The following is a 50839-nucleotide window of genomic DNA, read 5'->3' on the forward strand; positions in this document are numbered from 1 at the left end:
CCTGGATCGCCCCGGCCGAGTTGGCCTGGAGTGCGGCGATGACGTCCTCGATCGCGGTCTGAAGGTGGCCGACCGCGAGAGCTTCAGCTGGACCCAGATAGGGCTGTCGATGCCTTCGACGAGCGCCTGCTGGACTCGCTCCAGGAGGACGCCCTGCGCGGCTTCGTACAGGTCCGCGATGGCGGTGGCGAGATCCTCGGCCATGGCCGGTGAGACGGGCACGGTGCGTACCCCTTACGGCATGGCTCGGACTGGAACGGATCCTCGACGGTCCGCCCGGACTCGGCGTTGATGCGGGCGACCTCGGCCGCCACCATGGCCTCGTCCCACTCGGGGTGGCCCATGCGGACGAGAGTGTCGGTAGACGCTGCCTGCGCCCGGCGCAGCACGTCCGCCGTGTTGGCCAGGCTGAGCGGGTCCTCCTGGACGGAATCCTCGAACTCGACCGTCGGCCGCTGCGGTCGGATGCCGCCGCCGAACACGTACGCGTCGACCGCGAGGAGCGCCTCGACAGCGTGCGCGAGCGCCGGGCGCCACCGCAGGATCTTCCGGCCACGCGTCGTCATGCTGCGGCGTTCCTTGGCCACGGTCTCCGTCGCGGTGACGGCGATGTCCCGCCGAGCCCGAACGTCTGCCCGCTGTACCCGGCCGAGCGGAGGATCTGGTTCACGAGATCTTCGGCCGTGTCCCGGTGCTCCTGCACCGGATCTGGAACTGCGCCACCGTGAGCTGAAGGCCGGTGTCACCGCGGGCCAGCATCTCCAGGCCCGCGTAGGCCTCCGGTCCGGGTTCCATGCGGCGCCGCGTCCGGGCCGCTCGACTGGAGGTAGGCGTTCGGGACGAGGATGCGGCCCTTGCCGAGGCGGATGTCCCGCATCCACGACGAGTACGTCTCGTCGAGCGCGTCCATGAGCGGCTCGACACCGTCAAGGTCGGAGCGGCCGAGGTCGGCGAGGCGGGGCTTGCACCGCCAGCGGCGGGACACCTGATTCGGGATGTACGAGACGTCGAGCCCTTGGTACCCGGTCTTGATCGCACCCTCGTCGGAGACGATCGACGCGTACCCCTCGGTGGCTTCGCTGTCTTCCAGCGGCACCGGCCGGCCGAGCTTTTCCCGCGTCCCTTGGTACAGGCCGTGGAGGATGGCGCCGGGCTCGTGCCGTTCCAGGTGGCGCCACACCTGCCCGTCTTCCTCGCGCACGACGCGCCAGAAGGTGACGGCGGACAGGCGGCCCCACGTGAACTCGGGGACGGCCCTGTCGGCGTGCTCGGCGACGAGCCACGGCCGGTCTGCGATCTCGATGTCGTAGACGGGCCGCAGGTACACGCCGCCGAGCGCGGCGCCGACCTCGGCCGCGGTCTGGAGGGTGGCGAGCATCCCGTCATCGGTGAGGAGGTCGAGCCGGGTCTGTGTCGTGTCGTCGTCAACGGTGAGCTTGGGCGGCTCGGAGAACAGGAGGTCGGCGCTTCCGCCGCACAGGTCGCCTGCGATCGGCACGTGCATCTTGGTGCGGCGCTCGCCGGGGCCGGTCGGAGTGCCCCACACCAGCGGGCGAGCCTGCCGACGACGCCGCCGAGTACTGCATGCGTTTCGGGTCGGGGCCGCCGCCGGTGCTGCCGCCGTAGAGGGTCTCCAGCCGGTCGGGGTCGCCGGACCACCAGGAGTCCCAGGTGTGCATGGCGTCGAGGGCGGGTTGAGGTGTGGGGGCGGCCAGGCGATGTCCCCCGTGGGCAGCGGCATCAGGCAGCCACCTCCAATCGCGTCGGTAGATAGGGGCGCCACAGGGCCTCGGTCGTACGGACGCCGTAGCGCAGCGCGTCACAGGAGTGGTCGTCCTGCTTGATCGGCTTGTCGTCGCCCTTCTCAGCGGCGTCGTCGTCCCAGGAGTAACCGGGGATCTCCTCGATCAGCCCGGCGGCCGAGGGATGGATCCGCAGCCGGTCGCCGCGAAGAGCGAGCTGACTGTACGGATCCCGTCGACGACCGCGTTGTCCGCGGCCGTCACACCACTCACGCCGTCGCGGTGCAGCTGCTCGATGTACGACGCCGCCGACGGGTCGACGATCGTCCACTCCGGCTGCACCCCGAGCACGTTCGTCTGCGGCTGCGCTACCGACGCCAGCCAGCGGCGCCGGGCCGCGCTGTACTCGGTGTCGGTCATCTTCCGCCGCTCAACCCGCGAGTCCCACCGGTACTCCGACACCACGTACAGCCGTTGGTCCGAGCCGAGCCCGATCAGCAGGTCGGCGTACGGGTTCGTCGTGCCGTAGTCGATCGCGTCGCACAGCCAGCGGTCGATCCTCGGCAGCTCGGTGACGACGTGCCTGGCGGGGTCGAAGCTTTCGTAGATCGCACCCTCGGCCTGCACCCAGTGCCCGAGGATGTTCCGCCGGTAGAACAGACCGGTGTACGTGGTCTTCAGGAAGGCCACATACTCCGCGTCGAGGTACGGATTGTCGTCCAGCGTGAACTGCCAACTCCGCAGCCCGGTCTCGGCTGGCCGCTTCAGGTACTCCTTGCGGAACCAGTGCGCTGGGTTGTCCGGGTTGGTCGTCGTGAAGATCCGTGCACCCTTGACGGAGCACCGCGCAACGAGCTGGTCGAAGAACAGCTTCGGAAGCGTGGTCGCCTCGTCCACGTAGGCCCCGGCACAGGTCATGCCGCGTACCTTCGGCTCGGCCTTCGCGTCGTTGGCGCCGAGGACGTGGACGATCCGCCCCATGATGTAGGCGATCGGTGCGCCCGGGTTGTACGAGACCTGCTTCGCGAGCGGGCCGAAGATCTCCGGGTTGGTCAGCGGCTGGATGACGTTGCGGTACAGCGAGTCGCGGGTGCGGCCACCATCACCAGCTCGCCGCCGGTCGGCGCTTCGGCCACGAAGGCGAGCCAGCAGATCAGCGAGGCGATCGTCTTCCCGGAACGAACACTGCCTTCCCAGGCGTTGATGCGCGCCTCTGCCTCGACGACAGAGATGATCTGCTTCCGGGACAGCGGCAGCGCATCAAGGAGACTCACCCGCCTCCTCGCTGGCGGCCTCCTCGCTGGTGGCCTCGTCGTACGCCGCCTTCAGCCCTGCCATCAGCTGGCCGAGCATGGAGCGAGCGTCTCCGGCCCCGTTGTCGTCGCTCGGTGGGATGAGCTTCAGGGACTTCTCGATGGCCACGTTCGCGGCGGCCATGAGGTTGCGCTTGTCGGCGGACGGCGCCTCATCGAAGTGCTTCTCGCGGTAGACGTTGTCCTTCCCACCGAAGCTGAAGGCGACGGTGGGCGCCCACATCTGCTCTCGTGAGCCGCTCGGCGTCGCCCTGAAGGGCCTCAGCGAGGACGGCCCGGCGGGCGGCGAGTTGAGCGACGCGGTGCCGGGTGGCGTCCTCGGTCATGGTGACGTCGAACTCCAGGCCCTCCTCGGCACAGATAAGGGACACGGTGCGCTGCGACCGCTGAGTGGCTCGGGCGATCTCGTTGCGGCCGAGGCCTTCCCCGTGGAGGCGGATGATCTCGGCGCGTTCCTCGTCACCGACGAGGCCCCCTTGGAGACCTTCGGCTTCGTCATCGGGGCCTCCTCAGGACATGCAAAAGCCCGGCCGCATCGGCGTACGGCCGGGCTCGAATCTGCGGGTCAGACCTCGCAGAACTTCAGGTTCTTCAGGGCCTCGTTGATCTGCTTGCCCTGTGCCTCTGTCGTCGTCACGTCCTTGTACGTGAAGCGCTGCGACGCCGTCCAGTCCTGTCGCTTGCCCCGCCGTTGATCGCGCTGCACTGGTTCACGGCCGCATCGACGGCCTTGTCCTCGTACTTCACGATGTCCGGGTTGACCGCGCTGAGGGCCTTCAGCAGGTTGGTGCGCTTCGCCCCGGTCGGGTCCTGCGGCATGCCGGCGGCCTTCCGAGCGGAACTCCAGTCGGGTGACGGAGCCTTGGTAGCCGTCTCTTTGGGCTTGGCGTCGACGGTGTTGTCGCTCGTGCAGGCGGTGAGCGTAAGGGCCGCAGCGGCGAGCAGAACGGCGATGGCGTGGCGATGACGCATGGTCCCCCCAAGGACTTGAGCTGAGGGGCATCATCGGTGATGTGTGAGGGAAGGGTGTGCTCCTGTGGCCAACCTGTGACGGTTGCTGTTTTCGGGCACGCCAAATCTGCGGCCCAGTGTGGGGCATGATCAGCCGGAACGTCAAGCAAGGTTGAGGTTCACGCGCGGACGGCGTGCCACTCCCCGTCTTCGCTCAAGAGCATCGTCACCCGCAGCGCCCGCATAGGCCGTGGGCCCGGGTGTCACCGAAGTCCGTTGTCTCCACAGGGTCGTGCTCGAAGCAGGTGCCGGCGCGGCGCAGGGCGATAGTGAGCGCGGCCGCCGTCCCGGGCTCGGGCGCGATGCCGAGGAGGTCGTGCTCGAGAACGGCGATCCGTACGCGGTCCGCGCGCGGGCGGACGGGCACGGAGGCTGAGCCTCGCGGCCAGAGCTTCATGCGTCAGTCCTCTCCAACGAAGCCGGCCCCGCCGCACCGGGGGGTGTGCAACGGGGCCGGGTACCGAATGCTACTGGCGGCCCAAGGGCGCGGGGCGTCCCGTGCTGCTCGCGCATGACGGTGTTCGACTTCTCGGCGTACTCGGCGCGCTGCTCGGGGGTCCAGTCGCTCACGTTCTTCGGCAGCTTGTCCACCGTGGCGGACAGGGCCTGCTCCGAAGGGGTACGGGGGCGGGTCTCCGTCTCGGACGTGGTCTGGCCGCGGTTCCAAAATGCCATGATGGCGGTCCTGTCTCGTGTTCGGGATGGGGAACCGGGGCGGTCGGTCAGCTGCCAGGCGGGCGACCGCCCCGGGATGCGCGTCAGGCGGTCTCGGGCGGTGTGCCCTGGCTCATCTCGGTCAGGTTCTCCTCGAACGTGCCGGGCCCTTCGAGGAGGGCGTGCATGGTGATCTCGGCGGCGCCTTCGGGATTGCCTGCTTCAACGGCGGCCTTGGCGGCGGCGCGCTGGTCATCGAGGAACGACATGTGGACTCCTGTTCTGTAGACGGTGGGCGGGTGGCGGTCAGTCCTGCGGGCCGAAGGGGACGGTCATCGAGGCCTCGGTCATGTCCCGCAGCTCGGTGCCGTCGGTCTGCCGGGTCTCGAAACGGGCGATCGCCTCGCGCCGCAGGCGGTCGGTCTCGGCTCGGTCGCCGCGCTGCCGGGCGGCGATGTAGTCCCGGACGGATTGGTGCTCGGTCTCCATGGCGGACCCCTTCCAGTCGTGCCAGAGCACCCGTGTGTGCTCCGGCTTCTCCTTGCTCGGCAGAGTCGTGAACGTGTTGTTGCTGTTGTTGTTGGCGGTCTGACCTGCGGCAACAACGGCGAGATCTTCGGGGCCGGGACGAGAGCGGGGTGGATGGCGTCGCCGCCCTTCACGCCGGTCGACGTGCCCCGGCCCTGCATCCGCACCGCCTCGACGGGGACCTGGTGCTTGTCCAACTCCTCCGGACGCGCTCCGGGGTGGTGCCGATGTCGGCAGCGAGAGCGGCCAGATGGGCGTGCGGTGTGCCGATCCGCGCGAGGGCGATCCGGAGGTCGGACAGGATCGGCCGGGGCGGGTCGGCGGGGGCTGCCCCGGCGGCGGGCTCGGCCTTCTCCTGGGCGCCGTCGGCGGCGGGCTGCTCGCCGTCCTTCTCCTCGGCCTTGGCCTCCGGTTCGGCCTCCGGTTCGGCCTGCGATTCGGCTGGCTCCGGGGGGATGGCCGGGCGCTTCGGCTTCCAGTCCTTGGCTCCGGCTCGGTAGGCGGAGACGATCCACCAGGCGGCCGCGGCCCACAGCAGCCAGGGCGTCTCGGCGTCCTCGATCCGGCGATACAGGCCGCCGCCGACAGCGGTGGCGATCTTCCGGACGATGAACGCAGCGGCGAGGAGCAGCGCGGCGCGCACCCCCACCACTCGAAGCCGCTCCCCTTGGCCAGCCAGTCGCGGCCGCCCTTCCAGATGCGGCGCGCGCGGTGCACGGTCCAGGTGGTGAGGTAGGTGGCGCGGCGGCCGGATCCGGTGGAGATGCGGCGGACGGCTGTGCGCAGCCACTGCACCGTGGTGGGGGCTGCTTTCATGTCAGCTTCCCCTCGGCGATGCTGCCGATCGCCCAGGCGCCGAACCCGTTGACGCCGGTCACGATCTGTTCGGCGATCATGGCGGCGGTGCCGGTGCTCACGCAGAGCAGGACGCCGACGAGGACGCCCTTCCACCACTTGCCGCGGACCGCTTTCGCGATGGTCTTGCGCAGGATCCACAGGGAGACGGCCAGGGCGGCGACGACGATGGCGCCGTACCCGTCGATGCGGGGGGCGGCGGCGGTGCGAGGGTCTGGCTGGGGACACCGGTCGTCCAGCGCATGGCCATGTCGCCGACGGAGTTGCCGCCCCAGCGCAGGAACTGGGCGAGGGTGCCGAGGATTCCGGCGGGGCAGGCGATCATCAGGATGCCGCAGAAGATCCCGAAGCCGAGCGGGATCAGGGCCTTGGGGTCCTTGGCGCCGCCGCCTCCGCCAGCTGCGGGCGGGCCGCCGGCGGGCGCTTTGGCGCCGCCCTTGTGCCAGCGCCAGAGCTCGGTGCCGAGGAGGGCCAGGCCGAGGGCGAACCCGGCGGTGGAGATGGTCATGGTCGTGTACTGGCTGGCTGCGGCCAGGGTGACGGTGTTCATGCGGGTTTCACTCCGGTGAGGATCTGGACGGCGGTGGCGACCGGCAGGGCGAGGCCGGTGCCGATGACGGCGGCCCAGGGCGAGGCGCGCGGCGGCGGCGCGCAGCTTCGGGGGCCACAGGTCGGGGTCGGCGCCCGCGGCCTCGACGCGGCGGACGTTGTCGATGAAGCCGAGGACGACGAGCGGGATCAGGGCCATGACCCAGGCCCCGGCGAGGGTGCCCTCCTCGCGCACCTTGGTGAGCAGCGCGGCCCATGGTCCGGCGACGGTGAGGGACAGGACGGCGAGCGCAATGTTGTAGCCGATGCGGACGCGCTGCCACCAGCGCGGAAGGGGCTCCGGATCCGGTACGGCAGCCATCCGCCCTGGTCAACGGTCACGGTGACGTGGATGTCGACGGGCACGGGGGGCGGCGGTCCGGACGGTCCGGACCCGACGCTCCACCAGTCCGGCCCCGCCGGGGGAAAGGCCGGCGGCGCGGGAGGAGCGGGCGGTGGTGGCGAGGCGGGGGCGGGCAGCGGGGTGCCCGCTTTGTAGACGCCGGTCGGGGTGATCGGGCGGCGGGACGGTGTGCTCACCAGGCCACCCCCGTGCAGGCAAGGGCCAGGGCTGCGGTGCCAGCCCAGGCGGTGGCGATCCAGATGCGGCCGTCGTCGTACGCGTGGAGGGCCTCGGCGATTGCGGCGAGGGCGACGGCCAGGCCGAGCGGCGGGCAGAGGATCATCGCGGCGATGAGGCTGGCGGGCAGGACCAGGGTGACGCCGAGCCCCGCGGCGATGGCGAGCGGCCAGCCGCGTCCGCGTAGGAGCCATGCGGTGGCGACGCCGGGCGCGAGTCCGGCCAGGCAGATAGCGGCGAGCAGCAACATGACGGCGGCTTTCAGGTCAGGAGGTTGGCGAGCCAGTGCAGGGCGGCGAGGAGGAAAGCGAAGGCGCCGACGGCGGCGGCCCCGGACACGGCGAGCAGCTGCGCGGGGTGGCTCGGGCGCCAGGCGATGACGGCGAGGGCGAGGCCCGCGCCGACGATCGCGAGGCAGACGAGGGCGAGCAGGAGGCCGCCGACGGCAACCATTAGGCGCCCACGCGGAGCGCGCGGAGGTAGCGCTCGACGGTCTCCGGGAGGCCGCCTTACCGGTGGCCTTGCCGACGTAGCGGGCGACGGAATCCTTGTCGCGGAATCCGCTGTCCCATGCCGTCCGGACGGCGTCCTTCAAGGTCGGAGCGCCGGGGTTGATCGGCAGGACGTTGGGGTCCGGATCGTCCGCGTCGTCGTCCGGACGGTCCGGATCGACGGATCCGGCGTCCGCTTCGAGGGCGCGGCGCTCGGCGTTGCGCAGTGCGCGGGCCCGGTTGACGCGTCGGTCCACGGGGATCCGGGACAACTCGGCGGCGGCCTCGCTGAGTTCCTGCTCCAGGAACGCGGCGGTGCGCTTGTCGAGGGGGACCTGGAAGGCGAGGAGGATCGTCCACGTGCCCTTGGCCAGGCCGGAGACGACGGCGCCGACCATGCCGGTGGCCGCGTCTCCAGCGAGCCAGCCGTGCGCTCCGACCGCGCCCATGGCGACGAGGAGTGCGGCGTATCCGCCGTAGCGGGCCGCGCGGGCGCGGGCCGGGGTGTAGCGGGCCAGCCACTCAATGATCATGAGGGCGATCCAGGCGAGGTCGAAGACGGCGGCGGCCCCGTACGCGGCCGGCTCGATGACGACGCGTGAGAGGAGGTCGCCGATAGAGACGGTGGACCACACCACGCAAGCGAGGACGAGGGCGGTGACGATGACCGTGACCGTGTTGAGCGCGATCTGGTCCCAGTCGCGCGGGGGGCGGCACCTCGATGATCTCGTCGTCGGGGACCATGCGGGTCTTGCCGTCGACGGTGTGTGGGACGAGGCGCGCCCGGGTGATGCGGCGGGTCTTCACGGTGCTCCTCCGGGAGCGGAGAGGGCCGGGCCCCGGTGGCGGGGGCAGGGCGCGGGGCCCGGCCGGTCGGTGGTGGGGCGTGAGCTAGCCGAAGCGGCGGCGGTGCTGCTGCTCCCACTTCTCGGCTTTGCGGTCGGCGTCGCGGGCCTCGCTCGTCTTGGCCCGGCGGAAGCGACCGGCATCACCGGTGACGCTGACACCGGCGGCGGGGTAGGTGCGCGTCGTCTGCTCGCGGCGAGGGAAGAGGCGCATCAGGCGTCCCTCCTCGCCCACTTGACGACGGCGTCGCCGCGCTGGATGGTCACGGTCGCCGCGTTGTCCTCGGAGCGGACGTGGTAGCCGGACGCTCCGCTGGCCAGGGCGCGGAGGGTCTGCCCCGCCTCGATCTGGACGTGTCCGCCGCAGACGGGGTGGGGGTGGGGGTCCTCGCGCCAGGTGGTGCCGCCGTCGTCGCTGAGGACGGCGGTGTACTGGTCGGCCTCGTCGATGCCGGTGACGAGGGGGTGCTGCCAGGGGTCGAAGGCGTCCATCAGGCACCGACCTTCCGGGCGACAAAGGTGACGCCGGGGATGATCCAGGCGCCGCACTTGCCGCACACCCACTTGCCGCCCTGCCAACTCATGGGCTTTCCGCAGCAGGTCATCGGGGCTGCTCCCCTCCGGCGATCTCCCGCAGGCGGGTGGCGTACTCGGAGTGCGGGGCGCCGTCCGGGGTGGGCAGGAGGTCGAGCCAGTCGCTCGTGAGGCCGTACGCCCGTCCGTAGCCGCGGATGACGTAGATGGCGGCCGGCCGTTGGGCTGGGTGTCGAGGCGGTCGGCCAGGCGGTGCAGGGCGGCGGCGACGCCTTGGGGGTGGGGGCGCGGCGGACGGACGGGGGCGGCGGCTTGGTGCGCTCGTGTTCGGCGCTCATGCGATCAGCTCGGCGTTCGGGACGGCCTGCATGATCGGGAGGTCGAGGCCGCCGTTGTCGGCGTGCCAGTCGGTGACGACCTGGACGTCGCCGATGCCGGGCACCGGGATGGTGAGGGTGATCTCGGTGGCGGGCCACGTGGCCTGCCCGTTGCTGGTGGTGCGGGTGACGAGCTGGGTGGTGACGGTCCCGCCGGCGCGGACGTAGATGCTGTTCAGCTCGTGCTGGTCCCAGGCGGTGATGAAGTGGAGGGTCTCGCCGAGGTGCTCGTCCGGCGTCCAGCCGGGGCGGAAGCCGAGGGCGCGGGCGACGAGGGCGCTCCTGCCGGAGGCTTCGCGGTTGGTCATGAGGCCGATACCGTGGTCCACGGACCTGCTCCTTCTCGCGTTGTGGGTGGGTCCGCCCCGGCCCAATGGAGGTGCAACTCCGGGCCGGGGCTTCCTTGTTGGTGCAGTGCCAGACTGGCAGGAACCTCTTTACAACGTCAAGGGGTTCGGGAAGGATGTTGCCGTGCCCAAGAGCCCTGACACAGAGGGGAGCCCGCGCTTGATGACCACCACCGAGATCGGGCAGAGCACGGGGTCACGCGACAGACGGTGCACGCGCACCGAAAGCGCGGAGCCTTCCCGAAGCCCGTCGAGGGCGAGGGCAGCACGCGGCCCCGATTCCGAGCTGATGAGGTGGCCGCGTTCTTCGCGGCGAACCCGCCGAGCCCGGGTAAGCGCACGGACCTGGCCTCACGAGACGAAGGAACGTCCATGAACGTTACGGAGCTACGCCCATCCGATAGCGATGACGCGGACTTCACCAAGGGGGAGCGACTCGCGAACGTGCTGTCGTTTCAGACGGGGATCGCGGCACAGAAGATCGGCCTCTCCGCGGAGCAGGCTCGGCAGGCAGCGGAGGCGGTCGTGCAGGCTGTACATGAAGTGTCCGCCGATTGGGAGGCGTAGCCGCACACGAACGAGCCCCCGCCCATCAAGGCCGGGGGCTTCGCCGTGCCCGTCATCCCTCGCGTCACGTCGTGCTTAAGATCCGCTCGTGGACCTACCAGAATCTCTGATCGAATTGCAGCGGACGGCCGACGACGAGGGACGCAAGATCGAACACCTCGACAACGGAGAACGCGAGCAGCAGCGAAGCATCTGGTTCGATGCCGCCGCCCGCGCCACAAGGCCGTGACCGAGTACGCCACGGCCGAGGGCCTCAACCGGTACGAGGTGGAGAAGGCGCTCCGGCAACTCGTCCGGCATCCGCCGCAAGTTGAGGAGTAGGCGCAGTTGTCAGCAGAGGTCGGCGGCGCGCCGGTGCGATGCTGCGGCCGCGCGATGGGTCGCGGCGACCGGTGATGTAGCTCGGCCATCCTCGCGTGCAGAGCAGTGTCGCGTGCTCTGCCCATGTTCTCGTGACGTTGCGCTCTGGCCTCGCTGTAGGCCCCGTGCTCCTCGGCCTGTTCCGCGCGTTGTGCGAGGGTCGTGCGGGGCTCAGTCATATTCCGACGGTACGCGTCATTGCGGGGCCGCACAGGAGGGCCTCGGCGGGGCAGTGAGGTGCGCCCTGCGCCGTACTCCCTGGTGTTGGAGGTCTGATCCACGGCGTGCCCGTAGTGGTGATCACCCTCGTCGGGGTCGGCGGCCGGCTGTCAGCTCACTCGGCTTCCGCGGCCGGAGGAGTGGGCCACTCCTGGAGGGCCACTCCTGCCCGCCGTGCCACTCGGTGAGGGTGACGCGGGCGCCTGGGTTGTCCTCGTGCTCGGTGGCGAGCCCGGTCGCCTTGCGTTCAGCGGTGTCTGGGTCGTCCCACCAGCCGTCGAGGACAGGCTTGCCGTCGATGGTGAGGGTGACGTGGTAGCGGCCGGGGCGGGGTCACACTCATCAGGATTGTCCCGCGGCCGTGAGTAGGTGTTCGCGACATAGGTCGAGCCAGCGGGGTTCGTCGTCGAGGGTGACGATCCGGGTGGCGATCGCTGGTTCTCCGCATGCGGAGCAGGGTGCAGGTGTGGGTGGGGCGAGGCGTGCGCGGCTCATCAAGGATGGCGGCCGGGCGGAGGGGGCCGGGTCTAGGTGGGCGGGGTCGAGGCCGAGGCGGGCGAGCGGGTCGTCCATGCCGGGTCTCCTGGGGCTCGCGTGCTCGGGGTGAACTCCGAGCATAGAATCGAACGTGTGTCCGATCCAGTTAACCGCCTCGACCTGCTGCGGTTCCTGCGGCGCGTTCAGGAGCGGGACCTGGCGCGCACCGAGCGGTGGATCGCGGACGAGGAACGCCGCGAGCAGGAACGGGCCCGCGGCGCAGCGGCCAGGCCGCCTGAACCAGAGTGGCTCATCGAGCGCGGCCTCCAGGGCCGCCACTCCGTGTACGTGCACGTCGGCGGCTGCCACATGGCGGGCAAGCGCTCGCGGAGGGCGGAGCAGGATGAGGCGCGGCGCGCGCTCGCGCGAACGGTACGGACGCCTGCCCGCACTGCCGACCGGACACGGCGCTAGGTGTCCTGGACTAGCGGCGGCGAGCCATCGCAACGAGCACCACGGCGAATGCTGCGATGACGACGAGCCAGCCCCACAGCGGCATGTCCCTGTAGCCCAGCCCTGCGAACACGGCGATGATCACGACACCCTCCCTGCAGTCATGGCCCAGGTGCCCGGGTGAATGATCGACATGCCGGGAGTGATCGTGCGTCGCACCCTGGAGGTGTGGCAACCGCTCCGATAGTCGTGCACCCGCCGTCCCCGTCGGGCGGCCGGCGTGTCACCGCGCGCGACCAGATCCTCGGCCTCGCGCATTCCGATCGTGATGTCGTCGAGTTCCTGCGCAGGGCCGGGCTCCCGGACGCCGAGCGGATCCTCGACGACCCATCGTGGGTGACGTGGCGTGGAGGCCGGGCTCACCAGTACGAAGCGGCGTAACGGCGGTTGCGCCTCAGCGCTCGGGCACATCCCATGTACCGGGGCGCTCGCGCAGTTCCAAGAACTCCATCGGCATGCCCATCTCCTCGGCATAAATGCGGGCCGCATTTGGTGGGAATCCCCACCCCTTCATGAGCACCTCGCCCGTGCGCGTATCCACAATTTCCCGGAACTCCGCAGCCCCTCCGAGCACTACCCCGTGGCTACGGCGCTCGTAGCCGAACTGCGAACTTACTACCGCAATCCTGTCCATGCAGGACTGCTGGAAGTCAGAGTCCGGCGAGTCGGTCCCGTCGTGGAACTCGGCTTGGACCCATCCCTTCGTCTCCTCCTCGACACCTGCGACTGCTGGAGCTGTGGGCTGCGCTGCTATCGAGGCATCGGCGAGGGCTTCTAGAAGTTCAGCGCGCCGGTCGTACGGGCCTGAAAGGTTGATCGTGAATGTGCCTTTGACCGTCATGGTTGCGAAGGGTATCGAGGTCCACTGACAAGGAGAGAGTCATCCGCGTGTGTGAGCACCTGCCGAGGCTGTCCCTTGCCGCCTGACTGGAGGTGCGGTGCTCCCGTCATCGTCGAGGGCAAGCCGAGCATGCGCCATGAAACGGCCGAGTGCCTCGCTGAGGGCAGCGGTCACAGACAAGCTTCGTTCCACCCGGTCTTCCTGATCATCGTTGCGAAATGCGTAGCTCACGTCTACGACTGCGGCTGCCTCGCATGCCTCACGGGCGCATGCCAGTAGCAAGGCGACTTGCTCTGCCACTTCAGCGGGTCCCTCCACGGCGACACGAGCGCAGAGGTCCGCTAGCGTGTCGAGCTCTTCCGGGTCTGGATATTCCTCGGGTCGTTCATCCGGGAACGAACGGCTGTGATTGAACGCGTCAAGACGTCTGCCCATCCTCTGAACGTGCGCGACGACATCGGCGTACGCCTTACTGCGAGGCTCGCGGCGTTCTCGTAGGTGCTCGAATCGGAGTTGCCGATTCGACTGGCGTTCCTGTGAGGCCGTTGACCACCACGATGTGAGGACCGCCGCTCCGCCCGTTCCGATCGCTCCTACTGCGGCCCCGAGTACCGCCGCCAGACCTGCATCCATGGGTGCATTCTGGCCGACGGACTCGTGGCACGCCGAGGCTTCGGAGATCATCGGCGCTGGAGACTTCTAAGCGGCAAGGAGACCGCCCTCCGTCCAGATCCGCCCGCACCCTCCGCAGCGAGCGACCGGCGGCTTGCCCTCACCGCCGTGCATCTCGATCTCTCCACCGCACTCGTGCCGCTGCGCCAGCGTCCGCCGCTGCGCCGCAATGTCGAGGGCCCGCTCGATCCGGTCGGCGGCCCCGGCCGCGACCACGCCGATCTGCTCCACCTCGCGCACCGTCAGCTTCCGGAACGGGCCCGGACGGTCTCGACCGGGCCAGGAGCCACAGCGCCGTGTACGGGACGGGGCGGCGGGTGCCAGACCACGCCAGCGTCGGCGGGTCCAGCGCGTCCCGCGGGCGACCGCGTTGCGGCGGCCCGATCGGCGGTCGGCCATGCCGCGGGGGCGGGCCGAATGGGCTGGCGCTGCACGGAGTCGGCGATCTGGTCGGCGGTGGTGTGGAGCGCGGCCTCGACGGCGCGCATGGTGTCGGCGATGAACAGCCGGATCGGCACGGGCCGCTGGCCGAGCTGCCCGGGGTCACGTTCCTCTCCGACCGGGTGGGCGTGGCCGGGGTCGAGGTCGCCACAGTGGACGCAGCGGTAGCCGGTGGTGCGGCCGGCCTCGTCGCGGATGGTCACGAGGAGCTGCGCGTGGGGCTCGTTGTCTGCCTCGTCGAGGGCGGCGAGGTAGCCGCGGAGGCCGAGGCCGAACGCGCCGGCGATGGCGGGCTGGCCGAGGGCGTCGCGGAGGTCGCCCCAGTGGAGGGCGATTGTGCGGAGGTGCTGGCGGTGGTGGCAGTGGTGTTCATCGTGCGCTCCTGTGGTGCGTGGGGCTGTACGGTGATCTCACCGGTAGGGGCGTCCTGGTTGGGGAGACTGAGGGACGCCCCTTCGTGCTGTCAGTGCCGTCTCGGCGGGCCGTACGTGGACTGCCAGGCGGGCCGGTCCGGGCGCGGGCTGACCGGGTTGCCGTTCTGGTCGATGACGCGCGGCCGGGCGGCGTCGGCGCGCGCGCTCATCGCGTAGTGCAGGGCGTCGAGGGAGTCGTGGCGTCGCCATTCCTCGTCGGTGAAGTCGGGCCCGGTGGGGTGGTGGACCTCGAAGGAGAGGAAGCCGGTGAGGTCGTGCCATTTGCCGTCGTCGCCCATGAACTGCACGCGGGTCATCGGTTCCTCGCGATCTCGCAGCGTCCGGTCTCGGTGTGCTGCTCGGAGCACTCGGGCCCGCAGCGCGCCGCCAGCTCGGCCGTGTGCGCGGCGATCCCGGCGTACTTCTGCTCGGCGGTGTGGCCGTCCCACTGCGCGCGCGGGTCGTCCACGGTGACGTGCTCGACGTCGGCGAAGAGCAGCGCGTCACGAGGGCTGATGTGCCACGAGGCCTGTCGGCCGCCGATGCGGAGGTAGGCGATCCACCAGCCGGCTCGGGAAGGTCGAGCGCGGGCGCGATGACGGCACCGTCGGTCATGGCGGCGAGGAGGGCGATGAGGTGGGCGCGCTCGCGGTACGCGCCGTCGCGCTCCTGCCCGGCGGCGTACCGCGCTTCTCCCGCAGCCTTCAACTCTCGCTCGCGCCGCTCAGCGAGGGCCCGCCAGTCGACGGGCGCGGCCTGCTCCTGCTGAACGTCCATGGGTTCTTCTTGGTCTGGTCGGCGGTCTGCGGCGTGAGTTGGGCGTCGAACCGGGCCAGCTCGGCGGCGGAGTAGAAGGCGCGGTTGCGGATGAACGCGAATGCGGCGTCGTAGGCGGCCGGCGGGGCTCGGCTTCGGTCGCTTCGGTAGCTGCCGGGCTGGGCTCGAACCCGGCTCCACGACGGCATACAGCTCCTCGGCGCGGATGAGCCCGCGACGGAGCAGCGAGGCCGCATTCTGTGCGCTGTTCAGGCGGTACGTGAGGGCCTCGCAAAGGTTCTCGCTGCGGGTGAGCTGGACGCGGGCGGCGGTGAGTTCCGCCTCGGCCCGCTCGGCGCGCTGCAACAGCCGGTGTCCCAAGAGTTCGGATGCGGACAGCTTGCGGGCGGTCTCGTCGAGCTGCTGCTCGGTCGCTGCCGGGCCGGGCCCGTCGATGGCCCGGAGCGTAGGGCACTGGTCGTACGGCACGGGCGCGCTGTCGGTGCAATTCGTGGAGGTGGCGAGGTCCGAACAGGCCCCGCAGATCCGCTGGCCCCTGTAGATCCAAGTCTTGTGCAGGGCACGCACCCGCTCGATGGCGTCCTCGGCGCGCTGCCCGTTCGCCAGGTGCCGGTTGAGTGCGTCGACGAGCGGGCGGCCGAGCTGCGCCCTGAGGATCGTGTGGAGGTCGGGGAGTTCGGTCATTTCTTCCTCCGTGCTGCGCGCTGCATGGCGCGCCGTGTGGCCGGTTGGGCGGGGCCGGGTCGGTGGCGGTGTCGTCGACGTGCTGCTCGGTGCGGACGAGGTGCTGCTCCCACGTGGCCCCGGGGCGGGGCGTGTGCTCGCCCCGGGGCGTGCTGCTCGGGCCGGTCACGAGGTGTGGCTCCTCGTGCGGGTCGGGCAGTCGGTGGTGTGCGCGGCGCCGGCGGTGTGCTCGGCGGCGCGGCAGCACGGGGTGACGGCGAGCACCTCGGCGCGGGCAGCGCGGCGGGCGCGGGCCTGGTCGTCGAGGACCGCCCGGTGTCGGGTCCACTCGCAGGCCGGCACCAGCCGAGGGCGACGGCGACGGGAACGACGAGGGCGGCCCACCAGGGCGCGCTGGTGGTGGCGAGGTACGCGGCGGCGGCGCTGGTGAGGACGGCGGCCGTGGTGAGGGCGAGGGCGGGGCGAAGGTGCGGTGTCATCTGGGCTCCGTTCGCGGGTAGTTGCGCGTCATGGGCTGGATCCGGTGGTCGGCGATGGTGCTCGGGCTTGCGCTGGTGTGGGGCGTGCTCGTGTGGGTGGTTGCGCGCTGGGTGTTCCAGGCGGGTGATCCGTCTGGGATGGGGTTCGTGGCGGGCGGGGTGCTGATCGGTCCGCTGTTGGGCCAGCGGATTCGTGAGCGGCGCCTGCGGAGGCGGTAGAGGGCGCGCCCTGCCCACCGGATGGTGAGCAGGAGCGCGGAGGCGACGGGCCAGACGAGCAGCGCGACGCCGAGGGTGGCGGCCACTACGTCTCGTCGGCCGGGCTCTCGGTGGTCACGTGCTGCATCAGCCGGTGCTCCCACGACGGCTGCTGCTCGCGGCGCGCGGCGAGCCGCTGCAACGAGGTGCGCTTGTCGGCCCACTTCGTGGCGACCCGGGCGGGCGCTGCCACGGCTGGCCCGGGGCGGGGCGGGACTGGATGAAGTAGCGGACGTCGACGATGCGGGGTTCGGTGTCGGACACGGTGTCTCCAGGTGGTGGGTGTTACGCGGCTTCGTCGTATTCGGCGGCGGGCTCCTCGGCGGTGCGCCGGCGTCGGGCGGGCCAGGCGCCGGTCGCCGCGGTGGTGAGGAGGACGACGGCGAGGACGAGGACGACGGCGCCGAGGCCGGTCGTCATGGCGACGGTGAGGATGGCGCGGCCGATGACGGTGGGAAGGGCGGTGGCGAAGTCGACGATCAAGCTCCTCGAACTCCTTGCAGACGAGGTTGTCGGTGCTGTCGGGGTCGCAGACGTCGCAGAGGAGGCGGCCGCTGACGGTGACGTGTTCGCCGCGGGTGTGGCCGCAGGTGCAGACGGCGCGCGGGTTCTCGGGCTCGGCCCGCTGCTCCTGTGCGGGCGGCCGGTGGGCGATCTCGGCCGCGCGGGCGAGCCCGACCGGGCCGGGCGTCCAGGACGTCTTGGGCTCGTCCTGCTGCTCCGGGGTGTGTTCGGCCTCGACGGCGTACGTGGTCGACCGGCGGACGAGCCGGTACTCCCGGCTGCGCTGCCGCATTCGCCCCCAGCGGCATGGACGGTCTCGTGGAAGTCGCTGCGCGCTTCCTCGCGGTCCGGCCACGGGGCGCCGTACGGCCTCCATGGGCCGTCGTTCCAGCGGGTCTCGACGACCCACTGGGTCTCGGCGGGGCGTGGCGGGTTGGCGAGTGCGAGGGCGTCGGCGGGGAGGACGTGGCGGCCGACGTACACGGCGACTGCGAGGGTGAGTTCGTTGGCCAGCCGGTCGGTGCCGCCGGGGCCGAGGCGTACGGGGGTGGTGGCGATCTTGTCGGCGATGAGGGCGCGGAGCTGGCCGAGTTCGACGAGGAGGTCGGTGTTGGTGCGCGAGGTGTCAGCCACGGTCGGCCTCCTCGGCGGCGTCGGCGGCCTGCCGCAGCACCGTGACGATCCGCTCGACGGACCAGCCGTCCTCGAAGTAGGCGTTGTGGATGAAGGTGGTGGTCTCGCGCAGCACGGTGTGGCGACGGACGGTCACGGGGAGGACTGCCATCACAGCGTCGGCCTCACGCAGGCAAGCGGCACGGTGGAGCTTGGCGGCGAACTTGAAGGACGGCACCCCGTCGGACTCGGCGATGGCGGCAGCAATGCGGTCGCGGAGGTTGTCAGCGGAGGGCGCGGACGGTGCGGCGGGCTGCCCGACCGTCAGCCGGGGCAACAGCCACCTGGCCGCCTTCCGGTAGTCCTCCTGCACATTCCCGGGCAGGCGGCCGAGCTGCTCCCAGGTCGGGTGATCGGTGCCGTGCACGTAGACGTCGGCGGCGCAGAGCATGCGCGCCCACACCTCGATGGCTGCGGTGGGGTCGGTGGTCATGGTCGTCTCCGGGGTCGGTGTGATGGACTTGCGGGGCCGGCCGCTCCTGGCTCCAACAGGAGCGGCCGTGCTGCTGCTCACGTGATCGGGATGCCGTCGCGGCGCTCCACGACCCAGCCGTCCCCGTCGCCGCGCTCCTCGCTGAACGGCGGCCGGTAGCGCAGCCGGTACGTCTGGTGCTCCTCGGCGGGGTCGAGGGCGACGACCTTGTTGGTGCCGAGCTGGCGAGCCAGGGTGAGCAGGGGGTCGGCGCCCCAGGCGGTGAGGCGGTTGAGGGCGTCGGCGAGGTCCTGCCAGTGGGCCTGCTCGATCGCGTCGTACATGCGGGTGACGGTCTCGTCGTCGGGGCGGTCGGTCATGGTGCTCCTTGGTTGGCAGGGCGTTTTGGTGGTGTGGGCTGTGCGCGCGAGGGCCGGGTTAACCGGATGCGCGCGTGGTCAGGCGGCGTCGTGGGGTGCGTCGTCTGCGGTGGGTGGGTGGCTGCCGGTGGCGGGGTCGCAACGTCCCGCGTGGTCGGCTGCCGGGTCGGTCGCGGTGAACTCGGCGACGTCGTCGCGGCCTTCGACGCGTTTGTGGGCGCCGCATTGGCCGCACAGGTAGTCGGCGACAGGGGTTTCACCTCGGTCGAGGCCGCGGATGTGGAGGCCTGGCCGGATTCCGGTGATGAGGACCGGGCCGGTCATGCCGCGGCCTGTGCGTGCTCGTGCCGGGTGATCTCCTCGCCTGTGATCGCCTCGACGAGGGCGCAGACCAGGACCTCGGCGGCGTTCGGGGTGACGGCGTTGCCGTACTGGCGGACCTTCTCCCGCTTGTTCCGAGGACGATGTAGTCGTCGGCGAAGCTCATGGCGCGGCCGATCTCGTGCGGCTCGAGCATTCGGAAAAGCACGTCGTCGATGTTGATGTCGCCCTTGACGAGGGCGTACCGGTCGCGGGTCGTCAGCGCGCCGATCGGCTCGTTCACCGAACGGGGTGCCCCGTTGCCGTAGTACGGGACCAGCATGTGCTCCCACGTGAGGAGTGACTGGTGGCCGGCTGTCGTCATCGTGCGGAACGGCTCGGCCGGGGAGGTGCAGTGCTCGCCCCCGTCGCCCTTGCTGCCGTTGTTCCGCATCACCATCGCCGCCGGGGTCACCAGCCCGTGGTGGTTCCCGGACGCGGTCACCGTGGCCAGGGACTCGGTGACTGATCGGGCGATGCTGCCGCCGCCGCGGAGCTCTGCGATGAACGGCAACCATGCGAGCCCGGTCTCGTTCCGTGTCGTCATCGTGCGCAGCGGTCCGTTCGCCGACGCGGCATCCTTGCCGTCGCGGCCCTCGACCGGGATCATCAGCGGCGGCACCATCAGGGCGTCGTTCTCGCGGGTCGTCCGCGCGGGCATCGGCTCGTCGACGCTGACTGCGGCGTCGCGCCAGGTGCCGCCGGCGGGCACCATCATCGGGACCGGGCGGGCGAACTTCTTCAGCCCCGCCTCGATGCGTCGCAGTGTCTTCTCCGCGAGCGGCTTGGCCCGGTCCCCGATCCGCTGTCCCGGAATCGACCAGTCGATGGCCGCCGCCGCGGGCAGGGCTTCCGGCTCGACGATCTGGTTCCGGCATCTCGCGTGCGGGCACCGGTAGACGTACTGCTGCCGGTAGCGGCCCATGTCCCGCTTCGGGTCCTTGAACACCTGCATCGCCTGCACGTACTCGTCGCAGCCCGAGCACCAGGCTCGCGGCCGCAGCCACTTGTCCCAGTCCGGGGTACGCCCCAGCGACTCGTGCCAGTACCCGACGTACAGCCGGTCCCTGGACTGCGGCGCCTGGTGTACTGCCCGCGGGTTCGCGTGCATCGAGTTCAGCGCGATGATCCGCGTCCGGTAGCCCAGCTTGTGAATCTCACCGATCCACCGGTCCCACTGATCCCAGGCTCTGACGTCAACGACGTTCTCGACGATGCCCGCCTTGACCAGGCCACCGCGCTCGATGACGCCGCGCAGGTACAGCGGGACCTCTTCCATCAGCGCGCGGGATTCCTCCTCTGCGGTCGGCTCGTTCTCCTCCTCGTCAAGGCTGGCGAGAAGGTCGAGGAGGCTGCCCTGCATGGCGCTGTGGAAGTCCCGCTTCTTGCCCTTGGCCACGGACCAGTTGGTGCACTCCGGGGACGCCCAGAAGATGTCTGTCACCGGCCAGTCCCAGACAGGCGCCTTACGGATGTCGCCCTGGTAGTGGCTGGTCGTGGGGAAGTTCTCGGCGTGCGACTCGATGGCCAGCTTCCAATGGTTCGCCGCGCGGGTAACCCGGACTCCGGGGACGGCGTGCACGCCTTGCGAGGAGCCTCCGGCGCCGCAGAACCAGTCCATGACGGTGAGCGCATCGTTGTCGTGTCGGGGCATCACGCGTTCACCGCCGTCGCGGGCTGGTGCGCGGCCCACTGGAACGCGGCGTGGGTGGCCGGGGTGATCTCTTGGATGACGAGGGTGAGTTGGCCGCCTTTGACGATGGGGCCGATGCGCATGTCGGGTCCGACGACGTGGGTGTGGTCGTCGTCCTCGAGGACGCCCGCGTCCACGAGCCCGTCGACGGCGGCCTTGAAGGACGGGTAGAAGTTCGCGGGGTCGATGCGCCTGCGGGATCCGGGGTGGAGGACGCCGAGGATGTAGGCCTGTTGGAGGACGGGGTGGGGGTTGGCCGCGGCGAGCGCTGCTCGCATGTGCTCGTTCTCCGAGCAGGCGGTGTGGGCGGCTGAGCGGATCTCGTGGGTGAGGTCGGCGCGGACTCGGTGGTGTACGCGCTGGTTCGCGTTGAGGAGTTTCAGCCCTCGCGGCAGCGTGAGGGTGAAGGTGCGGGTGGCCGTGGTGGTCACAGGAGGACTCCTTGTACGGGGCGGGGCGGGCAGCGGTGGTCGGCGATGACGGGGTGTTTGGCGGGTCCGGCGCGGATGTGGAACTGGTCGCGCCAGGTGATGCGTTGGGCTCCGAGGGCGCTGGTGGTGAGGTGCCAGGTGAGTCGTCCGTCGAGGCGGGCGAGGAGTTCGCCGAGCGGGTCCAGCGGGGTGGGGTCGGCGGTCACGTCGAGTGCGGCGACGCGGCCGACGCGGGCGCGGAGTACGGGTGAGTGACAGCGCGGGCAGGTGCCTTCGCGGGTACGGTCACTGCTTTGATCGATGCGGTCTGCGAGCCATTTCGGCTGGTCAGGCGTGTTCATGAGCGGCTGCTCTTGGTGGGCCTGTGGCGCAGGCAGTGACAGCAGTGACCGATCAGGGGGTTTCTGGCATTGAACGTCTTGCGTGCGCACGGGGCTGGAACTAGGGATTTACGGTCACTGCGGTCACTGGCCGCACGAAGTCGCTGGTCATGGATGGTTTTTGGCAGTGACCGTAGGGGTGTGGGTACGGTCACTGGGCTGTCACTGCGGTCACTGATTGCGGTGATCATTCGTCGTCCTCCTCGTCGTCCCCGGGGCGGGTGAGGAGAGCGACTCCGACGTAGAAGCGGCGCCCGTTGGAGCGGATCTGCTCGACGTTGAAGCGGGTGCGGAGTTCGCGGCCGAAGACCTGAGGCTTGAGCGGGGTCTCGCCTTCGGCGCGGCACCAGTCGTCGTAAGCGCTGCGGAGCTTGGAGGTGTTGATGGTGACGTGGGTGCCGCCGCCGAGGTGGCAGCAGTCGCTCATGAACCGTGCGAGGGAGTCCTCCTCCTCCGCGTAGGTCTCGGTGAACGCCATGACTGCGGCCGGCTCGCGGAGCCCTGCGGCGAATACGTCGACGGCTCCGTTGACGATCCAGGCGAGGATCCCAGGGCCTTCCTCGTCGGCGAGGATGCGAGCGAGGCCCTCGATCTTTCGCTCGGGCGGGACGCTGCGGGTGAACGGGATGAGGCGTAGCCGCCGCCAGAAGCTGTCGCCTCCGGCCTTCACCGCGGGGAGGTGGTTGCCCATGAGCCACAGGTGGTGGGTGGGCTCGAAGGTGAAGTGGTCCTGCCGCATGAAGCGCGCGGTGAGCGCGTCGCCTCCGGTGAGGAGCTTCATCTTCGCCTCGTCGAAGCGGGCGTCCTGGTTGACCTCGGAGACGACGACGAGGCGCAGGCCCTGGAGCCGGGCGACTTCGGTCTCGTGCTGCTGCTGGCCGGCCATGAGGAAGGTGTTGGGCGCGCTGGCCGCGTAGTCGCCGAGGAGGATGCGCAGCACGTCGAGGAACACGGACTTGCCGTTGCCGCCGGGCCCGTTGAGGAAGGGGAGGACGTGGAATCGGGTGTCTCCGGAGGCGGAGTATCCGGCGAGGCGCTGCACGAAGACCGCGATGTCGGAGTCTTCGCCGAAGGTGTCGGTGAGGAATTGCGTCCAGCGTGGGGTGGGGAGTTCGAACTCGGGGGCGACGCTGGTGGTGCGGGTGTGCATGGCTGCCGGGTCGGACGGGCTGATCTTCCCGGTGGTGAGGTCGACGACGCCGGCCGGGGTGTTGAGGTGCAGGGGGTGCGCGTCAAGGGTGTCGACGAGGGCGACGGTGCGCGGGTCGGTCTGCGCCATGCCGATCATGGCGCTGATGCCCGCGTGGGAGAGGCTGCGTGCCCGGTGCTTGGCCTCGCCTTCCCCGTTGGGGAGGGCGCGTGCGATGGTGCGGGCCATCTCGCGGATCTCGCCCGCGTCGTCCCACGCCCACCGGTGCCCGTCCCAGCGCAGCCACTTCCCGCGCTGGGGGACGTAGCGGATCTCCTGCTCGTGCTTGTCGACGAGGCGGAGGGCGTTTCCGTCGTCGGTGCGCGTGTAGGTGTTCGGGGTGTCGGGCTCACTGGCCGGGTGCTGTACGACGTTGAGTGCTGCCGTTCCGTCCACAGGGTGTGGGGTCGGGTTGGGGACAGCGGAGAGGTGACGGACCGGCTCGGGCGCGGGCTGGCCGAACTTCCGTCGACGTAGGGCACTCGCCGCGGCGGAGTGGTCGCCTCCGTGGTTGAGCAGCGCGTAGGCGCCGAACTTCGTGTACGGCTTCTCCGGGGTGAACTCGGTGCTGGTGGTGAAGACGTAGAGCCGGTCGCGGTCCATGGCCCGGCCTGTGGTGGCTGAGGGTTCGCGGCCGGTTTTTCCGGGGCGCTGCCAGTACGAGGTCTGCCCGGAGACGAACATCAGCTTCCACCCGTGGGGCTGGAGGATGTCCGCCCACGAGGTCTTCTGCTCGAAGTCGTCCCCCGGGCTGACCCCTCCGGGGGCCATGTCGCCGCTGCTCCCGGAGAAGAGGAACGCGGCCGCGTCGTCGAGGGGCTCGAGACTCGGGGCCCCGGGGAGCGGGGTGTGGGTCTCGGGCGGTTCGTCTGCGGGCACCGCGTCGACCATGCGGCAGATCGCGTGCACGGCCTGGTGCTCGTCCGCGCTGAGTACGGGCATGGACTCCGGGCCCCCGGAGAGCAGCTCGTACGGCTTCCCGCTGGGGTGGACAGTGCCGTGGCTGGGTGCGGTGACGACGAAGCCGCCTTCGCCGCGGGTTTCGATCCACCCGCGGAGGATCTTCTTGTGGGGGTGGCGCTCCTTCAGGGCTTTCTCGTCGTCGGTGTACTCGTCTTCGCGGGCGAGCCGGGAGGCGAGCTTGGTGTTCCCGGGGACGGGGGTCCCGTCGAGGCGGTAGTGGAAGTGGAGTCCGCCGCTGGGGCTGCGCTCGAGCCATCCGGTGGCGATGCGCTGCCAGAGGTCTCCGAGGCCGGAGCCGAGGAAGATCTCGGCGAGCCGGTTGAGGATGCCCTCGTCGACGGCGCGGCCTTCGAGTTCGAGCATCTCCAGGTTCCCGGAGACGGCGCCGCAGATGATGCCCACCCCGGGGTGCCCGTGGGCAAAGGTGGTGCGGAGCTGCGCTTCGGTGGCGCGTTCGGTTTGGGCAGCCTGCCAGGACCCCTGGGGGCGTTTGCTTCCGTCGGCGCGGACTGCGACGACGGAGCAGCCGGCCGCGTGCAGCGTGAGTGCTGCGGCGAGGGTGTCCGTGGTGGCTCTCAATGTTGCTCCTTGATCGTGTGCCGCCGTGCGGTGAAGCAGAGAGGGGGAGGCCCGCGCCGTGGCGTTGCACCAGGGCCGCCGGCGTGGATACCGGGGCGGGCGGGGGTGCTACGCGGGGGTGCCGTTGAGAATCGGCGTGTCGATGTCCGTGTTGATCGCGGCGAGGACGTCGGCGAACGCGGCCTTGGCGCGCTCCTCGGGCTGCTCGAGCTTGTAGCCGAGGAGGAGGGTGCCGCGGTCGATGCGGTACTTGAACCGGGCGGTCATCCGGTAGGCGTCGGCGCCCTCGAACGGGGGGACGGCGATGGTGAAGACCTCGGGGATCGCGATGTCACCCTTGCTGCCCGCGGACGCCTTGGTGTCCTCGGTGTAGGCGAGCTTCCGCTCACCGGACTGGAGTCGGCTGCTGCTCTGGAACTCCGCTTTCGTCGTTGCCCTGATCGACTGCGCGATCTCGAGCATGGTCGCGGCGTCCGGGGTGTCCAGGTACGGGAGCTGGTCCTCCAGGAAGTTCGCGAAGGTGTCCTGGTCGAGGAGCTTCCCGTCGTGGCGGAGCCAGTCGGCCCATGCCTTCGTCTGCCGCAGCGCGAGGTGGAGGCGGTGGCCGCCGAACCGCGGGGTGTTGTCGGTGTGCGCGTCGAGGACCGCGGTGACGGACAGCTTCTCGACGTCGGCGTACACCTCGGTGTTCGCGTCGTGGTGCTTCCCGTAGTAGGTGAGGAAGCTGTCGCTGTCGCGGACGGTGGTGGTGCCGGTCTTCCGCTCCAGGCGGCCGGTGTACTCGGGCCCGGTGAGGTCGACGCGCTCGACGAGCCCGTGGGCGGTGGCGACGAGGTAGATGTTGCCCGGCTCGACCTTCTGCGGGGCGAGGGCCTGCTGCGCGAGGGTCGCGACGGTGGTGGTGTCGTTGGTGGTCACGGTCAGATGTCCTTGATCTCGGTGGTGGTGGGCAGGTCGCGGACGTCGAAGGCCTGCGTCTGCCTCGGGTCGTTGCGGGTGGCGTGACCGGCGTCGTCGACGAAGTAGATGGACGGGGGCGCGGTCGCCTTCGGGGCCTTGAGGACGCTGTCGATGGAGATCGCGACGGGGGCGCCGTCCATGCCGCCCTTGGGGGGCTCGACGGTGACGGTGAGGGTGAGCGTCCCCTTCTTCCCGTGCTCCTGGACGGCGGCGAGCAGCTCGTGGAACTCGTTGCTGGCCTGCTCGTGGGCCTCGCCGCGGGAGTGCTGGACGAAGAACGCGGCGAACTCCGCGGGCTGTGCTGCTGTGCTCATGTGCTGGTCCTTCTGTTGGGGGTTGGCCCGCCCGCGGGCGCGGCTTCTCAGGGGAAGCGGCGCGCGCCCGCGGGCGGTGCTCGGTGGGGTGGTGGGCTAAAACTGCGGGACGTCAGCCGCCGCGACCGGCGCGGGCGCCTGGCCCGCCGCGGCCGCCTGCTGCTGCTGGAGGAGCGCCGCCGTGGCCGGGTTGGCCATCGCGGCCTGCAACTGCTCCGGGGTGAGCCCGGGGACCTGCGCGACCTGCGCGACCGGCGCGGGCTGCGGTGCCGCAGCGGCCGGCGTGCTCGGGTCCGGCGTGTGCAGTTCATTGGCCGCAGCGGCGACGTACTGCGCGTCGAAGTTCTTCGGCGCGTTGAAGCGGGGGTTGGACTTCTGCCCGTCGCGGGAGTAGGTCACGGTGAGGGTGCCGCCGACCTCCAGGCCGCGGGCTCCGGCGCTGCGGACTGCGGAGGCGACCGCGTTCTTCATCTGGCCCTTGACGTACAGGCGCCGAGTCCCGTCGTCTTCCGGGTTCTCCGGGTCGCGCTCGTTGGTGGCGAGGGTGACGACGAGCTGCATCTGCGGCTTCCCGTCGTCCCAGAACTTCAGCTCGCCGGTGGTGAAGTCGCGCTGCTGCTCGACACTGGGGCGCTCGGTGATCCGCCCGGAGACGGTGGTTCCGAGGGTGGGGAACTTCGCCGAGGGGACGCCTCCGCCCATGAGGAAGTCGTCGGCGCTCGGGGCCTGGTACTGCTGAGGGGTCGTCATTGCGGTGGTGCTCCTATGCGTTGAGTGCTTCGAGCTGGTTGCTCTTGGCTGGTGTGGTGCGCGTCGGCTTGTTGGCCGACGGATCTGTGGGGTGTCAGGCGATGAGCGCCTGGAGGGAGGCCCCGGCGCCGCTGCTCTGCACGCCAGGGCATCCGGCCGCGAGGTCGGTGCTCCCGGGCTTGAGGTAGGGGCAGAACCGGCAGTTCGGCTTCTCCGGGGTGGGGAACTGCTGCCAGCGCTCCGGGTGGGCCTCGGGGTCGAGGGCGAGCAGCTTGTCCCGGATGCGGTCGAGGCGGGCGAGCGCGGCCTCGGCGATGCTCCGGTCGTAGGGCTCGGACCACACGTGGACCTTCAGCTCGTGGTACCGGGCGATGAACACGATGACGACGCGGTCGACGTGCTCACCGGCGTTCTCCTGGCCGAGCCCGTAGAGGTGGGCCTGGATGCGGTACTTCTCTCCAGGGCCCTGCCTGCGGTACTTGTCGTGGCTGCTGGTCCCGACGAGTTTCCAGTCGAGGTTGGCGCGGATGAGCCGGTCGTACAGGTCCGCGCTCCCGGCGAGCCGTGCGGTCTCGATGGGGCTGTCCCGTACGGTGACGCGGGTTTCGACCTTGTAGCGGGAGGGCTGCCCGCCGAGTGCGGTGTTGCGGGCCTCGAACTTCTCCCCGATCCACAGGTGGAATCCGGTGCCGATGATCGCGGCGATCGGGTCGCGGCCCTCGTTCGACTCGGGCCAGTCGGCGATCTTGTAGGCGAGCTGCCGCTCGCAGGGCTCCCCGACCTCGCTCGGCCCGATGGCCTTCTGCACGGTGCGGGCAGAGTTCGCGTCCGCGTCGATGATGAACTGGCCGATGCGCTCGGCCAGGGTCTGGCTGAACTCGTCGTTCCCCGTGGCGATCACACGGTCTCCCACGTCTTGTCGGACCGGTCGAGGAGCTGCGCGGCCTGGACTTCGTTGGACCGCTGCACGATGAGGAGCTGCTCCTCGAGCGCGCCCCGCGCCTGCTTGCTGCGGTACAGCTCCCCGGCGACGGCGGCCCGCGCCTTGGCCGGGGCCGCCGCGGCTTCCGCGCGGGCGGTGGCGACGGCCCTCTGGAGGCGGACGATCCGGCCGGCGGTCTTCTTGGCCTTCGCCACGTCGACCCCGGACTCGACCTGCGCCGCAGCGAGCTGGTCGGACAGAGCCCGGTTTCTCCCGGTGAGAAGGGCGTTCGCCGCGTGGAGCGCCGCGTTCTGCTCGCCGATGTGGCGGCGCGCGTTGACCTCGGTGCGGGCGATGGCTTGGGCCTTGTCGGCGCGCTCGCGCTGGCGGGTGGTCTCGGCGCGCGCCGCGGCGAGTTCCTCGGCGTGGCGTCGGCGGGTGACGAACATCAGGCGGTGTCCTTCCTGGAGTGCACGAGGTCGGCGACCGCGTCGGCCCACGCGGCGTCCTCGTCGAGGGAGTCGGGCGGCCCGACGTAGCGGGTGAGGACTTCGCAGCCGAACTCGGTGAGCTTGGTGGTGGCCTCGAACGATCCGGCGGGCCCGTAGTGGTACTTCGCGGCCCGGAGCTGGTTGCCGCCTGCGTTGCGGATGCAGGAGGCCGTGCCCTTCGCGGACATCGACGACCGGTACTCACCGACGAGGTGCCAGACCCCGGGGCGGGCCTGCGCCGCTGCGGCTACGGAGGCGTGGTCAATGAACTTGCGGAGTGGGAGACGACTCACGACTGTCCGTCCTCTCTGGTGCTCGGCCGGGTGGCGAGGCTGTAGTGCCGGTTGGTCGGCTCGTCGTGGAGGGCGAGGAGGCCCTCGGTGCAGAGCTGCGCGAGGTCGCGGCGGGCAATGGCGCGCCACTGGTAGCGGCCGAAGATCCCGGCGTAGAGGTGCGCGGCGCGGGCGACGTTCCATTCGCCCTGGTAGTCGGTGACGGCGCGACGAAGGACCGTGAGGCGGGCGCGGCGGCCGGCGCCCAACGGGCCGTTGGGCGCGCTCACGCGGCGGCACCGCCCTCGCGCTGCGCCGGAACCACGACAGCCGGGGCCGGGGCCGCGGCGCGCAGCCGGTCAGCGAACTTCGCCGCCTTGTCCCCGTACAGCGGGATCTCGTAACCCACCGCCGAGCCGAGTCGCTCGACGAGGAGCTTCTCCGGGGCGTGCCCGTCGTACTGGCCGCTCGTCCCACGGTCCTCGGCGAACTCCAGGAGGAGGTCGAGGAGGTCGGGGTCGTCGGCGATCGTGGTGATGACGTGCTCGAAGTACGCCTCCAGGTCGAGGAAGACGCCGACGGGGACGCGCCGCAGGTAGATGGGGAACGGCTGGGTGATGGCGGGGCGGCGGAACAGGCGGTGGAGGATCAGGCGGATGCGGTTCATCGGGTGGCCCCCGTCGGTGCGGTGAGGATGAGGAGGAGAGCGGCGATCGTCAGCGCGGCGCGCTCGGCGGCGGCGCGGGCGGTGGCCGGGGCCTCGCGGACAGCGCGGGGCGTCAGGTGCTCGGCGTCGACGAGGAGGAAGAACGGGACCAGGGGGGCCGCGTAGGCGGAGGTGGCGAGGCAGATCGCGGCGGGCGCGTTCACGACGCACCGCCGGTCTCGTCGACGGTGAGTGCCTGCGTCGGGGCGAGCATCGCCGTCAGCGCGTCCGCCGACGCCTCGGCCGGGTACGGGGCACAGCCCCGCTGCTCGCGCAGCCGTTGCGTCGCCAGCCACGCGGCGTGCATCCGGTCTCGGCACGCGACACACACGACGGGAGCCTCATGGCCCTCACCGAGCCGCACGTACGCCACACCCTCCGCACCCAACTTCGTCGGGCACGTCGCGCAGCGCTCGGGCGCCGTCCACCGCGCCGGGCGGAAGTAGTAGAGCTGCACCCGCGCCTCGCGCCAGGTGAACAGCACCGTCATCATCCGGCCGTCGTCGTTGACCTCGACGCCGTGCTCACCGGCCACCAGGCCGAGCGCCTTCGCGGCGGTCATCGAACCGACGCTGTCCGGGATACCGCCGGACAGGATCCAGTGGTCGCCGTCCTCCGCGACCTCCCACGACGTCACCGGGGGGAGCCACGCAGGAGCCTCATTGAGCAGCGCGTCCAGGGCGGCCGCCACGGTCAGCGCGCTCATGCCGACACCTCGCACGCGTCCGCCGCCGCCTCCAGCACCGCGACCGCCGACTCCGTCGTGCGGTCCTCGACGTCACCCCACTCGTCCACGTGGAACGCCAGCGCCCGCTCGTCCTCCCCGTACGGGTCCGAGCCACGGACGGTCAGCCGGAGCGCGAGCACCCGGATCGCCTCACGGGACTCGGCCGCCGGCCGGTGCGGGTCGCCGGTCACCGCGCAGTTCAGCGCGGCCACGATCGACATGGGCCGCGTGGCGTGCGGGGTCCTCATCTGCCGGTCGAAACCGTCCTGGACGAAGTCGCCCTGGTGCAGGCCGTTCGCGGCGATGATCCGCGCGGCGCTGCGGAAGATCCGGGGGAGGGAGGTCGGGCTGATGGGCGGGCGTTCCGTAAGCTGTTGAGCCATCGGGGCCTCTCTTTGTTCTGGGGTGGGGCGCCGTAGTCGAGGGGTCGCCAGGCCGGGAAGCGGGCGGCCCTTCGGCGCGTTCAGGGGGAGTTGCTCAGCCGGTCGCGGCGAGCTGCGGGTCCGGCGCGGCGTTCGCGGCGTGCCACGCCTCGCAGTCGGGGAGGTTGAAGCGCCGACCGCGCCCGGCGTAGGGGACGGTGGGCATACCTGCCTTGATCCACTGGAGGATCTGCCAGTCCGAGACCCCGTAGTACGTCTCGATCTCGCGCTGGCTCAGGAGGGGGACGAGGCCGGCCGGGAGGGCGCCGACCTGGCGGTCACTCTTCTTCGGCATCGGGGATTGACCTTTCGATATTCGAAGTCGAAGGTGTGGGCATGGCAAAGAGGTCCTGGAGGGGGGCGCTCGTCTCCATGTGTAGTGCTTCGGCGACGAGCCAGGCCGTGCGCAGCTCGCAGCTTTCGCGAGCCGTCTTGCCCTGCCCCGCGAGTCGGCCGACTGCCGCGGCTGAGATGCCTTTCCCTGCCGGATCCACCCTCTTGGTCGCCTCGGCGAGTGCGGTGATGGAGAGTCCGGCGCGGGTCATGGCGTCCCTGAGGGGCTGGCCGTCGCGTCTGCGGTGCAGTTTTGGCATGGAGGGACCTCGTGCCTGTGGGGCTCTGGCGCCCTGGGTGGGCGTCTTCGACATTTCTATATTCGAAAGTCGAAGTTCGTCAACAGTCTCGCCGAGACTCGCCGAGATTGAGAGGGTGGCGCTCGCCGTTCGAATGAGTGTTCTATGGTGGGTGCATGCAGGGTCGTGCGACGGCGCGTAGCGGGGAGGTCGCGCGCCGCAAGGTTTTGCGCCACGCTTCTACTTTTACTTGCGAAATGTAGAAGGCGCGGGCACTCTTGCGTGCGTGGAGACATCTGAGCCAGACGCCAGCGCGCGCGAGACGTTCGCGCAGGTACTTGCCTCCCTCATGAGCGAGTACCAGACGAACGCCAGCAAGATCGCAGCGCGTATCGGCACTCACCACTCCACGGTCAGCAACTGGGTAAACGGCGACGCCAACCCCCGGCCGGCCGCAATCCGCGCCCTCGCCCGGGAGTTCCCGAAGTTCACCGAGGAGCGGCTCTTCGCGGCCGTCGGCCGGAAGGCGCCCGCCCCGCCCAACCCGGACGACCGAGCCGCCATGCTGGAAATCTTCGACCAGCTCACGAAGGAGCAGCAGAAGCTGCTGATGATCCAGGCTGGCGCCGTTGCCGACAGCAACAAGAACCGGCCCTGAAGCAACCGGCGTTGAATCCTGTGCAACCGTCGCGGGCAGTCGCGAGTCTGAGCTAAATGGACTCAGTTACTCCCCGTGTACTGGCGCGGATTTTCTGTGCATAGAGTGGTCGCATATTCACTCAACGCGGGGTACGGTCGATCACACGACCGGTGCCCTCCCCCACTGGTTGGCATCAGCCACACCTGTATTACGGGGGAGTGTCCATGTGCATTCGTGTCCAGTACGCGCCTCGCGACCTCATTCGCGAACCGTACGACGCTGACCGCCGGTTGATCACAATCCCGGATGTGCTGGCCGGAAGCGTGCTCTATGCGCATCTCGCGGTCCGGGCGGTTCTTCGCCAACTCGACGTAGAACAAGACGCGTTCGGTGCACGCTGCTGGTGTGGGGAGCCGATCCGGTTCCTCACTCTCATTCCACAGCAGCGAAGGAGTGACGAGGTGATCAACCTTGGCGCCTAATCCACGGAGGAACAGCCGAACTGCGGCGTTCCGTGCCGATCATCACCAACCGAGCTACGGCACCCGCCAGGAGCCGCGCGAGGGTGGCAGCCACGCGCAAGGCCAAAGGGGGGCAGGGCATGCCGCGTAAACCGGCCAATAACCCACGCCAGATCCGCTCGAAGACCTGCGGGTGCGGCCTCTGCATGGAGGCGTATCCGCCCGCCGAGCACGGCGAACGCAAACCCCGCCGCGACTGCGTCGGCGCATGGCAGGCCCGCTACCGCGACCCCACCGGACGGCAGAAGGCCCGCAACTTCCCCATCAAGGACGGTGGGAAGCGCGCCGCCGAGGCCTTCCTCGACGACGTCCGCACCTCCGTGCGGCAGCGGACCTACCGCGACCCGGAGCGAGGGAAGGTTCTCGTCGGGAAGTGGTGGGACGAGTACTGGGGAGTGCAGGGCAAGAAGGGCAAGGTCAAGACGCGGAACCGCAAGCTGAGTCTGTGGACCGCGCACATCAAACCGAAGTGGGCCGCGTACAAGCTGATCGACCTGGAGTACATGGAGCTCCAGCGTTGGCTCACTCATGAGGTGAAGGGGTACCGGACGCAGTGTCAGGTGCGGCGTCTCCTCATCTCGCTCCTCGACGCGGCGATCAAGGATGGGGAGCGGATCAAGGACAACCCGGCGGCCCATCTGGAGGTCACCGCGAAGAAGCCGGCCAAGCATCCGGACGAGCTGAAGCCGCCGACGGAGGCGCAGTACGCGCTCATCCACGCGGCGCTGCCGGAGTACTACCAGCGCGTGTTGCGGGACTTCGCGTACGAGACGGGCATGCGGCCCGGCGAGTACGCGGGCCTGCGGCTGCACTGCGTGGACGAGGACGCCATGACCGTTCAGGTGAAGGAGATCCTCGTTCTCGACAAGGGGCGGCTGTGCCGTCAGGAGGCGCCCAAGACGGAGGCCGGGTTCCGCACGGTCCCGCTGACGCCAACGGCGATGGAGGCCGTCCGCTACATGGTCGCCAAGTGGCAGCCCAAGCGCACGCGTTCGGGGATCGGTGACGGCTACGACCTGCACGTGGAGGAGCTGGTGTTCCGCGGCCCGAAGGGCGGGGCGCTGAACATGAACAACCTTCAGCGTCCGTGGAAGCGGGCGACCGAGCAGGCCGGTGTGGCGCGCAAGGTGACCGACCCGGAGACGGGACGCACCGAGTGGTGGCCGCGGCTGTACGAGTACCGGCATGACGTCGCGAGCCGTCTGCATCACGCGGGTGTGGCGGAGGTGGATACGCAGGCGTTCCTCGGCCAGAAGCGCGGGGGGAAGGTCACGTGGATCTACACCCACGGGAGCGAGGGTGCGCAGGAGCGTGTGCGTACGGCGCTGACCAGGGAGGGCGGCGAAGGTAGTGGACTCCGGGCCGTTGAGTGATCGGAAGGGGGTGGAGTCCACTTGGAGTCCACACACCCCCCTCGGTGAGTCTCGGCGAGTCTCGGAGTTGTTCGAAAGCGCGGTACCGAGGGTGCGTGATCAGGGCTCGGCGAGTCTCGGCGAGACTCGGAAACCCTGGCCGGGAAGATGTACTGCCTTACAAGCAGGATGTCGGCGGTTCGAAACCGTCCGCGCCCACAGGTACTAAGTAGCAGGTCAGAGGCCCCTCGGCGTGATCGTCGGGGGGCCTCTCCTGTGGTCGAAGTCCACATAGAGTCCACAACGCCACGCGATCTTCCTCGTGTATCACCTGTTCGAGGTATTGATCATGCGGCGACAGTACGTAGAGTCGCTGTTTGACGAGGGCTGGTGCGTCTCCCCACGCGCGCCAGATGCGCGCTCGTTCTTTCCTGGGGTGTCGAGGCGGGGAGGCTTCACCCCCAGGCCGTGGCCCCCGTCGTACAGATCGACGGGGGCCACGCGAAAAACGTAGACGCCCTACCCGGGGTCATGGGGCAGGGCGCCAGCTCTGACCGAATCAGAGCTACTGCGTCCCCTTCGACGGATGCGCGTACATCGGCAGGGGACGCGGGCCCCCACCTCGCGATGAGGGCCGTCCAGGGTGCAGGTGCTTGTCATATGCACCGTGTCGGATCGTTGCCTCGGGCGCCCGTTCAAGGGCGGGCATTCACTCGAACGTGCGTCGTAATCGCACGACGGCTTGCGCCCGTGGCCGGATAGTGATCAGAAAATGTACGGTCGACGATACAGACAGTCGATCATGACCCGACCAGCGTTGAGCGGGTGCCGCCCGCCCCGCCGACGCCCCGAATCCTCGCCGCCCGGCGAGCCATCGGAGACCACATCAGGGCCGAGCGCCTGCACCAGAACCTCACCCAGGAGAAGCTCGCTGAACTGGCCGGCCTCGACCGGCAGGCGATCAACAGAATCGAGCAAGGTCACCAAGCGGCGGTCGTCGACAACCTGATTCGCATCGCCGACGCGCTGAAGGTTCCGCTCCGAGACCTGGTTTGAGTCGGGCGGCGGCGCCCCTTCGCGCGTCGCGCCGCCGCCCTCCTCCGCCCGCAGTCGCGAGTCTGCGGGCCGTTCGCAGGGGCGGCCCGTCGAGTCGACTGGACGAGGCCGCCCCCTCCGGCTCGGGTCCTTGCCGAGGTACGAGCCGGGTGTGGCCCGCCGCCGGGACGGGACTCACGGCGGCGGGGAACTACAGCGGCCGCCCGGAATGCAGGTTCCGAGCGACCGCGCTACCCGCCGCCGTTGCCCGCGGCCGCGGGAGTCTCTGGCAGCTACCGAAACCACAGCGCGGTGGGTCCGCCTTGTACCCCGCGCGCGGTCAGCAGTGGAGCGACCAGGCACACCTTGTGTAGTTCGACCAGCGTGCCCGGGCCGGATGCGCTGAAGACGGTCATTCTGTCGACCGGCTCGCCGGACCGGAGTGGTTGATCGCAGTGTGCGCAGAAGCGTGCGCCCTCGAAACTCATGACTCATCCGCGAGTTCGGTGAGAGCGGTCAGGCGCCGGGCGAGTTCGGCGAGCGTCAGGTACGCGCCCATCGGGCTCGGGCTGAGGCCTTTCCTCAGCTCTTCCTTCGCGTCGTGGATCGCCGTGTCACGGGCGTACCAGTCGCGTGTCCGAGGCGGCAGCGCATCCATCTGCGCCTGCACGATCGGCAGCAACCGGTGGATCTCCGCGCTGAGCCCGTAGCAGCACGCTTCACGCTCCGCCTTGTCCGGGTGTTCGCGGGCTGCCGAGAACGCGGCCTCTAACAGTTCGGGGATCGTGCGTTCCGGTGTGCCGGTGGGCGGGGTGGTGGTGGGCATGCGGGCCTCCGGCGTGGACGGGTTGGCTTTGATCTACGACCATCCTTCGCTCCCCGCAGTCGGGTGCGGGAGTGTGTGCAAGGGGCTGCCCGCGTTGGGCTGTTCACACACTGTGTGAAGCGGATCTCTCTACGCTTACAGCAGCGAAACCCCCGGGGGCACGACATGGAACCCAACACGCTGCTCGACGCGCTGCTCGCCGAGGCGGGGATGTCCCGCAAAGGGCTGGCCGCCTACATCAACGCGGCCGCGGCCGCGCGAGGACGGACGATGAAGTACGACCACAGCTCAGTGATTCGCTGGCTCAAGGGCGAGCGCCCGCGCGGCGTCGTGCCGGACCTCATTGCCGAGATCCTCGGACGCCGTCTCGGCCGCACAGTCACCCTCGACGACCTCGGCATGGGCGCACAGAACGCGCAGCCGGTCAGCGCACCGCTGGACGGCTTCCTCGGCAAGGCGACCGCACTGTGGCGCGGCGACCATCAGCACCGCGAGGATCTGCAAACGGCGCCGGTCATCACCGGACTGCCTGCGGTCGGGCCCGTGTGGGAGTGGGAGAACCCGCCAGAAGACCGAGACGTGAGCAGCAGGGGCGCGATCCAGGTGGGTCTCCCCGATGTTGAGCAGCTGCGCACGGCCCGCTCCCACTACGAGCAGATGTACCGCAAGGCCGGCGGTGTCGCCACGCGCGGCCGCGTGCTCCGGTTCCTTGTGCAGGACACGGCGCCGCTCATGCGCGGCACCTACACCGACCGCACCGGCCGCGAGCTGCACCGCGCTGTCGGCGGGCTCGTCGCCGTCGCCGGGATCTGTGCGTACGACTCGAACGCGCAAGGCCTCGCGCAGCGCTACTACCACCAGGCGCTCCGCCTCGCGAAGGCGTCCGGGGACCGGGCGTTCGGCGGGTACGTGATCGCGCTGCTCGTGAATCACAGCCTCTTCCTTGGCGAGCACCGTCAAGCCGTCGCGTTCGCCGAGGCCGGACTACGGGCCGCAGGGCACGCCATCTCACCGGCCCTCGCCTGTGACCTGAACGCGATGCAGGCGAAGGCGTTCTCAAGGATGGGCGATCATGCCGGGGCGCGTCAGGCCATGCGGCAGGCCGAACTTGCCGCCGGGCTGATCCGGCCCGACGAGGAGCCCGCCGAGACGGGCTATGTGCAGCCCGGCCTCCTGGAGAACGCGCTCGCCGACACCCTCATGCGGCTCGGTGACACCGGGCCCGCCCAGCGGTACGCGGCCGAGGCCGTCGAGATCCAGGCCCATGCCCGCGGCCGCGTCCACCGCCTCGCCACCCTCGCCGACTGCGAACTCCGCGCCGGCGCCGTTGACCTGGCGGGCGGGACCGCCGAGCGGATGCTCGACACCGTGCAGGGCATGGAGTCCCACCGGTTGTATGACCGTCTTGCCGGGGTTCGCCGCAGCCTCGCAGCCACCCGCAGCACCAGCGTTCGGGACGTCGTCGCCCGCATCGACGACACCCTCCGCATCCCGCTGTAGCCGGTGTGGTCGGATGGATGCTGTCCCCGACGAGAGGAATCCCGTGTCCGTGTGGCGCACCCTGTCCGAGCGCACCGTGTACGAGAACCGGTGGTGCACCGTGAACATGGCGGACGTCGAGCTACCCGACGGCCGGCACCTCGATCACACCGTCATCCGGCTCCGTCCGGTCGCCGTGGCCACCGTTGTCAACGACGCCAACGAGGTGCTGCTCCTGTGGCGGCACCGGTTCATCACCGACGCGTGGGGCTACGAGCTGCCGTCCGGCGGGACCGGCGAGGGTGAGGACGTAGCGGCGGCAGCGGCCCGGGAGTTCGAGGAAGAGACCGGGTGGCGGCCGGGCCCGATGCGGCTGCTCCTCGCCGTCGACCCGATGCCGGGTATCTCGACATCCCACCATCGTGTGTACGTGTCCGACTCGGCCGTCCAGGTCCGCGAAGTCCCGGAGGATGACTTCGAGTCGTCGCGCCGCGAGTGGGTGCCGCTGGCCAAGGTCCCAGCGCTGATTGCGAGCGGTGAGATCCGGTCGGCGAACGCAGTCGCTGCGCTGCTCATGCTGCACGCGCAGCGGCTCGGCGGCGTCCAGGCATGACGAAACGGCCCCCACCGCCCCGGCAAGGGGCGGCAGGGGCGTAGCGGAGCGCGCTTGTCCAGTTATCCTCTGGTCGAGATCCAGCGAAGGAGGCTACGGTCCTGCCCGTGTCCGCCACCGCCGACGAGCTGAACGAGCAGATCCGGCAACTCATGCTGCGCTCGGGCGGTTTCCTGTCCACAGAGCAGCGCACCGAGTACGAGCAGCTCGTCACCGCGTGGGCGCACGCCGTCCGCGCCGAAGCGCATACTGCCGACGCTGAGGATCAAGCGCCGCCGCCAGCGGAGGAACGCTCTCCCCAGGACCCGGCTGCTCCGGGGGAGATACCCCGGTCTTGCGGCACACCAGAGCGTCAGGATCGTCGGGCGGTACCTGCCAGCTGTAGCCGTCAGGGCACTCGGTCGTCCCGTCTCGACCGTCCTTCCCATCAGTCCCGTTCGTCCCGTCCCGCCCGGCAGGACCAGGCGGCCCGGACGGGCCAGGCACCGTAGAGTCCGCACCCGCCGGACCCGACACAGTCGAATCCGCGCCCGGTACGCCCTGCTCCCCACGCGCACCCTGCTCACCCTTCGCCCCAGGAGACGGCGTGAGCGTCGGCGCAGGCTTACCGGACGGACCGCGCTCCCCGCGCGGGCCCGACACCACCACCGGCACCCGCACCCGATCCGGCAGATCCTCGACGGCCGAGGACGGATCCGGAGCCGCCGGCGTCCCGCCCTTCGCCTTGATCTGCGTCCGCAGGATCCGTACATCCTCGGCCAGCGTCGTGACCGCATTCCCGCGCCGTACGGCCTCCGCCCCGTACGCATCCGCGCGGCGGGCCTCCGCATCGATCCGCAGCCAGACCAGAACCACCGCCCCGGACAGGACGAGAAGGACCGCGGTCAGCATGAGGGAGCGCCAGCGGCGGGCGAGCAGCGGCTCTGTGTGGCGTCCACTCACGTCGGTTGGCCTCCCAGGTCAGCGAGTTCGCGGCGTAGTCGGCTGTTCTCGTCGGAGAGGGCCGAGATTTCTGTGAGGAGCCGCGCCTTCTCAGCGCGCTCACTGGCCAGTTCGGCGTAGGCCGCCGCGAGTTTGACCTCGTTCTCGGCGAGCTGCGAGCGGAGCTTGTCGCGCTCTTCCTGGAGGTTGTCCACCAGCGAGCTGTAGCCGCCGAGCACGGCCCCGGACTGGTTCGCCCTGTTGGCGCCTCGCTGGCCGATCAGGGAGGCCGTGGCCACCGCGAGCCCGACGACGATGGTTCCGACGGCGCCGAGCGTCGCAGCGTCCACGTACTGCCTCCATCACGGTCGTGCGGGTTACAGGCTGGTCGGGCCGCGCGGGGTGTCCGGCGTCGCCACGGTCTCGGTGATGCCGGGGCCGGTGGTGCCGCCGCTCGTCCCGATCGCGGTCAGCAGCGCGGCCACCGCGGCGAGTCCGCCCACGGACAGCGCGGACCCCCAGTCGACATCGAGGAGGCCGAGGCCGTCCCCGCTGACGAGCGCCAATTCCGCCTGCGCGAAGGTGCGGATCATCCGCTCGGCGGTGGCCTTCCAGAAGGCAGCAGTCATCATGCTCGGTACCTCAGTTCTTCGGGTCGACGTCCAGGCGGACGGTCACGGATTCGATGGCGTCGGTGATGCGCTGCACCAGCGCGTCCACGTCGACCGCGTCGTCCCGGTCGGCGAGGGCCTGGACGAGCGTTTTGATCGTGGCGGCCTGCGCGGTGACGGTGGTCTCGGTCGACCGGACGCGGTTTGCGATGTCGGAGAGCACCGACACGGCAGCCCACGTCGGGTTCGTCTTGATGGTGGTCGACGTCTTGGGCGCGGGGACGGCATCCGTCTTCCACACCGCGTCGTAGATGTCCTGCTTGCTCAGTCCCGCCAAGGGGTCCTCCTCCACGTCAGTACCAGCCGCCCACGCGCGGAATTCGCTCGCGGACAGGTAGGCGATGGATCGATCGATGGGCTGGCTGGTGAACTGCCAGATGAGCGGCGTCCGCCCGGAAGCTTTCGGCTGCGCGGCAGCCTCGGCCCTGCTGTACGCGGCAGCGCCCCACGGGTACGCCGGGTACCAGAGCGGCAGCCCCGCGGGCACGCGTCCGGCCGCGATGTCATCGCCGCTCGTGTAGATCCCGACGCGCTGCCCCGGGAATGCCTCCTGCACGAGGGCGACCCAGCGGGCCACCCACGCCTTGATCTGCGCGGCCGTACGCCCGGCGTAGTTCCGGCCGTCGCTGTAGCGCTCCAAGTCGAGCCAGTGCGTGAAGCCCTTCCCGGCGTACGGCCGGACGGCGCTGATGTAGTTCGACGCCTCCCGCGCGGCGTCCTGGTTCGGCCACGCGAAGTGGTAGGCGCCCGGCACTAGGCCCGCGGCCTTGATGCCCTTGATGTGGGTGGCGAACCGGGCATCGTGCGTCTGCTGCCCCTCGGACGCCTTGGCGAAGGCGAAGACGATGCCCTCCCTCGCATGAGCAGCCCAGTCCTGAGCGCCCTGGTAGGAGGACACGTCGATGCCGCGGCAGGTGGCCATCAGCGGTCGTCCGCACCGGCGCGCGCGATCGCCGCGTTCGCCCAGAACATGACCTCTTCCAGCTTGGTCACGACGAGCGCCTTCTCACGGCCCTCCGGGAGCCGCTCGTTCATCTCGTCGGCGAGCCGTCGGCACGCCTGCCGGACGCTCGTGTGCTCGTCGCGCTTCTCCTGCGTCGTCGCAGCGTGGAAGGCGAACCGGTGCTCGATGTCAGCGGGTTGCATGGGTCTCCAGACATGAGAAAGGCCCCGGCCGGACGGCTCGGGGCAGGGGCGGAACGGGCTCAGGTGGCGGGCTTGATCAGGAGATCCCGCATCGCGAGGTCCACCGTGGTGCCGCCGGACCCGTACTTGATGTGCATGCACCTCGCGTAGTACGTCGCCCCTGGCGTCAGACCGGTCACCATCGTTTCGTTGCCGTAGGTGGCGTAGTCGCCGGGCGACGCGGTGCCCGGCGAGGCCACGCCCCGGAACACCGTCGGCGCCACTACCTGGGTTCCGGAGCCGCTGGTACCCAGGAACACCTCGACCGTCACCGCGACGCGGTCAGAGTTCGCAGCGTCGTTCCTCATGCTCGCGCCCACCTTGATACACACGCGGCCCGTCGTCGGCGCCGTGAACGTCACGCCCACCTCGGGCGAACCGACGGAGTAGCTCGTGGAAGCGATGTTCGTCTGCGCCGTGGTGTCCTGCACGTACACCGTCGGCGGGGCATCCAGCGCGTTCACGCGGCTGCCCGCGGTCAGATCAGGCACACGGCCCTCCTTCGTTTACAGGGCCCGCACCGCGGGCTGGAACAGGCCGACAGCGGCTCCCGAACTCTGCGCCTTCGCGATGCCGTTGACGGAGCGGACCACAGTCATGGTCTGCGGCGAGCTGGCCCCGGTGACACCGGTGACGCGCATCCGCTCCCCACCGACGAGGATGTCGAAGGGGAAGTCGGAGGCGGTCGTGGTCCACAGCGGGCCGGACGTCGTCGCCACGGACAGGGACGTGGCCGTCGCCGATACGCCGGCCGCGAGCGCGCTGCCCCCGCTGTCCCTGCGCGCGCTCCCGTATACGCCGACCGTCCACGGCCCGGCCGGTGAGCAGGCGAACCGAATGGCCCACGTGCGGGGCAGCAGCGTCTCCGACCAGCCGTCCACCCGCAGCAGGATGTCGCCCGTCGCCACCCAGGTGGGGACGTCGGTGATGCGGATGACGTCGCCGACCCGGAGCGCGAGGACGGCGTCGATCAGCTCGGGGTGCCGGTGCAGTAGGAGGGTGATCTCCGGGTAGCGGTCCTCGTCCCACGTGCCGAGGTGGAGCATCCACCCGGCGACCAGCTCGGTTTGCCCGTCCGTGTACAGGTTGAGGGTGGTGGAGTCGTCGTACATGCCGATCCCGGCCGGGGGTGGCTGCACGGACAGGCGGCCCGAGGTGAGGGCGGCGCGGGCTGATGAGCCGCCCTCGCGGACCACCGTGCGGTCGTTGCGGACCTCGTCGTCCTCGACGGGCTCGAACGGCGGGCTCAGCGACCCGAACGGCAGCGTCAGGGCCGGAGTCTGGCTGTAGAGGCTGGCCCGGGTCCGGTACCACAGCGAGGCGCTGCCCTGGTCCTCGCCGAACACGCCGCCGTCGGCAGCTGCCGCGTCGGCCAGCAGCGTCAGCAGATCCGATGGCCGCTGCGGTCCCACGCGCAGGGTGTCAGCCGCCGCACCCGTGATTTGCAGGGGTGCGGATTCTTCCTGGCACAGCCGGATCATGCGGGCCGCCGCCGACTCCCCGTTGAATCCGTGGTCGCCATCGTTGAAGGCATAGGTGTCCGCGGTCGGGAAGACGGCGAGGTGCCCGATCGTGGCGCTCGACAGATCCCCCGAGTAGGGGCCGGGATCGATGACGCCGGAGATACGGCCGACGCTGCCGGTGTACGAGTTGGAACTGGCCAGACTGCCGGCCCCGACGAAAACCCAGGCGATGGTGTAGGTGACCGTGTTGCCGCTCTGTGTGGCGAACAGTTTCCATCGGGTCCATCTGCCGAAGATCTGCGGCAGTACGGACAGGATGTAGGTCACCTCCACGTCGTTGTCGCCGTAGCCATGCAGGTCGACGCCGCCCGCAGTGATCATGAGCCGCCAGCGTTTGACCGTGCCCGTGGACAGCCATTGCAGGATGGTCCGTGGCGCTGGCGGTGGACTGTCGATGAAGCACACGAACTCGGTGTGCCACTCTGCGGCGGCGCCCGCCGGAGGGGTCGGTACGAGCCCGGACAGAGTCGCGCCGCCCTGCACCTGCGGCAGGGCCTTCGAGCCGGGCAGGGTGTCGGTGGCGGCCATACGGAACCCGCTCACATTCAGCGGCCGCACGCCCGCGATCGGACTCGCGGCCTGCGTTGCGTTCTCGCCCTCCTCCATCGGCCAGTACGCGATCGGGCCCTGCGAGGGCAGGCGGCGCCGCAGCGTCGACTCCAAGGGCTTCTGCCCTTGGCTGTAGCGGCGCAGGACTCCGGCGGCCTCGACCTGCACCCACGCCATCGCGGCGGACGGCGTCCACTGGCGGGGCCACGAGGAGATCTCGCCCACGAACCTTGGGCGCCGGTTGGTGATCTCGGTGTCGAAACCGACCGTCCAGGTACGGCCGGCAGGGTCTGTGAACGTCGTCGTCCCCGGCGTGAGGATAGTGAAATTGGGGTTGGCCACGACGGTGCCGCCGATGCCGTTACGCAGTTCGAAGCGGGTCACCCGGCCGCTGGCGCTGGGAAACCCCACGTCGCCCCAGCCGTCTCCGGCGCGGACCGGGGCCGAGCTGTTGAAGATGCTGGTCGTGCCGGAGGTGACGACGGGGGCGCCGAGCTGCGTCCAGGGCCCTGCCATGGAGGGGGCGGTGTAGAAGACGACGGTGTGCCCGCTGGCGCCGTTGTTGACGTCCAGGGTGGCCCGCACGGCAAGCGTCGGTGACGGCATGGTCAGCAGCTCGGTGGAGTCCCGGAAGGTGAACGCGGTGCCGTCGGTGGACCAGCGCAGCCGCAGCCGCTGATCGGTCATCATCAGCATCCATGAGCGCTGGTTCCCGGAGCCAAGGCCCTTGCCGCACAGTTCGACGGTTCCGGCGGCGAGCCAGTTGTCGAGGGTTGCCTCGAAGCGGATGTCGATGTCCCCGACGATGTCGAGGGCCGCCGTGTCCGGGGTGGAAGCCCCGGTGTTACCGAAGCCGGTGCCGTTCACGGCCAGGTAGGTCGGACCGTGGTGCAGGGACATGCGGACGGGCGTGTTGCGGCCGATGAAGCCGTAGTAGGGGCCCATCGGGTTGCGGGGCGAGTACTTGCCGCCCGCGTTGTTGATCCGCATGGGCATGGTGGCGGGCTCGGCGACAACGCCCCGATTGCGGATGCCGCGCGAGTGGACGATCGGATCCGAGGTCTTCACGTCCTTGGTGATGTCGACCCACACCGAGCCGGTCTTGATCTCCACCCGTAGCGGCAGCGCATCTTCCGGGAACGCCACGTCTACCCCCTCCCGAGTACGAACTGGACGTTGCCGCCCTTGCTGGCGATCGCCTTGCGGAGCTCGCCGATGAGGAACTCGGAGTACGCCGACCCGTCCGACCGGAGCGTCACCACAGAACTGCCGCCCCCGCCGCTCACCGTGCCGCCGGCCACCGCGGCACCGACGGTCGACGCCATCGACGCGGACGGCGACGGAGTGTCGACCAAGTTCGCCATGGTCTTGTCGAGGACGCCGGAATGCTGCTCGACGCCCTGCGCGATACCGGCCGGGATCCACCGGCCGATCTGGTCGGCCATCACCCGGGACGGTGACGCGATGCCCAGCGCTCGCGCGATCGGGCCAGGAACCATGGACCTCGCGAAGCCCATCAGGCTGTCGCGGAGCCATCCGCCCATCGAGCGGACGCCGTTGTACAGGCCGCGGACGATGTCCTGGCCCTTCCCGTACAGCAGCGAGCCGAGCGACCCCATGCCGCGAGCCGCCCGGCCTGGGAGGCCGCGGACCCACGAGACGAACTCGTCGCCCTTGCGGCGGGCGCCGTCCTTGAACCGCTGCCAGCTGGTGGACGCGATGGTGGAGAGAGTCGACCCGAGCGAGGAGAGGGCCCTCGTCGTGCGCCCGGGCAGGCCGCTCACGTACTGCACGAGGGACGCGAACTGGCGGCCGAGCGGCCCGGAGATGTATCGGGACCAGAGTCCGCCGAACCATCGGCTGATGGCCCCGCCGAGCTTGCTGAGCTGGCCGGGGATGCCCTCGACGAGGCCCCGCCCGAGGTTTACGAGGATCATGCCGACGGCGGCGATCAGGGCGCCTGCGATGAGGAGCGGGAGCGCCGCCAGGCCGATGATGATGGCCCCGGCAATCAGGCTGATCTTGAACATTTTGTCGGGGTTTGCGGCCATCCATGCACCCATGGACTGGCCGAGGCTCATGAGGCCCTCGACCGCCCGAGGCGCGAGAGCCTTGATCTTCTCCACGATCTTCGGGCCGAGGAGCCCAAAGAACGCGATGATCCGGTCGACTCCCTGCTGCCCACCCTTGCCCGCGTCGGCCCACATGGTGCCGAACGCGCCGCTGATGACCGACTTGAAGTTCGTGATCGACGGGATCACGTAGGTGCCGAGGAAGTCCACGACCCCCTGCTGAATACCGCGGCGGAACTGCTCGACCTTCGTGCCCGCATTGTCCCGGAGCGCGTCGCCGAGCCGTCTGCGGCGCCCGCGGTGTCGCCCATGCTCTTGGACGCCTTGCCCAAGTTCAGGGAGAAGAGGGCGGCGCCCAAGTCCTCACCCGGGCCACCGAACAGCGCCGAGATGATCTGCTTGGCCTCCGCCGAGTCCGGTCCCAGCTTCTGGATCTTCTCCAGGATCAGGCCCATCGCCTTCTCGCCGCGCGCTCCGCCCGCCGCGACGTCGTCCGCCGTCTGCTGCGCGCTGAGACCAAGCTGCTCCAGCGCGGTGACGCTGCCCGTGGACATGTCCGTCGCGCGGATTCCCAGCTCTTTGAAGGCGTCCGCGATCTTGTCGGTGTCCTTCGACCAGCCACCCTTGATCGCCTGCCGGATCAGGCCCATTGCGGTCTGCCCGGAGATACCCGCGCTCTTGAAGATCGGCCCGTACTCGACGAACGTCTCCATCACGTCCTCGGCCGCGATACCAAGGCCACGCGAGCCCTTGGTGAGGATGTCAAACGCTTCCTTGCCGTTCCGGGCCAGGCCGTTGCGCACCATCGACCCGGCCGCCTGCGCGGCCTGCCCGACATCGACCTCCATGATGTTGGCGAGGTCCGCCGCGTTCGTCGCAATCGATTCGATCTGCTGGTTCGTCGCCTTCGGCGGGATCAGGCCTGACGACGCCACGGCCTTGATCGCGTCCGCGGCGCCCTGGAAGTCCTCGGTGACGGCATCAGCGAACAGGCGGCCCGCGATGTGCCCGTACCGCTGCATCTCTGGACCGGTGGTGCCGAGCTGCGCCCCGAGCCGTCCGACGATGCGGGACTGGTCCATCGCCTCGGCCATGCCCTGCATCAGCATCGCGCCGGCCGCCGCCCCCACCGAGGCGAGTGCCAGCTTCCCGGCGAGGCCTTCGCGGATGTTGCCCGCGAGTTCCCCGATGCCGGACGAGGCGCGGCCGCGCATGCGCTGCATGAACGACTCGCCGCCGGTGTCGCCCGCGTCGCCCGCAGCGTCGCCGACGTCCGGGGCGGCGCGGCGGACACCGTCGCCGAGGCCCTCCCCGGCCTGCTGTCCGGCAGTCATCATGTGGCGGCGCAGGTCCCGCGTGCCCTGGGTTGCTCCCTGGGTGGCGCCGTCACCGAGCTGCTGTCCCGCCTGCTGTCCTGCGGTTTGCATGTCGCGGCGCAGATCCCGCAGCCCCTGCGTGGCGCCCTGCGTGATGCCGTCGCCGAGCTGCTGCCCGGCCTGCTGCCCGGCCCGGCCCGCGTCGTCGCCCATCTGCTGTCCGCCGCGCTGCATGAGCCGCTCAGCGTCGCGGAGCCCGTCACCGACGCCGGACGCGTCGAGGGTGATGAGCCCGGTCAGTTCGCCGACGGTGAGCGCCACGGCTACCTCCTGGGGGTGCTGGGGACGGTTCAGGAGGCGCGAAGTGCCGCGAGACCCGGGAGTCGGCGGAGAGGAGCCCGTACAGGCGGATGAGGAACCAGCGCCACGTGCGCTCGCGCATGACGCCAGAGGACAGGTCGAGGCCGTACACCTCGTGCATGTCGGCCTCGACGAGCGGCCACTGTTCGAGCAGGGCGACGCGGTTACCTGCGTCCCTGCCTGCCGCGTCCGCCGCGGCGTGAGGCCGCCTTCGTACCATTCGTAGAGCCCCGTTTCGGGGTCGAGTTCGCCGCAGCCGACGCCGAGGAGGCGCGTTGCTGCGACCGTCGATCCGCCCGATTCGGGCTAGAGAGAAGGGTCGCCGGCCGAGTTCCAGTACTGCTCGGCCCGGTCACGGTCCTGGGTGATCCACACCATCGCCGTCAACGCGACGTGCTTGAACAGCGTCCACTCGACGTGTTTGAGAATCTCGTCGTGCATCTCGCCGAGCGACAGTCGGTAGATGTGCCGCTCGTCCTCGTCGTTCAGGACTTCCTCGTCACCGGGTGAGCCGCCGAGGGCGAGGCGGGCGCGGCCATGGTGAGCATCTCAACGCGGAGCCCGTCCTCGGCCGGGGGCGAGGGGATGCGGAAGCGCGCTCCTCGCCGTCGCGCAGGGCACGGGCAGGATGAGCGCGTCGTCGAGGAACCGGCTGAGCGGCTTGAACTCCTCGCCATCAGGGAGTTTCCTCCGCGAGCGGGTTGTCGATCGGGGTGAGCGGACCGTCCCCGGTGAACGTGATCTCGACCTGACCGAGGTCGTGGTCTCGCCGCCAGACTCCTCCCACGTGGGGATGGCGTGGCCCTCGTAGGCCTCGGGGAGGCCGTTGCGGTCCATGTAGCGCAGGTGACCAGGTTGGCGGAGCCGTAGCGAAGTGGGCGAGCCTGATCGCCTCGTGAACGGGGTTGAAGACCTTCACCTGGTCGTTGGTCTTCCGGTTGATCGTGACGCCGATTCCCAGCTCTGGCCGGTCTTCGTGTTCCCCGCCCAGCCGTCGGAGTCGTAGTCCGAACTGTCCTCGATGTTCGGCTCCGCGCGGGCTGGAACTCCGTGATTCCCGGGCAGAGTTTCCAGTCCGGTGTCGCGGTCGTGCCGACGTTGACCTCCAGCCGCCACCGGCGGGCCAGAGCGGTGACGTTTGTCTCCACAGGTGTGGACATGAGTGCTCCTATTCGTGCTGGAAGGGGCCCGGCCGTACGGTCCGGAAGTAGAAGTTGCTGGTCAGCTCATGCGGCCGTGCGCGTCCTGCCCGATCCACGCCTGCGACGCCGCCACGACAGCGCCACGTGCACGCCGCCCGCGGTGTAGTGCTCGCGCATGTGCAGGACGTCCCGCACCAGATCGGCGAGATCGTCCACCGCTGTCGTGTCGCGGGCCCGCCCGCATGCGGAACTGCACTCCGGTCGTGGTGTCGTCAGGCCGGTGTCCTCGACCGGATAGGCGGTCAGGCCGATCGCCCGGTCCGGCGCCGTCCGGCAGGACACCGAGGAAGATCCCCGTCTCCGGATCGCTGATCACCGCATCGGGCCGGAAGACACCGACGCCGGCTCCAGCGAGGAGACCGGTGACGCCGTCAAGGAGGTTGCTCGTGTAAGCTCACCGCAGCGCCCGCCTGATCTCGGCGGCGATGATCCGCTGCACCGGGCCGCGGTTCGCGTTGAGCGGCTGCTCCAGGTACTTGCCTGGCGCCCGGGCGCGTGCTGGAAGTCGAGTTCCTCATGCTGCCGGACGGCGTACCGGGTGTCGTAGGAGACAGCGGCAGTGAGGTCCGCCCTCGTCGACTGTCGCGGTCCCGGAACGCTGGGAGTTCGCCCTCGTCGAGGGGGACGACGTCCTGTGATTCGGTGAGGACGTGTTCGGCGGCGAGTTGCAGGCCGTGTGCTGCCGCTGGCGGATGGCCCGTTCGGCGGGAGCTCCGTTGAAGTGGAGGCGGAAGGTGAGCGCCACGGCGTCCCCCTTCTACTGGAGTTTGAATCTCGACGTGGTCGGGCGTGGGGAGTCCGCCGCCGTCGCGGGCAGTGCGGCGATGACGGTGGTGGTGCGGCCGGAGGGCAGCGTCACGCGGGACAGTGGCGGCACGTCGGTGCCGGGCTTGGCGTACGCCGTGGACGAGGAGGTGACCTCCTCGCCGCCGGGCGTACGGACCGCGCGGGTCTGCTCGTCGACAAAGCAGCGCACCGAGACCGGCGGCCCGTACAGGGGGCCGGTGCTGGAGTCGCCGAGTACGGCTCGACGGTGATGCGGTGCCGGAGCAGCCAGCCGGGCACCGCCGCTCACCACGTCACCGCTACAGCGCCGATGACGATCTTGTCGTGCAGGTGCGGGGCCTGGAGTTCGTCCCACACCTGCGGGGCGATCTGCCGGGCCGCCGAGTCCTCGCCGGACACCGACGTCACCGACCGGCCGAGACTGACCGAGCCGATCGACACCGACCCATAGCCGACGCCGGCCGCGCCCGTACTGTCGCCGATCTCGCCCCACCAGGCGACCTGCGCGCACACAGCCCGGCTGATTGCTGCCGCGACGTCCGGATCAGTGGGCAGGCCCGCCGTGTCGACGTCGTATCGGCAGTAGGCCAGGACCCTGGCGTCGAGCATCCGGGACGCGGACGCCAGGAGCCGCTCCGCGTCGTCGGGCGCGGCCGTGCCGAGATAGTCGGCCAGGTCCGTGACGGTCGCGTACACGGGTGCGGGCATCCCTCGCACCTCCCCTGCTGACATGCGTGAGGGAGGCCACGGTGGGCCTCCCTCGTACGCGGCGGGCTGGTCAGGCGGACGATTCGCCGTACTTGGCGATCAGCATGTCCTTGGTCAGCCCCGGGATCTCCTCCCGCTCCTGATCGGACACGGCACGCTTCTCGGCGTAGGAGACCCACTCGTCCTTGGACGCGGACTTGGCGGGCGGGTCCCCGGCCTCCTCCTGCTGCGCCTTGAACTCGGCCTCCGTCTCGGCCTGCGGGCTGTCCGGGTCGGTCGGCGCCGTACCAGGGGATGCCTGCGGGCGGGTGAGGACGCCGTCCCGCTCGACGGGCGCGTCGGCCTTCTCGTCCTTGCCGAGGCTCCCAGTTCGGCAGCATCTCCAGGCGAGCGTCTTTCTGGCTGCGCTCGACGACGTCGCCGGTGTTGTGGTTGCGGTAACGGATCATGCGGCGTCAGCTCCCTTGATGATGACGGCACGGTTGGCGTCGAGGGTCTTCGTGCCGTAGAGGCAGTCGACGCTGACCACGGTCTGCTTGTACTTGATGTCGTAGTCGTAGACGACGCGCAGGGCGAACCCCTTGTAGTTCATGATCGTGGCGTCCTGCGCGCCCGGAGGAACCTCCAGCGTGCGGGTGACCAGCGCGAACGCGGTCCGGTGGAACGCCACGCTCTCCTCGGTGGTCGGCTGACCGGCCGCCGGGGTCGCGGCCGGGCCCGCGATGTTCTGCGACATGTACGGCGTGAAGCCGGACGCGTTCGCGCCCGAACTGCGCCTCCGTCAGACCGACGGTGCTGCCGCGCTCGTTCGAGGCGCGCCAGATCTTCTCCGCCATCCACCGCGCCTTGGTGCGCGGGCCGACCACGACGTTGCGGTCCGCCTGCGGCACGTTCTTCGTGTCCAGGAGCGCACCAGCCTCGATGAGGACACGCGAGTCAGACCACGGGTACTCGCCGTCGGGGTAGTTGTAGTCCTCGCCGGCTGTGTTCTCCGAGACCTCACCGACGACCTGGGAGACGTCGTTGCGCAGCGCGAGGAGGTCGCGGTCGATCTTCTGCGCGACCGCCTCCATGGCCGGGTCGAGGAGCTGCTCGCCGAAGTCGTCGATCTCCAGGTTGAGCTGCTCGGTCGTGACGGTGAACGACACGTCGGGCAGGTGGTTCAGGACCACCGCGATACCGGACTCGGTCGCGTTCTGGGGGACGATGCCGGTCGTCCGGTTGAACTCGTTGGCCGTGAAGACGGCGGGCTTGCGGACGGTGATCGTGTCACCGACACGGCCCGCGAAATCCGCCTCGTAGTCGCGGTGGACGAGCTGCGCCATGTGCGTGGACTCGTACAGGGTGGCCAGCGCACGGCGGGCAATGGTGTCAGGGGAAAGGAACGTGTTGGCCATGGGGCCTCTCTCTACGGGGTCAGCCGCCGCGGTTCTTCCGTCGTTTCTCGCGGTGGCTTCGATGGAGTCGTCGTTGCGGCCGCGACCCCCGGTGCCGCCGGAGAAGTCGCTGCTGCTGCGCGCGGGCGCCTGGCTCGCGGCCTTGAGCTTGGGGTTGTCCTCGGCCGCCTTCTTCATGGCGGCCGTCACTGCCTTCGCGAACCCGTCGTCGGCCGGATCGAGATCCGTGATCGACGCCATGAACGCCCGGCTGTCGGTGATCGCGTCCGGGTCGACGCCCGCCTTGGCCGCACCCCGGTACACCGCGAGTTCGAGAGCAGTCGACCGATGCGCGGCCGTCGCCTTCTCGATCTGCGCGGTAAGCGCGGCAGGGTCCGGCGGCGCGTCGTCGTCCTTGATCAGGCCGAGTGCCTTGCCGAGTTCCTGCACGATCTCCGTGCGGGCCTCGTCAGCCGCGGCCTTCTTCGCGGACGTACGCGCCTTCGCGGCCTCTCCGTTCGCCGTCTTCAAGTCCTTCTGGAGCCGGGCGATCGTCGCGGCCGGGTCCTCGTCCGCGGGCTTCCGCGCCGGGGCCTTGGGCTTGGGCTTGTCGTCCTTGCCCGCCCGTCGTCCGAGTCGTCATCGCCGGTCCCGCCGGCGTCGGCGTCTCCCGCGTCGTCCGCCCCGTCGTCACCTGTGTCGCCGCTGTCGGATCCGGAGTCGTCTCCGTCCCCGCCGTCGGCGTACAGGTACGGGTCGAAAGGGCCCGTGGCGTAGGGGTGAGCCCATCCGGTGCTGAGGCGCTGGCGGGCGAGGGTTCGCTTGTTCATGCGTGCACTCCTGGTGCGCGTAGGGAAAGGCCCCGCGCCTGGCGGGGGTTGTGCAATCCGGCCCGCGCCTGGCGGGCGGAAGTCCTTTGTCAGTGCGTGGCAGTACGGTGCGGGAATGCCAGTTGAGATAGAGCGAGTCCCCGGTAGCTGCCGCCGCTGCAATGGGCCCATGAGTCGCAAAGTGATCGTTCGGGGCTCTTGGGGCGGCCCCGACATTCGGGCCGTCGGCGCCGTACTGCGCGAACGGCTGCACCCGTCAGCACTCGATGCTGGGACCGCAACTCGACGCCGAACAGCCCGACGCCTGATCAACGAGCCGTTGCAACCTGTTCGCGCGGCTCTTGCGGGGCAGCCCGGTGTCTGCGGTTAGCTCGCGGATGCGGGCCTGGTAGGCGCGAACCTTCGCGTTGGCCGCACGCCGCTGGTCGTCGTCGAGGGCGACCGCAGCGTGTCGCTTCCACTTGCGGACCTGACGCTCGAGATAGCGCTGCTTCTGCGTGTCCTCGTAGGTGCCGCGTGACGCCTGTTCCTTCGGGACGCGGGAGAGCCGGGGAGGTAAGCGGAGACGTTGTGACGGCAGCTAAGTTGGGGTGCAGAAGACCTGCACCC

69 protein-coding genes, 1 tRNA gene and 2 pseudogenes are annotated in these 50839 nt (G+C 70.0%); 12 read left to right on the plus strand and 60 right to left on the minus strand.

Features of this window, described 5'->3' with window-relative positions:
• Positions 1 to 83: 83 nt before the first annotated feature.
• The 11 genes and pseudogenes from C1N81_RS00110 to C1N81_RS00160 form a co-directional block, all read right to left on the minus strand.
• Entirely contained in the window at positions 84 to 566 is a 483-nt protein-coding gene (locus C1N81_RS00110; protein ID WP_394425445.1) for a hypothetical protein, read from the minus strand.
• A 176-nt stretch (positions 567 to 742) separates the two neighbouring features.
• Complete coding sequence (locus tag C1N81_RS00115) at positions 743 to 1498, minus strand: hypothetical protein (protein WP_394425447.1); 756 nt, start codon at positions 1496 to 1498, stop codon at positions 743 to 745.
• Between the two features lie 242 nt (positions 1499 to 1740).
• Positions 1741 to 3016 (minus strand): annotated as a pseudogene (locus C1N81_RS00120) (PBSX family phage terminase large subunit).
• On the minus strand, positions 3003 to 3278 hold the full coding sequence (locus C1N81_RS00125) for a hypothetical protein (protein ID WP_394425449.1): 276 nt from the start codon (positions 3276 to 3278) through the stop codon (positions 3003 to 3005). The pseudogene C1N81_RS00120 and the gene C1N81_RS00125 overlap by 14 nt, the downstream one beginning before the upstream one ends.
• A 410-nt stretch (positions 3279 to 3688) precedes the next feature.
• Positions 3689 to 4027, minus strand: a complete 339-nt coding sequence (locus tag C1N81_RS00130) for a hypothetical protein (RefSeq protein ID WP_394425451.1) — start codon at positions 4025 to 4027, stop codon at positions 3689 to 3691.
• Positions 4028 to 4232: 205 nt separating this feature from the next.
• Positions 4233 to 4463 carry a hypothetical protein gene (locus C1N81_RS00135; protein WP_394425453.1) on the minus strand — a complete coding sequence of 77 codons (231 nt, stop codon included), beginning with the start codon at positions 4461 to 4463 and terminating at the stop codon, positions 4233 to 4235.
• Complete coding sequence (locus C1N81_RS00140; RefSeq protein WP_394425455.1) at positions 4460 to 4741, minus strand: hypothetical protein; 282 nt, start codon at positions 4739 to 4741, stop codon at positions 4460 to 4462. The genes C1N81_RS00135 and C1N81_RS00140 overlap by 4 nt, the downstream gene beginning before the upstream one ends.
• An 83-nt stretch (positions 4742 to 4824) precedes the next feature.
• Positions 4825 to 4989, minus strand: a complete 165-nt coding sequence (locus C1N81_RS00145; RefSeq protein WP_394425456.1) for a hypothetical protein — start codon at positions 4987 to 4989, stop codon at positions 4825 to 4827.
• Positions 4990 to 5026: 37 nt separating this feature from the next.
• Complete coding sequence (locus tag C1N81_RS00150; protein WP_394425458.1) at positions 5027 to 5209, minus strand: hypothetical protein; 183 nt, start codon at positions 5207 to 5209, stop codon at positions 5027 to 5029.
• Between the two features lie 169 nt (positions 5210 to 5378).
• Entirely contained in the window at positions 5379 to 5900 is a 522-nt protein-coding gene (locus C1N81_RS00155) for a hypothetical protein (RefSeq protein WP_394425459.1), read from the minus strand.
• Between the two features lie 261 nt (positions 5901 to 6161).
• The gene (locus tag C1N81_RS00160; RefSeq protein ID WP_394425461.1) at positions 6162 to 7013 is read right to left on the minus strand and encodes a hypothetical protein; all 852 of its coding nucleotides are present in this window, start codon (positions 7011 to 7013) and stop codon (positions 6162 to 6164) included.
• Positions 7014 to 7043: 30 nt separating this feature from the next.
• Between C1N81_RS00160 and C1N81_RS00165 the strand changes: the two genes are divergently transcribed.
• The gene (locus C1N81_RS00165) at positions 7044 to 7190 is read left to right on the plus strand and encodes a hypothetical protein (RefSeq protein WP_394425462.1); all 147 of its coding nucleotides are present in this window, start codon (positions 7044 to 7046) and stop codon (positions 7188 to 7190) included.
• Between the two features lie 37 nt (positions 7191 to 7227).
• Here C1N81_RS00165 and C1N81_RS00170 read toward each other — a convergent pair whose 3' ends face one another.
• The 4 genes from C1N81_RS00170 to C1N81_RS00185 all read right to left on the minus strand — a co-directional run bounded on the left by C1N81_RS00170 (position 7228) and on the right by C1N81_RS00185 (position 9847).
• On the minus strand, positions 7228 to 8400 hold the full coding sequence (locus tag C1N81_RS00170) for a hypothetical protein (protein WP_394425464.1): 1173 nt from the start codon (positions 8398 to 8400) through the stop codon (positions 7228 to 7230).
• A gap of 253 nt (positions 8401 to 8653) precedes the next feature.
• Complete coding sequence (locus C1N81_RS00175; protein ID WP_394425466.1) at positions 8654 to 8821, minus strand: hypothetical protein; 168 nt, start codon at positions 8819 to 8821, stop codon at positions 8654 to 8656.
• Positions 8821 to 9099, minus strand: a complete 279-nt coding sequence (locus tag C1N81_RS00180; protein ID WP_394425467.1) for a hypothetical protein — start codon at positions 9097 to 9099, stop codon at positions 8821 to 8823. Before C1N81_RS00180 ends, C1N81_RS00175 begins: the two co-directional genes overlap by 1 nt.
• Before the next feature lie 376 nt (positions 9100 to 9475).
• The gene (locus C1N81_RS00185; RefSeq protein ID WP_394425469.1) at positions 9476 to 9847 is read right to left on the minus strand and encodes a hypothetical protein; all 372 of its coding nucleotides are present in this window, start codon (positions 9845 to 9847) and stop codon (positions 9476 to 9478) included.
• Positions 9848 to 10237: 390 nt separating this feature from the next.
• Between C1N81_RS00185 and C1N81_RS00190 the strand changes: the two genes are divergently transcribed.
• The 4 genes from C1N81_RS00190 (at position 10238) to C1N81_RS00205 (ending at position 12382) form a co-directional block, all read left to right on the plus strand.
• Complete coding sequence (locus C1N81_RS00190) at positions 10238 to 10432, plus strand: hypothetical protein (protein WP_394425470.1); 195 nt, start codon at positions 10238 to 10240, stop codon at positions 10430 to 10432.
• Between the two features lie 88 nt (positions 10433 to 10520).
• Entirely contained in the window at positions 10521 to 10661 is a 141-nt protein-coding gene (locus C1N81_RS00195; protein ID WP_394425472.1) for a hypothetical protein, read from the plus strand.
• Positions 10662 to 11641: 980 nt separating this feature from the next.
• Positions 11642 to 11962 carry a DUF6233 domain-containing protein gene (locus tag C1N81_RS00200; RefSeq protein WP_394425473.1) on the plus strand — a complete coding sequence of 107 codons (321 nt, stop codon included), beginning with the start codon at positions 11642 to 11644 and terminating at the stop codon, positions 11960 to 11962.
• 207 nt (positions 11963 to 12169) lie between these two features.
• Positions 12170 to 12382, plus strand: coding sequence for a hypothetical protein (locus C1N81_RS00205; protein ID WP_394425475.1), 213 nt, complete (start codon positions 12170 to 12172; stop codon positions 12380 to 12382).
• Positions 12383 to 12395: 13 nt separating this feature from the next.
• Here C1N81_RS00205 and C1N81_RS00210 read toward each other — a convergent pair whose 3' ends face one another.
• The 5 genes from C1N81_RS00210 to C1N81_RS00230 form a co-directional block, all read right to left on the minus strand.
• Positions 12396 to 12842 (minus strand): hypothetical protein, encoded by a 447-nt coding sequence (locus tag C1N81_RS00210; protein ID WP_394425477.1) that lies wholly within the window; start codon positions 12840 to 12842, stop codon positions 12396 to 12398.
• Between the two features lie 699 nt (positions 12843 to 13541).
• The gene (locus C1N81_RS00215; RefSeq protein ID WP_394425478.1) at positions 13542 to 13745 is read right to left on the minus strand and encodes a hypothetical protein; all 204 of its coding nucleotides are present in this window, start codon (positions 13743 to 13745) and stop codon (positions 13542 to 13544) included.
• An 11-nt stretch (positions 13746 to 13756) separates the two neighbouring features.
• Positions 13757 to 14158: a hypothetical protein gene (locus C1N81_RS00220; RefSeq protein WP_394425480.1), complete on the minus strand. Its 402-nt coding sequence runs from the start codon at positions 14156 to 14158 to the stop codon at positions 13757 to 13759.
• Between the two features lie 260 nt (positions 14159 to 14418).
• Positions 14419 to 14685 carry a hypothetical protein gene (locus C1N81_RS00225; protein ID WP_394425482.1) on the minus strand — a complete coding sequence of 89 codons (267 nt, stop codon included), beginning with the start codon at positions 14683 to 14685 and terminating at the stop codon, positions 14419 to 14421.
• Positions 14682 to 14837 carry a hypothetical protein gene (locus C1N81_RS00230; RefSeq protein ID WP_394425484.1) on the minus strand — a complete coding sequence of 52 codons (156 nt, stop codon included), beginning with the start codon at positions 14835 to 14837 and terminating at the stop codon, positions 14682 to 14684. Before C1N81_RS00230 ends, C1N81_RS00225 begins: the two co-directional genes overlap by 4 nt.
• Positions 14838 to 15004: 167 nt before the next feature.
• On the opposite strand from C1N81_RS00230, the gene C1N81_RS00235 reads away from it, so the two are divergent.
• Positions 15005 to 15220: a hypothetical protein gene (locus tag C1N81_RS00235; RefSeq protein ID WP_394425486.1), complete on the plus strand. Its 216-nt coding sequence runs from the start codon at positions 15005 to 15007 to the stop codon at positions 15218 to 15220.
• Between the two features lie 774 nt (positions 15221 to 15994).
• Here the strand turns inward: C1N81_RS00235 and C1N81_RS00240 are convergent.
• From C1N81_RS00240 to C1N81_RS00350, 23 genes are all read right to left on the minus strand, one after another.
• Entirely contained in the window at positions 15995 to 16171 is a 177-nt protein-coding gene (locus C1N81_RS00240) for a hypothetical protein (RefSeq protein ID WP_394425487.1), read from the minus strand.
• Between the two features lie 133 nt (positions 16172 to 16304).
• Positions 16305 to 16613, minus strand: coding sequence for a hypothetical protein (locus tag C1N81_RS00245; protein ID WP_394425489.1), 309 nt, complete (start codon positions 16611 to 16613; stop codon positions 16305 to 16307).
• Positions 16613 to 16759, minus strand: a complete 147-nt coding sequence (locus C1N81_RS00250; protein WP_394425492.1) for a hypothetical protein — start codon at positions 16757 to 16759, stop codon at positions 16613 to 16615. Before C1N81_RS00250 ends, C1N81_RS00245 begins: the two co-directional genes overlap by 1 nt.
• 92 nt (positions 16760 to 16851) lie before the next feature.
• Positions 16852 to 17703: a hypothetical protein gene (locus C1N81_RS00255; protein ID WP_394425494.1), complete on the minus strand. Its 852-nt coding sequence runs from the start codon at positions 17701 to 17703 to the stop codon at positions 16852 to 16854.
• On the minus strand, positions 17696 to 18256 hold the full coding sequence (locus C1N81_RS00260) for a hypothetical protein (RefSeq protein ID WP_394425496.1): 561 nt from the start codon (positions 18254 to 18256) through the stop codon (positions 17696 to 17698). The genes C1N81_RS00255 and C1N81_RS00260 overlap by 8 nt, the downstream gene beginning before the upstream one ends.
• The gene (locus C1N81_RS00265; protein WP_394425497.1) at positions 18253 to 18534 is read right to left on the minus strand and encodes a hypothetical protein; all 282 of its coding nucleotides are present in this window, start codon (positions 18532 to 18534) and stop codon (positions 18253 to 18255) included. The genes C1N81_RS00260 and C1N81_RS00265 overlap by 4 nt, the downstream gene beginning before the upstream one ends.
• Before the next feature lie 256 nt (positions 18535 to 18790).
• Positions 18791 to 20548 (minus strand): DNA cytosine methyltransferase, encoded by a 1758-nt coding sequence (locus C1N81_RS00270; protein WP_394425499.1) that lies wholly within the window; start codon positions 20546 to 20548, stop codon positions 18791 to 18793.
• Entirely contained in the window at positions 20548 to 21018 is a 471-nt protein-coding gene (locus C1N81_RS00275; RefSeq protein ID WP_394425502.1) for a RusA family crossover junction endodeoxyribonuclease, read from the minus strand. Before C1N81_RS00275 ends, C1N81_RS00270 begins: the two co-directional genes overlap by 1 nt.
• On the minus strand, positions 21015 to 21359 hold the full coding sequence (locus C1N81_RS00280; RefSeq protein WP_394425504.1) for a hypothetical protein: 345 nt from the start codon (positions 21357 to 21359) through the stop codon (positions 21015 to 21017). Before C1N81_RS00280 ends, C1N81_RS00275 begins: the two co-directional genes overlap by 4 nt.
• Positions 21360 to 21585: 226 nt before the next feature.
• Complete coding sequence (locus C1N81_RS00285) at positions 21586 to 24129, minus strand: phage/plasmid primase, P4 family (RefSeq protein WP_394425506.1); 2544 nt, start codon at positions 24127 to 24129, stop codon at positions 21586 to 21588.
• Between the two features lie 108 nt (positions 24130 to 24237).
• Entirely contained in the window at positions 24238 to 25047 is an 810-nt protein-coding gene (locus C1N81_RS00290; RefSeq protein ID WP_394425508.1) for a DUF2303 family protein, read from the minus strand.
• 2 nt (positions 25048 to 25049) lie between these two features.
• On the minus strand, positions 25050 to 25403 hold the full coding sequence (locus C1N81_RS00295) for a hypothetical protein (protein ID WP_394425510.1): 354 nt from the start codon (positions 25401 to 25403) through the stop codon (positions 25050 to 25052).
• A gap of 96 nt (positions 25404 to 25499) precedes the next feature.
• Entirely contained in the window at positions 25500 to 26153 is a 654-nt protein-coding gene (locus C1N81_RS00300; protein WP_394425512.1) for a hypothetical protein, read from the minus strand.
• 94 nt (positions 26154 to 26247) lie between these two features.
• The gene (locus tag C1N81_RS00305; protein WP_394425514.1) at positions 26248 to 27054 is read right to left on the minus strand and encodes a PD-(D/E)XK nuclease family protein; all 807 of its coding nucleotides are present in this window, start codon (positions 27052 to 27054) and stop codon (positions 26248 to 26250) included.
• Entirely contained in the window at positions 27051 to 27524 is a 474-nt protein-coding gene (locus C1N81_RS00310; protein ID WP_394425516.1) for a hypothetical protein, read from the minus strand. The genes C1N81_RS00305 and C1N81_RS00310 overlap by 4 nt, the downstream gene beginning before the upstream one ends.
• The gene (locus C1N81_RS00315; protein WP_394425518.1) at positions 27524 to 27859 is read right to left on the minus strand and encodes a hypothetical protein; all 336 of its coding nucleotides are present in this window, start codon (positions 27857 to 27859) and stop codon (positions 27524 to 27526) included. The genes C1N81_RS00310 and C1N81_RS00315 overlap by 1 nt, the downstream gene beginning before the upstream one ends.
• On the minus strand, positions 27856 to 28128 hold the full coding sequence (locus C1N81_RS00320; RefSeq protein WP_394425520.1) for a hypothetical protein: 273 nt from the start codon (positions 28126 to 28128) through the stop codon (positions 27856 to 27858). Before C1N81_RS00320 ends, C1N81_RS00315 begins: the two co-directional genes overlap by 4 nt.
• Positions 28125 to 28505 carry a hypothetical protein gene (locus C1N81_RS00325; RefSeq protein WP_394425522.1) on the minus strand — a complete coding sequence of 127 codons (381 nt, stop codon included), beginning with the start codon at positions 28503 to 28505 and terminating at the stop codon, positions 28125 to 28127. Before C1N81_RS00325 ends, C1N81_RS00320 begins: the two co-directional genes overlap by 4 nt.
• Positions 28502 to 28708 (minus strand): hypothetical protein, encoded by a 207-nt coding sequence (locus C1N81_RS00330; protein ID WP_394425524.1) that lies wholly within the window; start codon positions 28706 to 28708, stop codon positions 28502 to 28504. The genes C1N81_RS00325 and C1N81_RS00330 overlap by 4 nt, the downstream gene beginning before the upstream one ends.
• A complete protein-coding gene (locus C1N81_RS00335; protein WP_394425526.1) occupies positions 28705 to 29250 on the minus strand; it encodes a hypothetical protein in 546 nt (181 codons plus the stop codon). Before C1N81_RS00335 ends, C1N81_RS00330 begins: the two co-directional genes overlap by 4 nt.
• Complete coding sequence (locus C1N81_RS00340; RefSeq protein ID WP_394425528.1) at positions 29247 to 29654, minus strand: DUF6197 family protein; 408 nt, start codon at positions 29652 to 29654, stop codon at positions 29247 to 29249. Before C1N81_RS00340 ends, C1N81_RS00335 begins: the two co-directional genes overlap by 4 nt.
• A 94-nt stretch (positions 29655 to 29748) precedes the next feature.
• Complete coding sequence (locus tag C1N81_RS00345) at positions 29749 to 29988, minus strand: hypothetical protein (protein ID WP_394425530.1); 240 nt, start codon at positions 29986 to 29988, stop codon at positions 29749 to 29751.
• Positions 29972 to 30286, minus strand: a complete 315-nt coding sequence (locus tag C1N81_RS00350; RefSeq protein WP_394425532.1) for an XRE family transcriptional regulator — start codon at positions 30284 to 30286, stop codon at positions 29972 to 29974. The genes C1N81_RS00345 and C1N81_RS00350 overlap by 17 nt, the downstream gene beginning before the upstream one ends.
• A gap of 328 nt (positions 30287 to 30614) precedes the next feature.
• On the opposite strand from C1N81_RS00350, the gene C1N81_RS00355 reads away from it, so the two are divergent.
• The 4 genes from C1N81_RS00355 to C1N81_RS00370 all read left to right on the plus strand — a co-directional run bounded on the left by C1N81_RS00355 (position 30615) and on the right by C1N81_RS00370 (position 33834).
• Positions 30615 to 30923, plus strand: coding sequence for a helix-turn-helix domain-containing protein (locus tag C1N81_RS00355; protein WP_394425534.1), 309 nt, complete (start codon positions 30615 to 30617; stop codon positions 30921 to 30923).
• A 583-nt stretch (positions 30924 to 31506) separates the two neighbouring features.
• On the plus strand, positions 31507 to 32799 hold the full coding sequence (locus C1N81_RS00360) for a tyrosine-type recombinase/integrase (protein WP_394425536.1): 1293 nt from the start codon (positions 31507 to 31509) through the stop codon (positions 32797 to 32799).
• 89 nt (positions 32800 to 32888) lie between these two features.
• Positions 32889 to 32997: transfer RNA gene (locus C1N81_RS00365), tRNA-Val, on the plus strand.
• 606 nt (positions 32998 to 33603) lie between these two features.
• The gene (locus tag C1N81_RS00370) at positions 33604 to 33834 is read left to right on the plus strand and encodes a helix-turn-helix domain-containing protein (protein ID WP_394425538.1); all 231 of its coding nucleotides are present in this window, start codon (positions 33604 to 33606) and stop codon (positions 33832 to 33834) included.
• Between the two features lie 463 nt (positions 33835 to 34297).
• Here the strand turns inward: C1N81_RS00370 and C1N81_RS00375 are convergent, their stop codons facing one another.
• Entirely contained in the window at positions 34298 to 34639 is a 342-nt protein-coding gene (locus tag C1N81_RS00375; protein WP_394425540.1) for a DUF6415 family natural product biosynthesis protein, read from the minus strand.
• 165 nt (positions 34640 to 34804) lie between these two features.
• On the opposite strand from C1N81_RS00375, the gene C1N81_RS00380 reads away from it, so the two are divergent.
• Positions 34805 to 36139, plus strand: a complete 1335-nt coding sequence (locus C1N81_RS00380) for a transcriptional regulator (protein WP_394425542.1) — start codon at positions 34805 to 34807, stop codon at positions 36137 to 36139.
• 13 nt (positions 36140 to 36152) lie between these two features.
• Positions 36153 to 36731, plus strand: a complete 579-nt coding sequence (locus C1N81_RS00385) for an NUDIX domain-containing protein (RefSeq protein WP_394425544.1) — start codon at positions 36153 to 36155, stop codon at positions 36729 to 36731.
• A 938-nt stretch (positions 36732 to 37669) separates the two neighbouring features.
• On the opposite strand, the gene C1N81_RS00390 is transcribed toward C1N81_RS00385, so the two are convergent.
• The 16 genes and pseudogenes from C1N81_RS00390 to C1N81_RS00465 form a co-directional block, all read right to left on the minus strand.
• Positions 37670 to 38002 carry a hypothetical protein gene (locus C1N81_RS00390; protein WP_394425545.1) on the minus strand — a complete coding sequence of 111 codons (333 nt, stop codon included), beginning with the start codon at positions 38000 to 38002 and terminating at the stop codon, positions 37670 to 37672.
• Between the two features lie 27 nt (positions 38003 to 38029).
• Positions 38030 to 38284, minus strand: coding sequence for a holin (locus tag C1N81_RS00395; RefSeq protein WP_394425546.1), 255 nt, complete (start codon positions 38282 to 38284; stop codon positions 38030 to 38032).
• A gap of 10 nt (positions 38285 to 38294) precedes the next feature.
• Complete coding sequence (locus tag C1N81_RS00400; protein ID WP_394425548.1) at positions 38295 to 39245, minus strand: glycoside hydrolase family 25 protein; 951 nt, start codon at positions 39243 to 39245, stop codon at positions 38295 to 38297.
• The gene (locus C1N81_RS00405) at positions 39245 to 39469 is read right to left on the minus strand and encodes an Acb2/Tad1 domain-containing protein (protein ID WP_394425550.1); all 225 of its coding nucleotides are present in this window, start codon (positions 39467 to 39469) and stop codon (positions 39245 to 39247) included. Before C1N81_RS00405 ends, C1N81_RS00400 begins: the two co-directional genes overlap by 1 nt.
• Before the next feature lie 59 nt (positions 39470 to 39528).
• A complete protein-coding gene (locus tag C1N81_RS00410) occupies positions 39529 to 39999 on the minus strand; it encodes a hypothetical protein (RefSeq protein ID WP_394425551.1) in 471 nt (156 codons plus the stop codon).
• Between the two features lie 15 nt (positions 40000 to 40014).
• Positions 40015 to 42726: a hypothetical protein gene (locus C1N81_RS00415; protein ID WP_394425553.1), complete on the minus strand. Its 2712-nt coding sequence runs from the start codon at positions 42724 to 42726 to the stop codon at positions 40015 to 40017.
• A 2-nt stretch (positions 42727 to 42728) separates the two neighbouring features.
• On the minus strand, positions 42729 to 43862 hold the full coding sequence (locus C1N81_RS00420; RefSeq protein ID WP_394425554.1) for a phage tail protein: 1134 nt from the start codon (positions 43860 to 43862) through the stop codon (positions 42729 to 42731).
• Entirely contained in the window at positions 43838 to 45289 is a 1452-nt protein-coding gene (locus C1N81_RS00425) for a phage tail tape measure protein (RefSeq protein WP_394425556.1), read from the minus strand. Before C1N81_RS00425 ends, C1N81_RS00420 begins: the two co-directional genes overlap by 25 nt.
• A 345-nt stretch (positions 45290 to 45634) precedes the next feature.
• Entirely contained in the window at positions 45635 to 45769 is a 135-nt protein-coding gene (locus tag C1N81_RS00430; RefSeq protein ID WP_394425557.1) for a DUF7426 family protein, read from the minus strand.
• A gap of 474 nt (positions 45770 to 46243) precedes the next feature.
• Complete coding sequence (locus C1N81_RS00435) at positions 46244 to 46444, minus strand: phage tail tube protein (RefSeq protein ID WP_394425559.1); 201 nt, start codon at positions 46442 to 46444, stop codon at positions 46244 to 46246.
• A 110-nt stretch (positions 46445 to 46554) separates the two neighbouring features.
• Positions 46555 to 46812: a hypothetical protein gene (locus C1N81_RS00440; protein ID WP_394425561.1), complete on the minus strand. Its 258-nt coding sequence runs from the start codon at positions 46810 to 46812 to the stop codon at positions 46555 to 46557.
• Between the two features lie 475 nt (positions 46813 to 47287).
• Positions 47288 to 47605 (minus strand): hypothetical protein, encoded by a 318-nt coding sequence (locus C1N81_RS00445; RefSeq protein ID WP_394425562.1) that lies wholly within the window; start codon positions 47603 to 47605, stop codon positions 47288 to 47290.
• A complete protein-coding gene (locus C1N81_RS00450) occupies positions 47602 to 48024 on the minus strand; it encodes a hypothetical protein (protein ID WP_394425564.1) in 423 nt (140 codons plus the stop codon). The genes C1N81_RS00445 and C1N81_RS00450 overlap by 4 nt, the downstream gene beginning before the upstream one ends.
• Positions 48025 to 48469: 445 nt before the next feature.
• Positions 48470 to 48760: a P22 phage major capsid protein family protein gene (locus C1N81_RS00455; protein ID WP_394425566.1), complete on the minus strand. Its 291-nt coding sequence runs from the start codon at positions 48758 to 48760 to the stop codon at positions 48470 to 48472.
• A gap of 145 nt (positions 48761 to 48905) precedes the next feature.
• Positions 48906 to 49661, minus strand: a pseudogene (locus C1N81_RS00460) (P22 phage major capsid protein family protein); the annotation flags it as partial.
• Between the two features lie 825 nt (positions 49662 to 50486).
• Positions 50487 to 50810 carry a phage minor capsid protein gene (locus tag C1N81_RS00465; RefSeq protein ID WP_394425567.1) on the minus strand — a complete coding sequence of 108 codons (324 nt, stop codon included), beginning with the start codon at positions 50808 to 50810 and terminating at the stop codon, positions 50487 to 50489.
• Between the last annotated feature and the right edge of the window lie 29 nt (positions 50811 to 50839).

The sequence above is a fragment of the Streptomyces sp. SGAir0957 genome, assembly GCF_043523415.1.

Bases quoted from the DNA above. Each gene is read 5' to 3' on its own strand.
- C1N81_RS00110 (WP_394425445.1), bottom strand. From the start codon at position 566: ATGACGACGCGTGGCCGGAAGATCCTGCGGTGGCGCCCGGCGCTCGCG.
- C1N81_RS00125 (WP_394425449.1), bottom strand. From the start codon at position 3,278: ATGTGGGCGCCCACCGTCGCCTTCAGCTTCGGTGGGAAGGACAACGTC.
- C1N81_RS00130 (WP_394425451.1), bottom strand. From the start codon at position 4,027: ATGCGTCATCGCCACGCCATCGCCGTTCTGCTCGCCGCTGCGGCCCTT.
- C1N81_RS00135 (WP_394425453.1), bottom strand. From the start codon at position 4,463: ATGAAGCTCTGGCCGCGAGGCTCAGCCTCCGTGCCCGTCCGCCCGCGC.
- C1N81_RS00140 (WP_394425455.1), bottom strand. From the start codon at position 4,741: ATGGCATTTTGGAACCGCGGCCAGACCACGTCCGAGACGGAGACCCGC.
- C1N81_RS00145 (WP_394425456.1), bottom strand. From the start codon at position 4,989: ATGTCGTTCCTCGATGACCAGCGCGCCGCCGCCAAGGCCGCCGTTGAA.
- C1N81_RS00150 (WP_394425458.1), bottom strand. From the start codon at position 5,209: ATGGAGACCGAGCACCAATCCGTCCGGGACTACATCGCCGCCCGGCAG.
- C1N81_RS00160 (WP_394425461.1), bottom strand. From the start codon at position 7,013: ATGGCTGCCGTACCGGATCCGGAGCCCCTTCCGCGCTGGTGGCAGCGC.
- C1N81_RS00165 (WP_394425462.1), top strand. From the start codon at position 7,044: ATGTCGACGGGCACGGGGGGCGGCGGTCCGGACGGTCCGGACCCGACG.
- C1N81_RS00175 (WP_394425466.1), bottom strand. From the start codon at position 8,821: ATGCGCCTCTTCCCTCGCCGCGAGCAGACGACGCGCACCTACCCCGCC.
- C1N81_RS00180 (WP_394425467.1), bottom strand. From the start codon at position 9,099: ATGGACGCCTTCGACCCCTGGCAGCACCCCCTCGTCACCGGCATCGAC.
- C1N81_RS00190 (WP_394425470.1), top strand. From the start codon at position 10,238: ATGAACGTTACGGAGCTACGCCCATCCGATAGCGATGACGCGGACTTC.
- C1N81_RS00210 (WP_394425477.1), bottom strand. From the start codon at position 12,842: ATGACGGTCAAAGGCACATTCACGATCAACCTTTCAGGCCCGTACGAC.
- C1N81_RS00225 (WP_394425482.1), bottom strand. From the start codon at position 14,685: ATGACCCGCGTGCAGTTCATGGGCGACGACGGCAAATGGCACGACCTC.
- C1N81_RS00265 (WP_394425497.1), bottom strand. From the start codon at position 18,534: ATGACCGACCGCCCCGACGACGAGACCGTCACCCGCATGTACGACGCG.
- C1N81_RS00270 (WP_394425499.1), bottom strand. From the start codon at position 20,548: ATGCCCCGACACGACAACGATGCGCTCACCGTCATGGACTGGTTCTGC.
- C1N81_RS00280 (WP_394425504.1), bottom strand. From the start codon at position 21,359: ATGAACACGCCTGACCAGCCGAAATGGCTCGCAGACCGCATCGATCAA.
- C1N81_RS00295 (WP_394425510.1), bottom strand. From the start codon at position 25,403: ATGAGCACAGCAGCACAGCCCGCGGAGTTCGCCGCGTTCTTCGTCCAG.
- C1N81_RS00300 (WP_394425512.1), bottom strand. From the start codon at position 26,153: ATGACGACCCCTCAGCAGTACCAGGCCCCGAGCGCCGACGACTTCCTC.
- C1N81_RS00310 (WP_394425516.1), bottom strand. From the start codon at position 27,524: ATGTTCGTCACCCGCCGACGCCACGCCGAGGAACTCGCCGCGGCGCGC.
- C1N81_RS00325 (WP_394425522.1), bottom strand. From the start codon at position 28,505: ATGAACCGCATCCGCCTGATCCTCCACCGCCTGTTCCGCCGCCCCGCC.
- C1N81_RS00335 (WP_394425526.1), bottom strand. From the start codon at position 29,250: ATGAGCGCGCTGACCGTGGCGGCCGCCCTGGACGCGCTGCTCAATGAG.
- C1N81_RS00340 (WP_394425528.1), bottom strand. From the start codon at position 29,654: ATGGCTCAACAGCTTACGGAACGCCCGCCCATCAGCCCGACCTCCCTC.
- C1N81_RS00345 (WP_394425530.1), bottom strand. From the start codon at position 29,988: ATGCCGAAGAAGAGTGACCGCCAGGTCGGCGCCCTCCCGGCCGGCCTC.
- C1N81_RS00350 (WP_394425532.1), bottom strand. From the start codon at position 30,286: ATGCCAAAACTGCACCGCAGACGCGACGGCCAGCCCCTCAGGGACGCC.
- C1N81_RS00355 (WP_394425534.1), top strand. From the start codon at position 30,615: ATGAGCGAGTACCAGACGAACGCCAGCAAGATCGCAGCGCGTATCGGC.
- C1N81_RS00360 (WP_394425536.1), top strand. From the start codon at position 31,507: ATGCCGCGTAAACCGGCCAATAACCCACGCCAGATCCGCTCGAAGACC.
- C1N81_RS00375 (WP_394425540.1), bottom strand. From the start codon at position 34,639: ATGCCCACCACCACCCCGCCCACCGGCACACCGGAACGCACGATCCCC.
- C1N81_RS00380 (WP_394425542.1), top strand. From the start codon at position 34,805: ATGGAACCCAACACGCTGCTCGACGCGCTGCTCGCCGAGGCGGGGATG.
- C1N81_RS00385 (WP_394425544.1), top strand. From the start codon at position 36,153: ATGGATGCTGTCCCCGACGAGAGGAATCCCGTGTCCGTGTGGCGCACC.
- C1N81_RS00395 (WP_394425546.1), bottom strand. From the start codon at position 38,284: ATGATGACTGCTGCCTTCTGGAAGGCCACCGCCGAGCGGATGATCCGC.
- C1N81_RS00400 (WP_394425548.1), bottom strand. From the start codon at position 39,245: ATGGCCACCTGCCGCGGCATCGACGTGTCCTCCTACCAGGGCGCTCAG.
- C1N81_RS00405 (WP_394425550.1), bottom strand. From the start codon at position 39,469: ATGCAACCCGCTGACATCGAGCACCGGTTCGCCTTCCACGCTGCGACG.
- C1N81_RS00430 (WP_394425557.1), bottom strand. From the start codon at position 45,769: ATGCACGACGAGATTCTCAAACACGTCGAGTGGACGCTGTTCAAGCAC.
- C1N81_RS00450 (WP_394425564.1), bottom strand. From the start codon at position 48,024: ATGCCCGCACCCGTGTACGCGACCGTCACGGACCTGGCCGACTATCTC.
- C1N81_RS00455 (WP_394425566.1), bottom strand. From the start codon at position 48,760: ATGTCGCAGAACATCGCGGGCCCGGCCGCGACCCCGGCGGCCGGTCAG.